General features: G+C 68.4%; 43 protein-coding genes and 3 pseudogenes (1 of these 46 running past the window's edge). 24 read left to right on the forward strand and 22 right to left on the reverse strand.

Annotation, left to right across the window (positions count from 1 at the left end; all coding sequences use genetic code 11):
* Positions 1–124 precede the first annotated feature (124 nt).
* The 3 genes and pseudogenes from ACIQVL_RS33375 to ACIQVL_RS33385 all read left to right on the forward strand — a co-directional run.
* A pseudogene (locus ACIQVL_RS33375) lies at positions 125–346 on the forward strand (hypothetical protein); the annotation flags it as partial.
* A gap of 58 nt (positions 347–404) precedes the next feature.
* The gene (locus ACIQVL_RS33380; protein WP_403427156.1) at positions 405–923 is read left to right on the forward strand and encodes a Pycsar system effector family protein; all 519 of its coding nucleotides are present in this window, start codon (positions 405–407) and stop codon (positions 921–923) included.
* Positions 924–950: 27 nt separating this feature from the next.
* Positions 951–1676 (forward strand): Crp/Fnr family transcriptional regulator, encoded by a 726-nt coding sequence (locus tag ACIQVL_RS33385; RefSeq protein WP_403427158.1) that lies wholly within the window; start codon positions 951–953, stop codon positions 1674–1676.
* Positions 1677–1858: 182 nt separating this feature from the next.
* Here the strand turns inward: ACIQVL_RS33385 and ACIQVL_RS33390 are convergent, their stop codons facing one another.
* The 8 genes and pseudogenes from ACIQVL_RS33390 to ACIQVL_RS33425 all read right to left on the reverse strand — a co-directional run bounded on the left by ACIQVL_RS33390 (position 1859) and on the right by ACIQVL_RS33425 (position 12085).
* Positions 1859–3589, reverse strand: a complete 1731-nt coding sequence (locus ACIQVL_RS33390; protein WP_403427160.1) for a hypothetical protein — start codon at positions 3587–3589, stop codon at positions 1859–1861.
* Positions 3586–4986, reverse strand: coding sequence for a protein phosphatase 2C domain-containing protein (locus tag ACIQVL_RS33395; protein WP_403427162.1), 1401 nt, complete (start codon positions 4984–4986; stop codon positions 3586–3588). Before ACIQVL_RS33395 ends, ACIQVL_RS33390 begins: the two co-directional genes overlap by 4 nt.
* Before the next feature lie 2 nt (positions 4987–4988).
* Positions 4989–5669, reverse strand: a complete 681-nt coding sequence (locus tag ACIQVL_RS33400) for a hypothetical protein (RefSeq protein WP_403427163.1) — start codon at positions 5667–5669, stop codon at positions 4989–4991.
* Between the two features lie 31 nt (positions 5670–5700).
* Entirely contained in the window at positions 5701–7419 is a 1719-nt protein-coding gene (locus ACIQVL_RS33405) for a hypothetical protein (protein ID WP_403427165.1), read from the reverse strand.
* Between the two features lie 2 nt (positions 7420–7421).
* Complete coding sequence (locus ACIQVL_RS33410; protein ID WP_403477215.1) at positions 7422–9683, reverse strand: hypothetical protein; 2262 nt, start codon at positions 9681–9683, stop codon at positions 7422–7424.
* On the reverse strand, positions 9680–10480 hold the full coding sequence (locus ACIQVL_RS33415; RefSeq protein ID WP_403477216.1) for a hypothetical protein: 801 nt from the start codon (positions 10478–10480) through the stop codon (positions 9680–9682). The genes ACIQVL_RS33410 and ACIQVL_RS33415 overlap by 4 nt, the downstream gene beginning before the upstream one ends.
* 448 nt (positions 10481–10928) lie before the next feature.
* A pseudogene (locus tag ACIQVL_RS33420) lies at positions 10929–11546 on the reverse strand (UDP-N-acetylglucosamine 1-carboxyvinyltransferase); the annotation flags it as partial.
* Entirely contained in the window at positions 11546–12085 is a 540-nt protein-coding gene (locus tag ACIQVL_RS33425; protein WP_403427170.1) for an ATP-binding protein, read from the reverse strand. The gene ACIQVL_RS33425 and the pseudogene ACIQVL_RS33420, both read right to left, overlap by 1 nt.
* 85 nt (positions 12086–12170) lie before the next feature.
* On the opposite strand from ACIQVL_RS33425, the gene ACIQVL_RS33430 reads away from it, so the two are divergent.
* The 6 genes and pseudogenes from ACIQVL_RS33430 to ACIQVL_RS33455 all read left to right on the forward strand — a co-directional run bounded on the left by ACIQVL_RS33430 (position 12171) and on the right by ACIQVL_RS33455 (position 16844).
* The gene (locus ACIQVL_RS33430; protein WP_403477217.1) at positions 12171–13451 is read left to right on the forward strand and encodes a helix-turn-helix domain-containing protein; all 1281 of its coding nucleotides are present in this window, start codon (positions 12171–12173) and stop codon (positions 13449–13451) included.
* Positions 13448–13525: pseudogene (locus ACIQVL_RS33435) on the forward strand (flavoprotein); the annotation flags it as partial. The gene ACIQVL_RS33430 and the pseudogene ACIQVL_RS33435, both read left to right, overlap by 4 nt.
* Positions 13526–13653: 128 nt before the next feature.
* Positions 13654–14322, forward strand: coding sequence for a hypothetical protein (locus ACIQVL_RS33440; RefSeq protein WP_403427173.1), 669 nt, complete (start codon positions 13654–13656; stop codon positions 14320–14322).
* Between the two features lie 31 nt (positions 14323–14353).
* The gene (locus ACIQVL_RS33445) at positions 14354–14827 is read left to right on the forward strand and encodes a hypothetical protein (protein ID WP_403427175.1); all 474 of its coding nucleotides are present in this window, start codon (positions 14354–14356) and stop codon (positions 14825–14827) included.
* 134 nt (positions 14828–14961) lie between these two features.
* A complete protein-coding gene (locus ACIQVL_RS33450; RefSeq protein WP_403427176.1) occupies positions 14962–15513 on the forward strand; it encodes an SMI1/KNR4 family protein in 552 nt (183 codons plus the stop codon).
* A gap of 62 nt (positions 15514–15575) precedes the next feature.
* Positions 15576–16844 (forward strand): HNH endonuclease family protein, encoded by a 1269-nt coding sequence (locus ACIQVL_RS33455; RefSeq protein ID WP_403427177.1) that lies wholly within the window; start codon positions 15576–15578, stop codon positions 16842–16844.
* A 157-nt stretch (positions 16845–17001) separates the two neighbouring features.
* Here the strand turns inward: ACIQVL_RS33455 and ACIQVL_RS33460 are convergent, their stop codons facing one another.
* The 4 genes from ACIQVL_RS33460 to ACIQVL_RS33475 form a co-directional block, all read right to left on the reverse strand.
* Entirely contained in the window at positions 17002–18588 is a 1587-nt protein-coding gene (locus ACIQVL_RS33460; protein ID WP_403427258.1) for a serine/threonine-protein kinase, read from the reverse strand.
* A 67-nt stretch (positions 18589–18655) separates the two neighbouring features.
* Positions 18656–19192 (reverse strand): ATP-binding protein, encoded by a 537-nt coding sequence (locus ACIQVL_RS33465; RefSeq protein WP_403477218.1) that lies wholly within the window; start codon positions 19190–19192, stop codon positions 18656–18658.
* Positions 19193–19655: 463 nt separating this feature from the next.
* Positions 19656–19907: a hypothetical protein gene (locus ACIQVL_RS33470; RefSeq protein WP_393663033.1), complete on the reverse strand. Its 252-nt coding sequence runs from the start codon at positions 19905–19907 to the stop codon at positions 19656–19658.
* Positions 19904–20260, reverse strand: coding sequence for a hypothetical protein (locus tag ACIQVL_RS33475; protein WP_403477219.1), 357 nt, complete (start codon positions 20258–20260; stop codon positions 19904–19906). The genes ACIQVL_RS33470 and ACIQVL_RS33475 overlap by 4 nt, the downstream gene beginning before the upstream one ends.
* A 345-nt stretch (positions 20261–20605) precedes the next feature.
* Here ACIQVL_RS33475 and ACIQVL_RS33480 point away from each other — a divergent pair, with 345 nt between their 5' ends.
* Positions 20606–21475, forward strand: a complete 870-nt coding sequence (locus ACIQVL_RS33480) for a helix-turn-helix domain-containing protein (protein WP_403477220.1) — start codon at positions 20606–20608, stop codon at positions 21473–21475.
* Entirely contained in the window at positions 21472–21684 is a 213-nt protein-coding gene (locus tag ACIQVL_RS33485) for a DUF397 domain-containing protein (RefSeq protein WP_393663028.1), read from the forward strand. The genes ACIQVL_RS33480 and ACIQVL_RS33485 overlap by 4 nt, the downstream gene beginning before the upstream one ends.
* A gap of 175 nt (positions 21685–21859) precedes the next feature.
* On the opposite strand, the gene ACIQVL_RS33490 is transcribed toward ACIQVL_RS33485, so the two are convergent.
* From ACIQVL_RS33490 to ACIQVL_RS33510, 5 genes are all read right to left on the reverse strand, one after another.
* Positions 21860–23176, reverse strand: coding sequence for a hypothetical protein (locus ACIQVL_RS33490; protein ID WP_393663027.1), 1317 nt, complete (start codon positions 23174–23176; stop codon positions 21860–21862).
* A gap of 201 nt (positions 23177–23377) precedes the next feature.
* Positions 23378–26575, reverse strand: a complete 3198-nt coding sequence (locus tag ACIQVL_RS33495) for a type I restriction endonuclease subunit R (protein ID WP_403477221.1) — start codon at positions 26573–26575, stop codon at positions 23378–23380.
* Between the two features lie 2 nt (positions 26576–26577).
* The gene (locus ACIQVL_RS33500) at positions 26578–27762 is read right to left on the reverse strand and encodes a restriction endonuclease subunit S (RefSeq protein WP_403477222.1); all 1185 of its coding nucleotides are present in this window, start codon (positions 27760–27762) and stop codon (positions 26578–26580) included.
* The gene (locus ACIQVL_RS33505; protein ID WP_403477223.1) at positions 27759–29768 is read right to left on the reverse strand and encodes an N-6 DNA methylase; all 2010 of its coding nucleotides are present in this window, start codon (positions 29766–29768) and stop codon (positions 27759–27761) included. Before ACIQVL_RS33505 ends, ACIQVL_RS33500 begins: the two co-directional genes overlap by 4 nt.
* Before the next feature lie 90 nt (positions 29769–29858).
* Entirely contained in the window at positions 29859–32012 is a 2154-nt protein-coding gene (locus ACIQVL_RS33510; RefSeq protein ID WP_403477224.1) for an N-6 DNA methylase, read from the reverse strand.
* 203 nt (positions 32013–32215) lie between these two features.
* Between ACIQVL_RS33510 and ACIQVL_RS33515 the strand changes: the two genes are divergently transcribed.
* From ACIQVL_RS33515 to ACIQVL_RS33535, 5 genes are all read left to right on the forward strand, one after another.
* The gene (locus ACIQVL_RS33515) at positions 32216–32542 is read left to right on the forward strand and encodes a hypothetical protein (protein ID WP_403427192.1); all 327 of its coding nucleotides are present in this window, start codon (positions 32216–32218) and stop codon (positions 32540–32542) included.
* Between the two features lie 150 nt (positions 32543–32692).
* A complete protein-coding gene (locus ACIQVL_RS33520; RefSeq protein ID WP_403427193.1) occupies positions 32693–33265 on the forward strand; it encodes a ribonuclease HI in 573 nt (190 codons plus the stop codon).
* A 63-nt stretch (positions 33266–33328) separates the two neighbouring features.
* Positions 33329–33910 carry a hypothetical protein gene (locus tag ACIQVL_RS33525; RefSeq protein ID WP_403427195.1) on the forward strand — a complete coding sequence of 194 codons (582 nt, stop codon included), beginning with the start codon at positions 33329–33331 and terminating at the stop codon, positions 33908–33910.
* Between the two features lie 216 nt (positions 33911–34126).
* Positions 34127–34561, forward strand: a complete 435-nt coding sequence (locus tag ACIQVL_RS33530) for a hypothetical protein (protein ID WP_403427197.1) — start codon at positions 34127–34129, stop codon at positions 34559–34561.
* A gap of 295 nt (positions 34562–34856) precedes the next feature.
* The gene (locus ACIQVL_RS33535; RefSeq protein WP_403477225.1) at positions 34857–37730 is read left to right on the forward strand and encodes an AAA family ATPase; all 2874 of its coding nucleotides are present in this window, start codon (positions 34857–34859) and stop codon (positions 37728–37730) included.
* Positions 37731–39514: 1784 nt separating this feature from the next.
* On the opposite strand, the gene ACIQVL_RS33540 is transcribed toward ACIQVL_RS33535, so the two are convergent.
* The 3 genes from ACIQVL_RS33540 to ACIQVL_RS33550 all read right to left on the reverse strand — a co-directional run bounded on the left by ACIQVL_RS33540 (position 39515) and on the right by ACIQVL_RS33550 (position 46423).
* Positions 39515–40060: a hypothetical protein gene (locus ACIQVL_RS33540; RefSeq protein WP_403427200.1), complete on the reverse strand. Its 546-nt coding sequence runs from the start codon at positions 40058–40060 to the stop codon at positions 39515–39517.
* Positions 40060–44688: an RICIN domain-containing protein gene (locus ACIQVL_RS33545; protein ID WP_403427202.1), complete on the reverse strand. Its 4629-nt coding sequence runs from the start codon at positions 44686–44688 to the stop codon at positions 40060–40062. The genes ACIQVL_RS33540 and ACIQVL_RS33545 overlap by 1 nt, the downstream gene beginning before the upstream one ends.
* A gap of 1360 nt (positions 44689–46048) precedes the next feature.
* Positions 46049–46423, reverse strand: coding sequence for a hypothetical protein (locus tag ACIQVL_RS33550; protein ID WP_403477226.1), 375 nt, complete (start codon positions 46421–46423; stop codon positions 46049–46051).
* Between the two features lie 1118 nt (positions 46424–47541).
* Between ACIQVL_RS33550 and ACIQVL_RS33555 the strand changes: the two genes are divergently transcribed.
* Positions 47542–48402 (forward strand): 3-hydroxyacyl-CoA dehydrogenase family protein, encoded by an 861-nt coding sequence (locus tag ACIQVL_RS33555; protein ID WP_403477227.1) that lies wholly within the window; start codon positions 47542–47544, stop codon positions 48400–48402.
* A gap of 16 nt (positions 48403–48418) precedes the next feature.
* Positions 48419–49360 (forward strand): D-2-hydroxyacid dehydrogenase family protein, encoded by a 942-nt coding sequence (locus ACIQVL_RS33560; protein ID WP_403477228.1) that lies wholly within the window; start codon positions 48419–48421, stop codon positions 49358–49360.
* Between the two features lie 112 nt (positions 49361–49472).
* Here the strand turns inward: ACIQVL_RS33560 and ACIQVL_RS33565 are convergent, their stop codons facing one another.
* Positions 49473–50249 carry an IclR family transcriptional regulator gene (locus ACIQVL_RS33565; protein ID WP_403477229.1) on the reverse strand — a complete coding sequence of 259 codons (777 nt, stop codon included), beginning with the start codon at positions 50247–50249 and terminating at the stop codon, positions 49473–49475.
* A 246-nt stretch (positions 50250–50495) separates the two neighbouring features.
* Here ACIQVL_RS33565 and ACIQVL_RS33570 point away from each other — a divergent pair, with 246 nt between their 5' ends.
* Positions 50496–51374, forward strand: a complete 879-nt coding sequence (locus ACIQVL_RS33570; protein WP_403477230.1) for an alpha/beta fold hydrolase — start codon at positions 50496–50498, stop codon at positions 51372–51374.
* Between the two features lie 28 nt (positions 51375–51402).
* A complete protein-coding gene (locus ACIQVL_RS33575; protein WP_403477231.1) occupies positions 51403–52917 on the forward strand; it encodes a flavin-containing monooxygenase in 1515 nt (504 codons plus the stop codon).
* A gap of 298 nt (positions 52918–53215) precedes the next feature.
* On the opposite strand, the gene ACIQVL_RS33580 is transcribed toward ACIQVL_RS33575, so the two are convergent.
* A complete protein-coding gene (locus ACIQVL_RS33580; protein ID WP_403427215.1) occupies positions 53216–53794 on the reverse strand; it encodes a TetR family transcriptional regulator in 579 nt (192 codons plus the stop codon).
* A gap of 118 nt (positions 53795–53912) precedes the next feature.
* On the opposite strand from ACIQVL_RS33580, the gene ACIQVL_RS33585 reads away from it, so the two are divergent.
* From ACIQVL_RS33585 to ACIQVL_RS33600, 4 genes are all read left to right on the forward strand, one after another.
* Complete coding sequence (locus ACIQVL_RS33585) at positions 53913–54896, forward strand: aldo/keto reductase (protein WP_403477232.1); 984 nt, start codon at positions 53913–53915, stop codon at positions 54894–54896.
* A gap of 127 nt (positions 54897–55023) precedes the next feature.
* Complete coding sequence (locus ACIQVL_RS33590) at positions 55024–55416, forward strand: VOC family protein (RefSeq protein ID WP_403427218.1); 393 nt, start codon at positions 55024–55026, stop codon at positions 55414–55416.
* Between the two features lie 746 nt (positions 55417–56162).
* Positions 56163–56792 (forward strand): hypothetical protein, encoded by a 630-nt coding sequence (locus ACIQVL_RS33595; RefSeq protein WP_403427219.1) that lies wholly within the window; start codon positions 56163–56165, stop codon positions 56790–56792.
* A 97-nt stretch (positions 56793–56889) separates the two neighbouring features.
* Positions 56890–57671, forward strand: the 5' portion of a protein-coding gene (locus ACIQVL_RS33600) for a catalase family protein (RefSeq protein WP_403477233.1). 346 nt of this gene lie beyond the right edge of the window; the window shows 782 of its 1128 coding nt (coding positions 1–782); it begins with the start codon at positions 56890–56892; its stop codon lies off the right edge, out of view.

The raw sequence follows: 57671 nt of genomic DNA on the forward strand, positions 1-57671 counted from the left end.
ACCACGAACGCCTCGTCGCCGGATCCGCCATCAACACCCCGAGCACGGAGCAGGCATCAGCCCGCCCTCCAGCCCTTTGATTTTCCGGCCAGAGGTCCCGGCCCCGAGGATATCCCCCTAGACGCCCCTAGCCGAGGTCCTGGAGGTGGGGGCCCGCGTCCGTGAACACGCCGACGCGCTGGCCGACATGTTCACGGAACTGATCCTGCGTCACGGCTCCGAGGAGAACTTTCACCGCCTACGTTCGTAGGCCCGTAGGCCCGTAGGCCCGTAGGCCCGCAGCGTGGTCCAGGCGGAGCTTTCACCGGCGTTGGACCGGAGGTTGCGGAAGCAGGCAGATGGGTAACGTCCTCCTGCGCCGGCCCGGCGCGCAAGTCCGCCAACCTCGAGGAGGGGCGCGTCCCGTGTCCGAGGGTGAGCCGGTGACCCGCGAGGAAGCGACCAAGACTGCCTGGCAAGTGCACTCCGTACTCGCCGAGTGGACCCGCACCGTGGACGCCAAGGCCTCCTTCGCCCTGGCAATGGAGTCCGCGGCCCTCGCGGGTGTGGTCGCGCTGTCCGGCTCCGGGCACCGGCTCGGTAGCGTCTCGGGCGTCCTGCCGAAGACGGCCCTGTGGACGGGACTGACACTGCTCGCCCTCTCTGCCGTGCTCGCGGTCCTCGCCGTTTTGCCCCGCCACAACCGTGCGGGCCGCGTACGCTCGGACCACGTCGGCGACTTTATCTTCTACGGCCACCTACGGCACTGGAGCCCGGAGGAGCTCGCCGACCGTCTCGGCCAGTACACCCCGCTGCCCGCGCTGACCCGCCAGTTGATCGACATGAGCCGCATCGTGTGGATCAAACAGCGGCTCGTACGGCAGTCACTGCTTACCGCGGTGGGCGGCTGCGTTCTGATAGCGGTCGCGGGCCTCACTGGCTGACGGCGCGGTGAGACGGAAAGGGCAGGGATGACCGCGGATTTTCGAGAGAGCGGCCCGCTCGGACAGGGGCCCAGCCGGACTCCGTTCTGGAACCTGCTGGACGCCGCGGCCCAGCGGACACTGCGCGAGGCGGGCAAGGTGACCGAATTCACCCCCCGGGAACACCTGCTGCAGCAGGACGAGTTCAGCGACCATCTTTTCGTCCTTGGTCGTGGCTGCATCAAGGTCACCACGGTTGCCGCCGCCGGTTACCAGGCGGTGCTGGCCCTGCGCGGCCCCGGCGACCTGCTCGGCGAACAGGCCGGTCTGGACGGCGGGCCCAGATCGGCGACGCTCACCGCCCTCATTCCGGTCCAGGCCCTGGTGATACCCGCCGAGGCGTTCCGGGCGGCTGCCCAAGACCATCCCGTCATCACCGGCGCCGTCCGTCAAGTGCTCTCCGCGCGCCTGCGGGCCGCAGACCGGCAGCGCACCCTGGTCGGCGCTGATCCGCTCGCCGCGCGCCTGGCCGGCCTGCTACTCGACCTCGCCGCCAGCCACGGCCGGCGCAACGCCTCCGGGGTCGTGGACATCGGTCTGCCGCTCTCCCAGGACGACTTCGCCGGCCTGGTACTCGGCTCCCGCAGAACCGTCAGCCGGGTCCTGGAGCAATGGCGGGCCGAGGGCTGGGTGACTACCGGGCGCACCCAGGTGACCGTCCACGACGCAGACGCGTTGAAGCGGGTACGGGAGGGCGGCCCGGCCGGGAGGTGACGGCGCAGGCCCGGGTCAACGGGTGGCGCGAGCGGCCGGAGTTCGCGGCACGGCGGCACGGCACCGCCCCGACCGCCTCGATGCAGGCGGTCGGCACGGTCCGGCACGGGGTGCGCGAGGGAAAGGGCCGGCCGGGATCCGCGGATCGGTTCGGGGGCTCGCGAGTAGGGCCGGACAGTGGTTCACAGATCGGACCAGGCGAACGTCTCCAGGCCGAACTCCCGAGCGACGGGGTTCCATACGGCGACGAAGTCCTTCTTCGCCGCCGTGGCGTCGGCGCTCGCCGAAACCGCGTCCTGCCAGGCGCTCGATCCGGTCACGGCGGAGGTCGAGCAGTTGCCCGACACGTCGTCGACCACCCGCACGTAAGCCCGGTCGGCCTCCTCCGAGCTTTGCCAAGCGCTGTTCAGGTCCGACGCCAGGCCGTCGGCCAGCTGGTCGAGGGAGAGCGTGTCCAGTTTCCCGACCAGGCTGGCCCGTGCATCGGCCGCGTCCTCGAAGACCTGCCGGTTTTCCTGGAGGTCGCTGCAGTTCATCATCGACTGCACGGCGTCGGAGACCCCGTGGCGCCGGTCGGTGTTCTGCGCCAGGAGCGTGTGCAGCGCCGTCGCCTGTGCCTCGCGCGTGTCCGTGGATCCGGTCCCGGACTGGCTCGTGCTGCCACTGCCGCTGCTGTCGGAGCCACTGTGCGTCGCGACCTGCCAGACGATCAGCGCGATGATCGCCAGCACGATCCAGAACACGACGGTACCCGTCCGTCCCGAAGAGGGCGTGCGCTGGGTTGCGTTGCGGGGAGGGTTGAAGGGGCCGGAGGGGAACGGGCCGGAGGTCTGCGAGGGCACCTGGCCGCCGACCGTGGTCCCTCGCGGGCCGGCGGGAGAGCGATGCGGGCCGGCGGGACGCGAACCCCCGGGACGCGTGTTGCCGGTAGCCGCACCGAACAGGCCCGGACCGGCCGTCGGCATACCCGCTGTCGGCCTGGTCGCGTTCTGTGGTTTGGTCGCTGTCGTCCCGGTCGCCGTCTGAGGGCCGGCCTGCGCGGCGGCCGGCCAGGTCAGGGGGGCGCTGTCGAAGGCGCGGCGCAGGGGATCGAGCCAGTCGCTGAGGGCGGGCCGGTCGGCGGCCGTCCGGCTCAGGCCGCGCTTGGCCAGGTCGGCCACGGCACCGTCCATCCGCCGCAGCGCGGCGACGTCCCGGCCGTGCTGCTCGTGCAGGAAGAGCCGCACCGCGAGCAGCGCGAACTTGTAGCGGTCGCCCTCCGGTGTCTCCGGTGCCTCGCCGTCGGGCAGCTGCCAGCCGGGCGTCTGCACGGGCTTGAGCACCCAGTCGCCGCGCAGTCCCATGGCGTCGCAGTCGATGAGGAAACAGCTGGGCCGTGCCCCGGACAGCGAGAACAGCAGGTTCTTCGGGGAGAGGTCGCCGGCCACCACACCGAGGCCGTGCAGCCGTTCCAGGGTGTCGGCCAGGGCGAGCAGCAGACCGAAGACCTGGCGGGGTGTCACGGTCCCCACCATCTTGTTCACGTAGGGCAGCGGGTTGAGCAGGAACTCGAAGCCCCGCGCCTTCCTCTCGCCCGACTGCACGGTGAGGAAGAACTCGTCCGGGATCTGCCGCATCAGAAAGCCGCGGACCTGCGACCCCTCGGTCACCAGCGCCGCGGGCCAGGCGGCCTGCTCGGCCAGCCACTGCCCGACCGAGTGCGGCTGCCCGGGCAGGAAGGCGACCATCCGTTCCAGCGCGTCGATCCGCAACTGCCCCTGGGAGTCCGGCTTGTACTCTTTGTAGGCGACTGGCCATTTCCTATTGATCAGTCGCTTCTCGACCGCCCAGACTTTGCCCTGCCCACCGCCCCCCAACGCCGTGCCCAGCACCAGATTCGAACGGGCGATCCGCTCCGCCCCGGACCCGGTCACGGGGCCCCGCCGGAGAGCCGGTGCCGGGGCCAGACGGCGAGCAGCGTGCGGTCGTCGTCGAAGGTCTCCCGGGAGAAGTCCAGCAGATGGGCCAGACCCCGCGCCTCGGGCGGGCGCACCGCCAGCTCCGCGAACAGCTCACCCACCATGCCGGAGCCGTCGCCGAGCGGATCACCGAAACCGTCGGTGCCGACCAGCAGGACGCCGTCGGCGGGCAGGGTGTACGTCAGCGGGCGGGACTGGGTCGACAGGCGCGGCAGCGCGATCACCGCGTTGCTGGTGATCTCGCCGGGAGCGCTGTTCTTGTCGCTCAGCAGCGGGTTGAACCGGCCGTGGTGCAGGCACCATGCCGAGGAGTCCCCGGCACGCGCCAGCGTGACCTGCATCCCACCGCCCTCGGCCGGTGCGACCGTGCCCGCCACCAGGGTCGTCGCCAGGGTCCGGTTCGCCTCCGCCAGGTCCTCCTCGTCCGGTTCCCGGCCGCGGGCCACCCGCATGAGCAGCTGATACCGGGCCGCCTGCAGCACCCGGGTCCAGTCGGGGCCCGGCCTGTCCTGATCCAGCTGCACCAGCAGGTCGTTGACCGCCGTACGACAGACCAGGGCGGCGCCCACGTGCGACTGCGCGGCCGACGAGACACCGTCGGCGACGGCGAAGACGACCGTGGCCGACGGTTCGTGCCAGGCGACGACCACGTCGTCCTGCCGCGGCCGCCCGTCGAAACGGTGCTGGTCCCCTCGTACGGAGGCCAGCCGCACGGTCAGCTCCGGGGTCGACCACCCGTCGAAGAGGGTGTCCGGCCGGTAGGGATCGCCGGGCGGCGGCTTGGGCTCCACATGGGCGGCGGGTTTCCCCAGCACGACCCGCCCGTACGGGTTCGAGCCGTGCCGGGAGTCCGGTGCGGACCGGTCGGCCTCGGGCTCTGGCGTCCCCGGTGCCGCGTGCCGTGGTGCCGAGCCGTGCTGCGGCGGAGCTACGGCCTGCCCGTCGGGAGGCGCGTGCCGCGGTGCCGGGGCGTATTGCGGTGGTGCCGGGGTGCGCTGCGGCGGGGCGACGCGCGGATCCCGAGTGCTCTGCGGTTCCCTGCCGTGGAACTGGTCGGCGCCCTGCTGCCGGGGCGTGGCCGGTCGCTGTCCGGGGCCGGAGGGAGGCGGGGACTCCAGGGCCGGGCCGTTGTACTCGGGTACGACGTAGTGCTCGACCTGGTAATCGGGCACCACGTACTCGGAGATGTGCCTGGAGGGCGGTGCCGTACCACCTCCACGCGGCGCGGGCAGGTGCCAGGCCTCGGCCTGGCGCGGGTCGGCGGCCTCGGTCGGGTCTGCGTCCGGCGACTCGGGCATGTCCTGCTGCTTGTCTTCCCGGCCCTTGTTCCGCCGGATGCGTGACCAGTCCACCGTCAGACCTCGTCGATCGCGAGGCGGAAGCCCTCCGGCTTCTCCACCGCCAGCTCGGCCTGCTGGCCGGCGGCCAGGGCGTTGGCCGATTCGACCACGCTTTTGGTGAGTGCGGTGAAGAACTTGGCGATCGCGTCGCCGAGCTGGGCACCGGGGATCGATATGAACGCGAACTTCTGCTCGGTCGCCACGGCCAGGATCGTCTCGGCCCGCGCCCCGCCGATCCCGAAGGCGATGACGTTGGGCGCAGCGCCGGTCACCTTGCGGTCCGTGAGCCGGCTGTGCGTCTGGCGCCACTCCTCGCCGCAGGTCGGCTGGCCGTCGCTGAGGAAGAAGACCGCGGGGCGCAGCACCTTGTACCCCTGTGACTTGAGGGTTTGCACGTCCTGCGGGATGCGCTCCAGCAGTGCGGCGAACGCCGCGTCGTAGTTCGTGCCGCCGCCGGCCGACAGCCGTGGCAGTTCGTTCTCGCTTCTCAGATCGGCCAGCACCAGGTGCTGCACGACGCTGTTGGAGAAGCCCAACACGGAGAAACGCACCTTGGCGGCGGCCATCGGCTCCCCCAGGAGCGCGACGTGCAGCGACTTCATTCCTTCGTTGAGGTCGCCGACGTAGCTCGACATGGAGCCCGATTCGTCGGCGAGGACGTACACCGGCAGCAACTGCCCAAGCGTCTCGGCCATCCCAGTTCTCCCCCTTTGTTGTTCAACCGCTCTATTGCTCCTGTGTGACAGGCCGAAGGCCCTGCGGGCAGTCGAGTCTCAACTCCATGCCGCCCGCGATCGCGCTCCGGCCCAGATGCAGCAGCGTCTGCTGCAACAGGACGGAGAACTGCACCGCCGACTGCGCGGGATCCGCGCCCTCGACGGCGACGACGCCCAGTTCGGGCCGGGAGGCGAGGCGCTGCACGACCCGGACCCGGTCCGCTCCGATGCCGCACGCCACCACGTGCGGATAGAACTTGTGCGCCATCAGATCGGCGTGTGCCGCCGGCCATTCGGCGTCGTCCTCGGCCTGCCCGACGGCCAGGAAGAACACGACGGGCCGCAGTACCCGGGGCACCTGCTGCTTCAGCCGTTCCGTCTCCAGCGGCACCAGGTCCAGCAGCCGCCGCAGCACCGGCCGGTAACGGCAGCCCGGTGATGTGTTCAGCCCCGGGACGCCGGTGCGCCAGGAGACCTCGGTGAGCGGCAGCACCACGTCGGCGCCGTCGGCGTAGGTGATCACCGAGAGCCGGATGGCGGCGGCCACGTCGGGGCTGTTGGCCAGCAGTGTCTGCACCGAGCGCAGCGCGTTGCCCAGGTCGGTGACGCAGCCGGCCGCGGCCTGCGAGGTGTCCAGGACGACGTACACCGGTATCAGTCCGCTCGGCGGCGCGACGGCGGGCGCCGGCGTGCTGCCGCCCCACTGCACGGGTCCGCCCTGCGCCGCCGCGGGCGCCGAGTAGCCGGCGCCGCCGGGTGTCGCGCCGGAGGCGAAGGAGGCCGGCTGTCCGGCGTCGGGCCGTTCCAGCACACCCGCGACTCCGGTGCCGGGCGCGCTCGGGCCGAGCACACCCTGGCGCAAGCCGGGCAGGTCGACCTCGCGTACGACGCCCCGCTCGATGAGGTACTTGACCATCTCGGCGTGCCGCTGGTCGCGGATCTCGTGCTGGGTGGCCTCGGTCTCACGGACCCGCGCCAGCAGTTCGAGGGCGTGCGTTGTCTCCTCGGGGTGGCGGACCAGGTGCTCGCGGATCAGGTTGTCGAAGTCGAGCCGGGTGTTCCCCAGCGCGGCCCGCTCCTCGGCCTGCCGGCGCCTGCGGCCGGCCGCCCTGATGTCCTCGATGTCCTCGTCGGAGTAGGTCTCCGAGCGTCTGGCGTCGTGAGCGTGCGCACCGAGCTTGGCCCGGCGCCGCGCTTCCTCCAGTTCCTGGATGTACCGTGCCGCGGCCTGGTCGGGCTCCATCTGGACCTTGCAGTGGTAGATGGTGATGCCCTCGGGGAGCGGGATCTCCCGGTCCAGTTCCTGGTTGACGGCCAGCTGCGCCGTCATGGCCTCGGTGATCGCGAACCGCGCGGCCTGCAGCCGGATGCGGTCGGTGAGGTATCCGTAGACGACCGTCAACGCGTCCCGTACGTTCCTGGACACCACCCTCGCCGGGTCATGCACCCGGAAGCCGATGTCGATCGTGGCCTGGAACCGGTGTCCGCCGTCCTTGCAGGTCAGCGGGGTCTTGCTGACGGACGCCTGGCGTCTGTGGTCGCTGAGGTCGACGACGTAGCAGGCCCGGTTCCCCCCGAACCAGCGCTGTCCGCGGGTGCGGACGGTCTCGACCTCGAAGGGGCCGCCCTCTACCGGGTAGACGATCGCCACCGAGGGCGGCAGGTTGGGCAGCTCGCCCACCCGACTGCGGGAGATCACCCGCTCGTTGAGAATCAGGGAGACGCTCATCCTCACACCCTCTCCATGTCGAGCTGCGCGTGCACCATGGCTGCCGTGAGGGGCAGCCCGACGATCCGGTCCGGGTGTACCCAGTCGTCGGCGCAGGAGCGCAGGATCCGGCCCGAACGCTGATCGCCGTGGGCGATGGCGCCGACCAGCAGCCTTAACATCTCGCGGAGTTCGGAGTCCCGTTCGGCCAGCTTCGCCCAGTCGCCGACGACCTGTTCCGCCTCGTCGTGGAAGAAAGACTCGTTCAGCGCCACACGCCACAACCACACGAAGGAGTCCCGCAGTTCGGGCCGCCGGTGTGCCAGGTACAGCAGCGTCGGCCACTCGGGCACCGTGGCTCCCGGGTCGACGTCCTTCGTCTCCACGACCACCTGTGCCGCGACGATCAGGAAGGCGAGCACCGCCGCCCGGCCGGAGCGGTGGTCGCCGGTCCTGTCCCGCAGCATGGGCAGCACCGAGCCGGCCGCGTCGGGATCGTCGGCGACCAGGTCGGCCAGCGCGCAGCCGACGGCCACCGCCACCGTCACGCTGTCCACCGCGAACAGTCGGGCGAGTTCCTCCACAGGGCGTCCCGACACCGCGCCCAGCCCGTGCACCCGGGCCGCGGCCGCCCGCACCTGGGGTCGCTCGTCGGCGTACCAGCCGCCCACCAGCGCGGTCGCCTGCTCCCGCACCCAGGGGTTCTGGCAGGCCACGGAGAGCGCGTAGGCGACGGCGGTGCGGCGCAGCGCGCTGTCGCTGCGGGCCCAGGGCCCCAGGACTCGGCGTTCGATGTGCCGGTAGGCCTCGGCGGCCAGCACGCCGAGCCCGGAGGCCGCCGCGTAGACGCGCACCTGCTCCGCCGGGTGCACCACCAACTCGTCGAGCCAGTCGAGGAGTTCGCTCTGGATCTCGTACTGGGTCCAGGCGTGCAGGATCACCCGGCGCGCGTACCCGGGGTCCTTGTACTCGATGATCGTCCCGGGCTCGCCGCCCGGCTTGTCCCGCTCCTGGGCGCGCAGGTGCTGCAGCTGCCGTCGCCGGGGCGTCTCGAACATGTCCTTGGACCGGACCGGGCGTCCGTCGGGCCCGGGCGCCCGGAGGTAGGGGCCGTCGTCCTCCAGCCGCTCGCGCAGCGAACGGGCGGCCTGGGCGACGTCCTCCTGCGGCAGCCCGTTGAGCACCGCCAGGGCGAGCGCGAAGCTGCGCGTGCCGGCGTCAGGCAGGCTCTCGGCCCAGATCTCGAAGTCCTCCGCCTCCAGCCGGGCGCGGTGTTCGCGCAGCCGGTCCAGGTCGACGACGCCGTGCAGGTCGTACTGCTCGATCATCGCGGCGGCAAGGTCCCCGGCCTGCCGGCAGGCCGGGAGGCCGCCCACCAGCTCGGCGATCACGTCGCGTACGTCCTCGCGCGCGAGCAGCCGGTCGGCGTCGCGTTCCCCCAGCCGCCAGCGCAGATGCGCGCGTACGACCTCCAGGGGCTGCGGAGCGTCCGCCAGATCCCGTACGCCGACGAGCAGTTCGCCGTCGGCGAGCTCGCCCTCCGTCACCGTGACGACCATCCACGCGTCCGCCTGGGACAGCGCGCCCTGTACCTTCTCGTACGTCTCCCGGCCGAGGTTTCCAATGTCCTCGGGCCGCTCCAGCAGGAAGCCGGCACCGCGCTCGATGACCCCGCTGTCGTTCTCCAACTGCTCGGCCAGGGACGCGAAGTCGACCCCGCTGTCCAGGTGGTAGACCGCGCCCCGGCATGCGCCGAGCAGCAGCCGTACGGCCATCGCGGACTTGCCGTACCCGGCCGCCGAGCGCAGGATCAGCAGCCGCTGTCTGGTGAGCGCCTCGCGGGCGTCGGGCATGTCGGCGGACGGGCTGTACGCGAACCGGACCCGTTCCGCGATGAGCGGGGACAGCGCCCGCAGCCTGCGTTTGTGCCCGCCGAGCACCACGACGTACTTGTCGCCGCCGACCATGTCGCCCTCGACGTTGGCGACGGCGTTCTGCAGCAGCCCGCGGCGTTGCGAACCCTGCCCCAGCTGACCGGTCGCCTCGTACGACTCCGCGCCCGGTCCGGACTGCGGAGGCGGCGGAGTCTCCGCCCCGCCCTCGCCTCCCGTGGCCGGCTGGGCCTGGGACGGGCCGTCCTGTCTGTCCTTCGGCGACTCCTGGCCGGCACCCGGGGCGGACGGTTTGGGCGCACCGCCCCCCGCGAGTCCCCCCGGCCCGGCCGCCGGCTGGCTCCCCCCTGGATCACCGGCGGCCGGGGGTCCTCCCGCAGCGGCCGTGGTCACAGCCGCACATTCCCCGTGTTGTGGACGGTCACGTGCTTGGGCCCGGCGACCTGGTCGCCCTGCACGGTTCCCGCGTGCTGCACGACGGAGGGCTGGCCAGCGGCGGGCGGCACGACGGAGGCCTGGTCGGTGGCGGTGCTCTGCTGCCCGTCCGTGTGGGGCGGCGACTCCTGGTCACCGGGCGGCGCGGTGGCCGGGGCGGGCATTCCCGGAGGGGCCGGGTAGCCAGGGACCGTGATCCAGGTACTGATCGTCTCACCGTGCTTGGTGGTGAGGTTGAACGGCAGATAGGCCGCGGGGTCGATCCCCCGGTGGCCGTGCCGGATCACCGCGCGATGGACCTCGTCCGACACGGCGAACGCCATCCGGGCCGACGGGGCGGAGGCGAGGACGTTGCGCAGCGGCTGGGCGTCGACGATCCGGCAGGTGGTGTTGACCGCGTCGCCTGACCAGCCGTGCTCGTCGTCCGTCGCCAGGCCCTGGTGCAGTGCCATCCGCAGCCGGACCGCGTGATCATCGTTGACCTCCTGGGCGTATTCGCCGAGTCCCTCGTCGAGTTCGCGCACGAACGACCCGGCGATCACCACGGGTGACACCGATGATCGGATGAGCATGAGCACGCCGTCGCCGCGGTCCTCGGACACGGTGTCCTTCGCGGCGAGCCCGGCACGCTCCATCGCGCCACCGAGAGCGCGGTACATCGCGGCCCGAACTCGTCGCTGCACAGGGTCTCGACGCGGGCTGAAATTCTCGATGTCCAGCGCGATGATCCAGTGCTGTGTGGCTTCCCCTGACATGTGCGGACCTCCCCCGTACTCCCCGCAAAGGTGCTGCCGAACGATCGGCTCCACCAGTAGACGGCATCCGGAGATAGCCAGTCCACGCCATTTGGCGTACTCGCGAGATTGACCGGAAATACTCTGCGGCAAGAGTTCGAGTGAGCTCTGCGCTGTTTCGCTCCAACCCACGAAGTGCCAGCTCGACCCTCGGCTCATCTGACTCAGGCCGCGTGAACAAACTGATCGGCGAGAACGGTCGGGAATCGGCGAAGTGACGTGCACGGCCGGGACCTTTCGGTAGCAACTGCCGTGTCGAAGCCCAGTCGCGCCAATGCGTCCCGTCATGCCCGTTGTACTCCGAACGGGCAAACTGGCTGCCCGTGCCTGGCCTGCCGGTTCGGCCATGGCCGCCTCTATCCGGCCTGGTCCCGCCGCTACATCTCGGACGTCACCGACACGGAGTGGCCAGTTCCGGCGAGAGGTTGGTTTCGCCCAGCCTGAGCGGACGTCCGGTCGTGACCGCCCGGAACAGGGCAGCCACCGTCGCACCGCGTGAGCGGAACGGTAGAACCAGGGACACCGTGCCGGTGCGGGGCACGGCGGCCTCGACGCGGTAACCGGCGTCGTCAACGACGCTGCGGTCGCCGAACGCCTCGTACACCTTGAAGTGCAGTTTCATTCCGCATGCGCCGATCCTGCAGCCGCCCGGCCACGGCAGCCGTGCTTCGCCATGCCGTGCGAGCAGGGAGGACATCAGGTAGTACGAGGCCCGGATACGGGCGGCCTGAGCCAGGTCAGGATGCGAGTGCACGACTTCGGCAGGCAGGATCACCACAGAGGCCGGGTCCTCGACGGGCTGCGCGATGTGCCAGCCCGACTGCTGCAGGAGCGTGAGCATGATGCGGACGTCCGTGTTGGCCGGGACGTTGCTCAGCCTCACCGGGCGGTTGAGGGCCGCCACTGCGGCCAGCATGGGGAGAGCCGCGTTCTTGGAGCTGTCGATGGTCACCGTTCCGGCGAGCGGCGGGCCGGGGCGTACGGCGATCACTTCAGCGGCCGTTCCTGGGGCGCGGGTCGTCGTCATCAGCAACTCCTCTGCAAAGGGAAAGGAAAGGCGATCTCCGGATCCAGACCGGTGGTCACGCCGATGCCGGTGGTCACGTCGATCTCGGCCCAGCAGCGCTTGTCGATCTCCGTCGGCTCGGCGCCGTACCGGTTCGTGAGAGCGGCGACGAGGAACAGTCCCCTGCCGCTTTCGCGGTACGGATCCGGCAGACCGGGCCGGGGCAGCACCGGGCAGACGTCGCAGACCTCGATCCGCAACGCGGCCTCGTCGAGGCGGCCGGTCAGCGAGACCTGATCAACGCCGGCGTGTCGGACCGCGTGGGTGACCAACTCGCTGATCACGAGCTTGGCGGTCTGCACCACTCCGGTGGTGAGTCCCGCGTCCCAGCCCTCCATCGCGTCGGCGGCCTGGTGCCGGGCGCGGCGACCGCGGTCGGTACGGCGGGTACGGAGAGAGCGAACTGGTGCGCCGTCACGAGCTGCCTCCTGGTTCGGTGCGGCTGCTTCACGCAACCGCACCGGAGGCAGGCGCGGCCACGGCGTGTGCTGGTGCTGCATGACATATGCAGGAGCTGCATCGCGGCCGATCACCGCTCGGCTACGTTCGGTTGAGCAGGCAGGATCGGCGGCGGCAGGAGGGGCCGTGGCACAGAAGGCTGACGCACAGAGTGAAGCGAGACGGATCGGCGAAGTGATCTGTCAGACAAGCGTGTTACAGCGACGCTCACAGAAGAACGTTGCTGCCGCGCTGGGTTATCACCAGTCGCAAGTGAGCCGCCTGGAGAGCGGCAGAGGCACGGAGGACGTGCGCGTGCTGCGCGAGATCGCCGCCGCGCTGGACATTTCACCGCACCGTCTCGGCCTCGCCGCCACCCCCGACGCGAGCTCCGCCGAACCCGGAACCGAGGACATGCACCGCCGTACCTTCCTTGCCGCGAGCGTCGCCGCGCTCGCGACTCCGCCGTCGCCGACCGCAGCCCATCTCGACCTGATCCAGGCCCTGCTGCCGGGCACGCTTCCCCCCGCCACCGGTCAGGACCTCGGTATCGACGGACTACGGGACCGGGTCCGGGCCGTTCGCCAGCTGCTCGGCATGTGTGACTACACGGAGCTGGAGCAGACCCTGCCGGGTCTGATCGCCGACCTGCGCCAGGCCGCCGCCGGCTCGTCCGGCTCGGCGGAGGCGTCCGGACTCCTGGCAATCGTCTATCAGACGTCGGTGAGCCTGCTGTTGAAGCGAGCGGACCAGGGCAACGCCTGGCTCGCGGCCGGCCGCGCCATGGCCGAGGCGGAACGCTCCGCGGACCCCGTCGTGCTCGCCGCCAGTGTCCGCGTCCACGCACACGTTCTCCTGCGGGAGAAGCACGCGGCCCAGGCCGTGAACCTGATGCGCCACACTGCCGATCAGCTCGGCGGCTCCTACGACCAGCGGTCGCCCCGGTATATGGCGGCGGTCGGCCTGCTGCTGCTCCGGGGAGCCACCGCCGCCAGCAGAAACGGTGACCGCGACAGTACCCGCGAGTTCCTCCACGAAGCCAAGGAGGTGGCGCGCCACGTCGCCTTCGACCAACCGGACGCCTGGGCCAACTTCAGCCCCACCAACGTCGCCCTGCACGAGGTCAGCGGGGCCGTCTCCTTCGGCGACGCAGGCATCGCCCTGCACACCGCCCGCCCCCTCATGCGACGGCACATCCCCGTACCCGAGCGCCGGGCCGCACTCTGGGTGGACGCCGCCCGCGCCTACAGCCAGCAGGGCAGACTCGCCGATGGCTACCAGGCCCTGCGCATCGCCGAGAGCTGCGCGGCACAGGACGTCCGCCGCCCGGCCGTACGCGAACTCGTCGCGGACATGGCAGCCCGCGATCGCCGCCGGACACTGCCCGAACTACACCACTTCAGCCGCCAACTGGGAGTACCCGCGTGAGCGATCAGCCCGACACGCCGTTCCTCCAGATCGTGGTCTGCGCGGCCGGAGTCGCCGCCGACGTCGGTCGGCTGCACCCGTCGAGCAATGTCCTGAACGACGGAGAACGGGAGGGCAGAGGATGCGACCGTAGCGGTGGGTGGTGCTCGTCGGGTGGTTCCGGTCTCCGGGCGGTGTCGGTGGCATCGGGTTGGATACGTACGTGACTGTCTATGACGTGGCCCGCCACCTTCCCTCCATCGCCGACCTGCGGGACCTGAGCCGTTCGCTGGCGATGCTCGATGCGATCTTGAGTCCGGATTGGGAAGGCCGGTACTACTCCTTCAACGCTGATTGGGCCGACGGCGAGGAGATGGCCTCGATGCGCAACGGGTCGGGGGACGAGTACTCCATCGTGTTCTCGACGGCCGGGGTCTATGTGCGCGGCTTCTGCCATGAGTCTCCGATGAGCCCGTACAGCAATGATGGCGAGCCGTGGTCGGGAGTGATCGACGAGGTCCCCGAGCTCTTCAAGCCCTTCGTCGAGGAGCCGGCCTTCACCGATGAGGACGGCGTGCCGGTCGTGACAGCCTGCTTGTGGCGGGGCGCGACGGATGATCGGTGGCGTCACGGCGTGATCGAGTTCCCCGAGAGTGCTGTCGATCCCGATGGGGCGACGGGCCTGTTCGAGCTCTTGGTCGACCGCACGCCGGAAGCGTTCCAGCGCTTCGCCGAGGACTATTACGAGGTCTCCGTGGACCCGGTGGTGGTGAGCCACGTGCTTGCCCTGCGGCCGCTGAGTCAGACGCTTGTGTCGCTGCTGAACCCTGAGGTCAGTCTGACAGACCTGGCTCAGGACATTGCCGAGATCGGCTATCCGCAGCCGAAGTAGGAGCCAGGGCCTGTTCAGGACGGAGGCGAAGATGGACGGCTCGCAGACCGTCTTCTGCTTGCAACGGGGCTCAACGGGGTTCCGTAGCCTCAGCGACCCACCCGTACCGGAGACCGATCCCGGGGCGTGCCGTGCCGCCTGGTACGCCGCAGCCCAGGCCGCTCGTGGGCAGATTGGGGACTTTACGGAGAAGCAGTACCTGCAGAATTTTCATACCGGCACGATCAACGATCGAGTCGGCGCACATTTCGGACTGTTCCACGCCCAGTACCCGCTGATCGCCTTCGTGGGGGACCGGCGCCAGTGGTACACCGCGGAGTTCCAGGAGCCTCCGGCCTGGGCGGTCGCCCTCGGCGAATTCGGCTTCACAGTCTTGGGTGCGTCGCTCCTTCTGTCACCGCTGACGGGGGCGGACAGTACCGCCCTGTCTGCAGCCGAGCGGAAGCAGATCAGGTACTGGCAGCCGGAGACCCTTGGCGCGACACTCTTCAACTCCTGGGACTGATGGTTGGCCCGTCCACGACTCCGCAGGAAGCACGCCCGAGTGCCCTGGCTGGCGGTCAAGCTGCCCGCCACCGACAGTCGCGAGCGCGAAGGCGCGGCGGACCAGGGAACGGATGCCGTTGCTACGGTCGCTGGATGACCAGCTGGGACGAGGGTGACGTACGCGCACGGATACAGGAGAAGGCAGCACGGGATCCCGGGCGGGAGCGTTTCGGGGCGGACACGCACCAGTACGAACTGACACCGCGACTCCCGGAGGCAGAGATCCGAGCGTTCGAGGAATCCCACGCTATCCATCTGCCGATGGAGTACCGGTCCTTCGTCGCGGAGGTGGGCAACGGCCCCGCCGGTCCCAGCTACGGATTGTTGCCGTTGCCCATCCCCCGACCGGAGGCCAGCGGGGAATGGGCCGTGGACGACGAGTGGCAGGAAGACCGACTTGCGGGCCGACTCGCTGAGCCGTTCCCTCTCACCGTTCCCCGCTCCGGTCGGATCGGCGCACCGGTTGATGCACTGACCCAGGGCACGATCACGCTGGCCGAACAGGGCTGCGGCATCTTCACCCGTCTGATCCTGAACGGACCACGAACTGGCGAGATCTGGCAGATCGATCCTGATTGGGGCGGTTTCGTGCCGTTGAGCGCCAGCTTCCACGCCTGGTACACCGATTGGCTGGAGAGCCCGTAAGCGCACTTCTGAGGTTCCCCCGTCATGCGGGAGGTGCTGACCAGCTGATCAGCACCTCCCGCATGACGGGGGAACCTCAGGGCGCCACCGAGGCACTGCGGATCCTGAAGGAGGAGACGCTGCCGACGGACGCGCAGAAGGCCGTGCTGTGCAACGCGGGGGCGCTGCACGCGATACTCGCCGACTGGTCGGAGGAGCAACGACTTGACCTCGTGCAGATGCTTGGTGAGCGCACCTTCCTGGTCGTTGTCAGCACCCCCGATCTGGACGGCGCGCACCGCATCTTCAGCGTCATGAACTCCCGGGGCATGGACCTCTCACCCACGGACATCTTCAAGTCGCACATCATCGGTGCCTTGGACGAGAAGACCTCGGAGGAGTGCGCCCGCAAGTGGGAAGACGCTGAGGAGGCCCTGGGGCGAGACGACTTCGCCGATCTCTTCCTTCACCTGCGCATGGTGTTCGCCATGAAGCGGGCAGAGAGGGAACTGCTCAAAGAGTTTCCCGAGCAGGTGCTCAGCCACTACCTGCCGGGCAAGGCCGAGTTGTTCGTCAATGACGTCGTCGTGTCGTACGCGGACGCCTACGTGCAGATCCGCGACGCCGGCTACGTGGCGGCCTCTGGAGCGGAGCAGGTCAACGCCTGGTTCAAACGCCTCCAGCAGATCGACAACAACGACTGGCGACCCGCGGCCCTGTGGGCGCTGCGTAACCACGGTGACGACCCGGCCTGGCTCGACAGATTCTTCGGCGCACTGGAGCGGCTGGCAGCCAGCATGTTCATCCGCCGCGTCTACACCACCCCCCGCGTCACGCGTTACGCGGACCTCCTGCGCGAACTCAACGCCGGCAAGGGCATGGACGCGACGTCCTTCGCCCTGACGGACACGGAGAAGGCCGATACTCTCGTGCGCCTGGACGGTGACATGTACCTCGTCACCAAGACCCGTAAGTATGTCCTGCTGCGCCTGGACGAGATGCTGGCCGGAAAGCCCGGAGTCTCGTACGACCACACCCTGATCACCGTCGAGCACGTGCTGCCGCAGAACCCGAAGCAGCAGTCGCAGTGGCTGCGGCACTTCACCGACCAGCAGCGCGGGGAGTGGACGCACCGACTGGGCAACCTCGTCCTGCTCAACCGGACGAAGAACGCCTATGCCCAGAACTACGACTTCACAGAGAAGAAGGCCAAGTACTTCACCGGCAGGCACGGCGTCTCCACGTTCGCCTTGACCAGCCAGGTGTTGCAGCACCAGGATTGGTCGCCTGCACTGCTGCAGAAGCGGCAGCGGCGGCTCGTGGGGCTCCTGGCCGACGAGTGGGATCTGTAAGGAGTCTGGGACGGCAGCCTGCAGGGCTCATGCGCCTGCGGACCGTCGCTCACCCGGGAAGCCCGGTTCAAGGGTTTTGGGCACCGATGGGGTGCAGCTCCGAACGCATCCGCGAGCAGCATGGCTTTCGGCCGATGCTGCTCCTGGAGGAAGCGGGTCAGGAAGCCGATCCGTCGAGGCCGAGGCGGATCACGGCGAGGGCCTCGGCGATCTCGACGGTCATCTCGTCGTCGGGGCCGAACACCATGCACATGTCCTGGTGGAGCGGTTCGAGGACCTGCCGGGCTTCGACGGCCCGGCCCTGGGCGAGCAGCAGCATCCCGATGTTGTGTCGCAGCTCCACGGCTTCTTCGCTCACGTCGCTGTCGACGGTCCGTACGACGTTCAGCACGCCCTGGAGCGCGGCGAGCGCGTCGGTGACCTGGCCGAGTTCGGCGCGGCACCGGGCCGCCTGGGCGCGGCAGGCGCGGGCCTGCTCGCCGGTGGGTCCGGCGATGCGGGCGTACGCGTCGGCGAGGGCGTCGAACTCGGGCAGGGCGGCCCGGTAGTCGCCGCCGAGGAGGCGGATCGCCGCTCGCTGGCGGCGCAGCGCCAGGACCTGCTTGCTCTCGGAGCCGAGAGCAAGGGCCGCGGGTTCGATGACCTCGCCGAGTACCTCGGCGGCCTGCGCGAACCGCTCCTCCTCCAGCAGGGCGTCGGAGTGGGCGTAGGCCGCCTTGATGTCTTCGCGCAGCTGGCCGGGGACGGGTACCGGCTGTGCCCCCGGGAGGACCGCTGTCGGTGCCGAATCGCCGGGTGCGGGGGCCTGGGCTCGGGCGCGGGGCGCGAAGGGGTGGCGGAAGACGCCCGTCGGGTCGGGGGCACCGGCGGGCCCGACATCGGCCGTGCCAGGGTCCTGGCCTGGCGGCGGGAGGAACGGCAGCAGCCGCGCGTACACCTCCTGTGTGTCGGCGGGCCGCGCCTCGGGCGCCTTGCGCAGCAGGTGCAGGACCAGCTCCTCCAGCGCCTCGGGGACGTCGGGCCGCAGCTGTCTCAGCGGGGTGGGGGCGGCGTTGACGTGCTGGTACATCAGCAGGTACTCGTTCTCCGCCTGGAATGCGAGGCGCCCGCAGAGGAGTTCGTGCAGCACACAGCCCAGCGCGTAGAGGTCGGTCTGCGGGGTGATGCGTCCGCCGCGGATCTGCTCGGGCGACATGTACTGGTGGGTGCCGATGGGGCTGCCGGTGGCGGTCAGTTTGGTGACGTCGGTGCGCAGGATCGCCGCGATGCCGAAGTCAAGGACCTTCACGGTGCCGTCGCGTGCGACGAGGATGTTGCCCGGCTTGAGGTCCCGGTGGACGACCGGCACGTCGTGTGCGTACGACAGTACGGTCGCGACCTGCGCGGCGACGGCGGCCGCCCAGCTGACCGGCAGCGGCCGGCCGGGGTCGAGGTAGGCGGACAGCGGTACGCCGTCGACGAGCTCCATCACCAGGAACAGCCGCTCGTACGAGGCGTCGAGTACCGCGTCGTACACCTGCGGTACGCCGGGGTGCTGGATGCGCGCGGTGATGCGGGCCTCGCGGCGGAAACGCTTGGCGAACTCCTCGGCCAGCTGCGGTGAAGTGACCGACGCCTGCCGGATGAGCTTCACGGCGACGGGCCGGTCGAGCACGGCGTCGTAGCCGCGCCACACGTCTCCCATGCCGCCGTGGCTGAGCTCCTCCAGGAGTTCGTAACGGTCGGAGATCGCCTCCTGCGGCACCTTGCCCCCGGTGTGGTGAAGAACGGCCAAGCCACGGTCAGGGGTCCAGTTTGACCGCCGCGTCGATCTACCGTCCAGGGCTCTCACGATGCGACAGGGGCACGGTCGAAACGGTGGACGACGGGCAGGAGGGTGCGGCGGCCGGTCGGCCTGGCTCCGGCAGGACGTACTCCGCCCAGACGGTCTTGCCGGGGCCGCCCCGGCGCGGGTGCCAGTCCCAGCGGTGGGCGAGGTGCTCCACCAGGAGCAGGCCGCGGCCGGTGTCGCGGAGGTCCGTGAGCGCCGCTACGACGGGTACGCCTTCGGTGCGGGTGTCGGTGACCTCGATCCGTACGGTCGTGGCGTCGCAGGCCACCGCGAGGTGGAAGTCGCGGCCGGAGACCCGGCCGTGCCGGACGGCGTTGGCGGCGAGCTCCGCGACGATCAGCGTCAGCGTGTGGTGCGTGTCGCAGTCGTAGGGGATGCCCCACGCGTCGAGCCGCTGCCCGGCAAGCCGCCGGGCGAGCCGCACGCCGCGCGGGGTCGAACTGAACCGCATGGCGAAGTGTTGTGCGGGGGCGGCGGGTTCGCCGGCGCGGAAGAGGGGAGCGATCTCACTGTTCATACCCTCAACGCTCCCGGCGGTTGCGTAACGTGACCAGTGGTGACGCCCCGCCGCGTTCCGGTTGTACGTGAGGGAGTGAGGTCCGTACGAGGCGGGCCGCGCTGGATCGCTCGGACCGGAGCGTGGGCGAGCGGGAAGACGCCGGGCCCAGAGTGGAGGACGACCCCGGATTGGGCCCGGTCACGGTGCTCGGGCGGCTGTTGAATCCTCCGCGGACCAGAGCGGGCTTTGCGCGGGCCGAGTCCGGCGCCGGGCCTCGAAAGGTGGCGTGATTTCGGCTGTGGCGAGGGTGGTTGCACCCCTACTGTCCGCGCCCGCATCGAGTCTCTGTCGGCCGGATTCGGCGACTGACTCGGAGCGCTCGCCCACGGCCACGAACCGGCGGCTGGGCACCCAGGCCTTGCACGGTCGGCCGAGCCAGAAGAACGCACCCGCTCCTCAGAGCCGGGGGTCGGCCGCCGGATCAGATCCAGGTCACTTGGCGAACGTACACGCATTCATGCCGGGGAACGATGAGGTAGACGAAGAACCCGCTGTCGACATGCGCGGTATCTCCCTTCGGGCCCAGCCCTTCGTACTGTGTTCCGTCGAGGTAGAAGGCCGCAGCCGCCCGCACCAGCTCGTCAGCCTTTTTCTCGACCTCGGCGACGAACGCCGGCGGCGCTCCGCCGATGACGTACTCCTCGCTGGGGTCGTACTCCCACCTCCACGTCACTCGGACACCGCCTGCGTCGCCGCATCCTCGACGGCACGCAGCTCGTCCATGGCGGATCGGAACGCGGGGTCGTCCTTGTTGGTCGTGCCGTGGATCGCGGCGAGAGCACGGCTACGGCGCGCGGAAAGATCGGGCCGACGCTCGATCTCCACCTGAGCGGCCCAGTGGGTCAGCCAGTGCTGAAGGTGCCCGATCTTGCTGGTCCGAATGGCGGCGGCGAGCGCTTCCTCCTTGTGCTTCTCCATCTCGTCCAGGCGGTGAGGGGCGATCCGGGCGAGCGCCACGCGGACGGCGTCGGGGGTACGTTCCGGGCGCGGTACCAGCTCCGTGCCGTGGTCCGGCTGTGTGCTCACGATGTCCTCCCAAGGGTGCCCCGGCCAGCATAGCCAGCCGGGGCGTACGCATCAGACGTCGTCGTCCGCGCCCTCCCTGCGGCGGAACATCCGCCGCAGGGGGTGGAGCTGAACGGCATCGCGAAGTGGCCTGTGGGGCTGATGGGCCGGGGGACGCGGTCGGGGCGTGCGGTCTCGCCGTTCATGCCCCGACGCTCCCGACGGTGGCGTAGCGTGACCAGTGGTGACGCGCCGTCGCGTGCCGGTTGTACGCGACGGCGCCGGAGGTGTACGAGGGGCGCCGCGTGACCGGGTCGGGGCGGGCGCGTTGGGTCGAGGAACCGGGCCGGGGAGGCGGTGGGGCCGATGGAGTCGGTGGATTCGGTGGAGCGAGGCGAGGGCGAGCGGGAGGACGCCGGGCCGAGGCCGGAGGACGAGCCGGGGTCGGGCGTGGTGACCGCGTTCGGGCGGCAGTTGAAGCTGCTGCGGGTACGGGCGGGCCTGGAACGGCCGGAATTCGGGAAGCTGGTGGGATACGCGGGCCAGTCGATCGCGTCCTTCGAGCAGGGGCGGCGGATTCCCCCGCCGAAATTCATCGACCGCGCGGACGAGGTGCTGGACGCCGGGGGCGTCCTCAAGGCGCTGAAGGAGGAGGTGGGGCGGGCGCAGTATCCGGCGTTCTTCCGGGACGCGGCGCGTTTGGAGGCGCGGGCGACGGCGCTGAATGTGTATGCCGTGTACGCCGTGCCTGGTCTCTTGCAGACGGAGGACTACGCTCGGGCTGTCTTCCAGATGCAGCGCCCGCTGCTGGAGGACGAGGTAATCGAGCAGCGCCTGGAGGCTCGGATGGTGCGGCAGAGCATCTTCACCCGTCGCCCGGCCCCTCTGATGAGTTTCGTCATCGAGGAAGCGGTGCTACGCAGGCAGCTGGGCGGCCCGAAAACTATGCGCGGGACCCTGGAACAGATCTTGCTCACTGGGCAATCGAGGAATGTAGAAGTACAGGTCATGCCGATCGGACGCGAGGACCACGCGGCGCTCGGCGGTCCCTTCACATTGATCGACACCGACAAGGGGCACCGCATCGCGTATGCGGAGATCCAAGACGACAGCCGTCTCTATACCGATATCTCGTACGTGCGTACGCTCGAAGCCCGCTATGGCATCCTCCGATCACAGGCGCTGACCCCGAGTGAGTCGTCGGCGCTCATCGAGCAACTGATGGGAGGGGCATGAACGTGCAGCGCAGCAAGGCGGCTGTGCCGGAAGCCGCTTGGTTCAAGAGCAGTTACAGCACGGGCAACGGTGGCGAGTGCGTCGAGGTCGCCGAGGCCTCCGGGGCCGTACACATCCGGGACTCGAAGGTCCGGTCCGGACCGGTGATGACGGTCGCCCCCCAGGCGTGGACCGGGTTCGTCGGGCTGGCGGTCGACCAGACCGTCTGAGCCGTACATGCGCAACCCCTGTGGGGCCAGCCGCGCAGTCGGCTGACCCCACATCTGGGTTGGTATCCCACCCACACATCACCGGGACTCCGCCTACGTCGCCGTCTCCTCGACGGTACGCCGCCCGTCCACGGCGGATCCGAACTCGGGGCCGTCCTTGCCGAGGCGGGCTCGCCTACGCCGACATGGGCAGCGCGGGGAACACGACCACCGAGCCGTCCTTGTTGCGGGCGATCTCGATCGCCACGTCTGTCGTGCGGCTGTTGACCACGGCGCCGTCGCCCAGCTGGTGAATCCGGTGTGCCGCGCGCATCAGGCGATCGACTTCACCGGTCGTGAAGACGGGCATCAAACCGTTCGGGCTAGCCAGTTCCAGCGTCGACAGGCGTATCAGGACACCGGCGATGCTCGACTCCAGTTCGTCGAGGCGCTGCTGGTCGGCCTTGAGCATGCGGGTGAAGTTCTCGAACAAGTTGCCGGGGTTGGCCTGGGCATGCTCGACGGCCTGCAGGACGACGACCCGGCGCTTCAGCGCAATGGCCAAGGCGGCGAGTTCGAGGTGGGCGCGGAACGTGCCACCGTGCTCGTCGACGCCGGGGAACGACTTGGTCAGCGTGCCGATCTCGACGGGCTTGCCGTCGGGCAGTTTGTCGAGTGCGCTTTGCCACCGGGCGAGGCGGCGGTCGGCGCGGCCCAGGGCCGTGTTGATGGCGTGCACTGCCGAGTCCAGTCCCAGCGAGATACCGAGTTTGCCCTGGTCGAGCAGAATGGCGGTGGCTTTGTCGATGGCATCGCGGCAGCCGTCGAGTTCGCTGTGCTCCTCTTCGAGTTTCTGTTCGTGCAGTTGCTCCAGCAGTTCTGTGATGTGTTCGATGGCCTGCTGGCGCTTGTTGTCGGCATGCGCGCTCACCCCCACCGCTACGGCCATGAGCACGAGCGGCGCGGCCACGGTGAGCGCCGCGCTGCCGGCGGCCGCGACGCCGACTGTCGCACCGGCTCCACCGGCTGCGCCTGCTGCTGCCGCCTTTCCGACTGGCACGTACGTCGCATGGCTGACGATGCGGCCCATTGAGTTCACGATTGGGCTGTGGACGCCACCGGCCACCGCCTTCGCCGGCATCTGACGAAGGATGCCCTGACCGAGCTGGGCGGCAACCTTCGCAGGAACCACCAATTGATACAAGTTTTCGCCGGTGGCGGTCGCCCTGGCCGCCGTAAGGGAACTTCGCGTCGATTGCGTGATGAACTGTGACAGGTGCTGCGCCAGGGGACTCGCGGCATCTAGCGGGATACCTCGGCTGCGGTCGAGCTTGTCGGGCAGCGGATGTGCCTCCAGCGTGGCAATCGGCGCGTCGGCCATGACGGCCAGCACACCGCGCAGTTCAGCGAGGCGTTCGGCCGTCATTGCCTCGCCTCCGGTCAATGCGGGTGCCTGGACGCCACCGGTCGCCAGCGTCCACACCGGAACGATTGCCTTGCGGTCTTCAGTCATCGTCTCCCCCTTTTTCCACAACTACCTATGGCGTACATCAGACAAGAACGCTATGCGCCTCGCGCATCCGGCTACGGGCGCTGCCTGCCGGTGAACCGACGATCATCAGGGCAACCCACCAGATCATCCACGGCCGTCAGGCCGCAGACGAAACGAGGCCGAAGGGCGCCCCGGCCGGTACGTCCGGCCGGGGCGTACGCATCAGATGTCGTCGTCCAGGCCCTCCTCGCGGCGGATCATCCGCCACGCGGCTTTGCGGGCGCTGCGGTCCAGGCTGGACTTGAAGCCCTTGTCGGGGCCGAAGTACTGGCGGCCCATGCCGGCGATGGTGTCGATGTGGTCGGCCATCTTGTCCGCGAAGACGTTGTCGAAGACGAGGCCGAAGTTGTCCTCGTCGTTGACGACGGCCGCCGCCCGCACCTTCGGGTCGGCCTTGGCCTCCTCGAACGGGCGGATGACGTCCTGCTCGGTGAACTCGGTGCCGAAGCGTTCGTTGAACTTCTCGATCAGCTGCGAGAGCAGCGATTTCTCCGCTTCCTTGGCACCGCCGGAGCCGTCGCCGAAGCCCTGCATCGTCGTCGGTCCCTCGGCGGTGAGGGAGACGTCGTACTCGCCGGTCTTCTCCACCCGCATGTGGCTGAGGTCGATCTCGCCTATGTCCACGCCGCCGTCGGCGCGGCGCGGCAGCCGGTTGAGGAGGTAGCGGCCGTAGAGGTGCAGCCGTTCCAGCTCGGCGTCCTGGTAGGGGACGATCTGCGCGAGGAAGCCGTACTTCCTGACGTAGTCGTTGAGGTCGGCGCGGAAGCTCTCCGCCGCCTCCTGGTCGTCCTCGTCCTCGCTTTCCAGCAGGGGCGTGAAGCGGGCGACGGCGGGGGAGAGCAGCCGGTACAGCTCGGCGTGCAGCTTCTCCCACTTGGATTGTGAGCCTGCCGCCTTCTCCTTCGCGGCGAAGTACGCGGCGGCGAACTCGTCCATCTCCTGCCCGGACAGGATCGCCGCCTGCATGACCCGGCTCTGCGCGGTGTAGAGCAGGTTGGGGTCGGAGGGGAGGGTGTTCGCCTCCTCGAAGTACGGGCGGAAGGAGTCCTGTATGTCCTCGGCCTCGTTGACGAAGTCCAGCACCGCGAGGTCCGCCTGGGTCTTGCGTTCGGCGGTCCGGTTCAGCCGGGACAGGGTCTGGACGGCGGAGATGCCGGTCAGTGTCTTGTTGACGTACATCGTCGTCAGCAGCGGCTGGTCGAACCCGGTCTGGTACTTCTCCGCCACGACCAGGATCCGGTATTCGCGCTGGCCCGCCCCGCCGGCTCCGGCGGCCTTGTCGTCGGCACGTGTGTACGCGAACGCCTTCGGCAGCGCGCTCTCGGACAGCCCGCCGTTCTCCTTCGGCTCGGTGGTCTCTTCGCCGTCGAGGGTGAGTGAGCCGGAGAACGCGACGAGGACACCCAGGTCGGGGTACTTGGTGTCGTAGTCCCGGTCCTTGATGTAGCTCTTGATGGCGCGCGCCATCTGCACGGCGTTCTGCCGCGAGGCGGTCACCACCATGGACTTGGCCCGCCCACCGAGGCGGCCCCGGCTGTGCGTCACGAAGTGTTCCACGATCACTTGGGCGTGCTGGGCGACCGTCGAGTCATGGGTGAGCGCGTACCGGGCGAGCAGGGAGTTCGCCTTCGACGGGTCGACCTCCCGCTCGTCGGGGTTCTGGTTCACCAGCTTCCAGTACGTGTTGTACGTGACGTAGTTGCGCAGGGGGTCGAGGATGAAGCCCTCCTCGATCGCCTGCCGCATGGAGTACGTGTGGAAGGGCCGATAGGCGGCCTTGCCGTCGATGTCCTGGAGCGTTCCGAAGAGTTCGAGGGTCTTGGCCTTCGGCGTGGCGGTGAACGCGAAGTAGGAGAGGTTCGCGGCACGGGAACGCTGCTCGGCCCGCTTCTTGAGGTGCTCGTCGAGGCTGGCGGCCTCGGCCTTCACCGTGGTCGCGCCCGCGTCGTCCGAGTCGGAGTCCAGGCCGAGGTCGCGCAGGGCGGACCGTACGGCGGTGGCGGCGTCGCCGGACTGCGAGGAGTGCGCCTCGTCCACGACGATCGCGAAGCGGCTGCCCTGGATCTCGGTGGGGTTGCGCTGGAGGTAGTCCAGCAGCGCCGGGAAGGAGTGCAGGGTGACGGTGACGATCTTCCCGGTGTCACGGGAGAGGGCCATGGCGAGCTGCTCGCCCTTCGCTCCGTGCTTCTCGTCGATCTTCACGACGAGGCCCGCGGTCTGCTCGAAACTGCCGACTGTTTCGCGGAGTTGGGCGTCCAGGTTGCGGCGGTCGGTGATGACGATGACCTTGTCGAAGACCGGCACGCCCGGCTTGAGGCCCTTGGCTGCGGCGTCGGCGTCGAGCTCCGACGGGTCGGTGGGGGTGTGCAGGTCGCTGAGGCGGTGCGCGAGCCAGCCGATGGTGTTCGACTTGCCCGAACCGGCGGAGGCCATTACCAGGTAATCGTGACCGGCGCCGTGGGTGGCGGCGTGCGCGGTGAGCTTCTTGACCACGTCCCACTGGTGGAACCTGGGGAAGATCAGCGTCTTCGTCGTGCCGCCGCCGGGCGTCTTGCTCTTGTGCAGGTGCACGAACCGCTGGAGCAGGTCCAGCCAGTTGTCCGGCTGCCAGACCTGCTCCCAGAGGTAGGAGGTCGCGTAGGTGCCGTAGGCGGTCGGGGCCGGGTTGCCAGCGCCGCCCGGCTGACCGGGGCCGTTGGAGCCGGTGTTGAACGGGAGGAAGCGGGTGTTCTTGCCCTTGAGCTGGGTGGCGACGAAGACCAGGTCCGGATCGACGGCGAAGTTCGCGACGACCCGACGCGTGAAGATCAGCTCGGTGGGGTCCCGGTCGGTGCGGAACTGCTCCTTGGCCTGCTCCACACCTTGCTTGGTCAGCGGGTTCTTCAACTCGGCCGTGGCGACGGGAATTCCGTTGAGGAGCAGAGTGAGATCGAGCCGATTGCCCCAGTCGGCCTGCTTCGTCGCGTACTCGAGTTCGCGGACGACGGTGAGGCGGTTGGCGCGGTATCCGTCCAGCACGGAGTCGTGGGCGACGAGGTTGGGCTTGAAGTAGGCGACACGGAGGAGGACGCCTCGGTCCTTGACGCCGTTGCGGAGGACATCAAGGAGCCCGTCGGTGGCGATGGCCTGGTCGAGGCGGCCGGCGAACCCGCGCTGCGCCTCGTTGGGGTCGCCGCCGTAGACGGTGAGCAGTTCGTTCCACTCGTTGGGCTGGGTCGCCCCGATGAAGGTGAACAACTCGTTGGTGTCCAGGCCGAGATCGGCCCGGTAGTCCTGGGGGCGCGCCTCGCGCCAGCCGTGCTCGACCATGGCGGCGACGATGGCGTCACCGAAGGCGGACTCCGTGTGGATGGGGCTCATGACTACGCGGTCACTCCGTCCGTTACGTTGAGCCCGCTGGCGGTGGTTACGTCGAACTGGCCGGTTACGGCGGCGGTGATGAGGGCCTGGCGGCGTTCGGTGAGCAGGTCGAGTTGGCGTTGACGAAGGATGCGCTGCATGTCGATTGCGTCGATCTGCCGCTTGATCGAGCAAGCTGTCCGCACTTGCTGCTCAACGGGCAGTACCGGCATGCGAATATCGCGAATATCTGGCAACGACAACTGTGTCTTCGTCCCGCCATACTGATTTCCCATCAGCTTGCCTTGCGTCGCAGGTGAAGCGATGAGAAGGGAAAGCCATTCTCCGTTAATTCGAAGCTTATCTGGCCTGATTAGGCAGACGTGCTGACTCACGTGCCCGCCAGCCACCTCATCATTAGCCATGCAGACCCATCCGGCGTTGGCTCCGGTGATTCCAACGAGGACGTCACCGGATTCAATCCGAGACCGTTGAGCCTCGGAGGAGACATCTGCGGGAATCTGCACATATGCGAGGTGGGTCAGCTTCGGCTGGACACGATCAGGATACAAGTTGGCGCTGCGGAAGAACAGGGAGCCAGTGTCGGACACGAAGTCTCCCCACCCCCGAGAACCGCTCGTTACAAGGCTGCTCAGATACCCGAGTCGAGCAAGGGGCGTCCCTGGAGCGTGCTCCCAAGCGAAGTCGAGAACACGAAGACGACGTTGTTTGAGGGCAACGTCCTGGCTATTCATGCCGGCGGCGAGTGTGTCGATGCGGGCGGTCTCGGCGTCAAGGTAGTCGGCGATGCGGCGCTGCTCCTCCAACGCAGGGATAGGGAAACGGAGCCCCGCAACCGCAGAAGCAGTTAGTAGCGGTTGAGCCGTCTTTGAAGCCAGTTCAGGTAGACACGCACTCATCAGCAGGTAGTACGTGTACCTACTCTCGAGGGTCGCGCCAGGGGAAGCGACAATGACATTATCGGAAGCCCAGCAATCTTCGCGCGCAAGGTTGATTGCGCCGACAGTGCCGACTCGACCAATGAGAGTTGACCCTGACCGTGTGTTTGCCCTGGAGGTGCGCCCAATGGGACCAGCTGCCCCCATTACAGGAAAGGCGCCATCCTCAGTTCGCTCCGAGCACGAAGTCCCGCTGCGCAGGGTCAAGGCCCATTTCAAAGCGACATCAGTTGTAGTAGGCGTCGTCACTTCGTCACCTCACCCAACAGCGCCTGAATCTCCGCCTCCAGCGACTTCAGCTCCGCGTCGATCTCAGCCAGCGGCCTCGGCGGCTTGTACACGTAGAAGTGCCGCGTGAACGGGATCTCGTAGCCGATCTTGGTCTTCGTGTGGTCGATCCACGCGTCCGGGACGTGTGGCAGCACCTCGCGCTTGAGGTAGTCCTCGACGTCCTCGCCCAGCGGGACGTTCTCGTAGTCCCGCAGGTCCGAGTCCGTCTCCGGCGCGCCCTTGACCTTCTGGACCTCGCCTTCGGGGTCCCGGACGCCGATCGTCTCCCGTACCGCCTTCGCGAACGGTGCTCCCGACGGCCACGTCAGGCCGGCCGCGACCACTGCGTCCTTGAGCGCGATGAACGCCTCGGACTTCGTCGTCCAGGACGAGCCGAGCAGCGTACGCACCGCCGCGACGAACTCCTCGCTCCGCTCCAGCCTCGCCACCGGCTTGGCCTCCGCCAGCGCGGCCAGCGTCTCCTCCGTGACCTCGAAGCGCAGCTTCAACGGCCGTTCCACGGTGATGCGCTGGTAGCCGAAGTCCTCGTTGGCGAAGACCTTGACCTTGCCGTGCAGCGGGTGCTCGGGGTCCTTCGCGACCTGCACGGCCTCCGCGTACAGCCGGGTGATGTCGCCGATGTGGTCGGGGCGGCCGTTCGTTCCGTCGCCCAGCTCCTTGCGTTTGTCGCCGAGCGACTTGCGCATCTTCTGCCACTGGTCGCGCGCGTCCAGCAGGACGACCTTGCCCTTGTGGTCGGCGTTCTTGCGGTTGGTGAGGATCCAGAAGTACGTGGAGATGCCGGTGTTGTAGAAGAGCTGGTCCGGGAGGGCGACGATGGCCTCCAGCCAGTCGTTCTCCAGGATCCAGCGGCGGATGTTGGACTCGCCGGACTCGGCTGCGCCCGTGAACAGCGGGGAGCCGTTGAAGACGATGGCGATGCGGGAGCCGCCCCCGCCGTTGACGTCCACCGGCTTCATCTTCGAGATCATGTGCTGGAGGAAGAGCAGCGAGCCGTCGTTGATGCGCGGCAGGCCCGCGCCGAAGCGGCCGGCGTCTCCGAGCGACCTGTGCTCGTACTCGACCTCCTCCTTGACCTTCTTCCACTCCACGCCGAACGGCGGGTTGGCGAGGATGTAGTCGAACCTGCGGCGGGCGTGGCCGTCGTCGGAGAAGGAGTTGCCGAACGCGATGTGGTCCGGGTCCTGGCCCTTGATCATGAGGTCGGAGCGGCAGATCGCCCAGGACTCGGGGTTGATCTCCTGCCCGTACACCTCGACTGTCGCGTCCGGGTTGAGGGCCTTGATGCGGTCGTCGGCGGCGCTGAGCATGCCGCCAGTGCCGCAGGCCGGGTCCATGACCGTACGGACGACCCCCGGCAAGCTGAGGGCGTCCGCGTCCGGTGCAACCAGCAGGTTGACCATCAGCTTGATGACCTCGCGCGGGGTGAAGTGCTCACCCGCGGTCTCGTTCGACTGCTCGGCGAAGCGGCGGATCAGCTCCTCGAAGATGTAGCCCATGTTGTGGTTGGGCACGGCGTCGGGGTGCAGGTCCAGGTCGGTGAACTTGCCGATGACCTGGTAGAGCAGATTCGCGCCGTCGAGCTTCCTGACCTGCTGGTTGAACTCGTACTTGTCAAGGACCTCGCGGGCGTTGTCGGAGAAGGCGCCGACGTAGATCTGCAGGTTCTTCGCCGCGTTCTGCGGGTCGGCCGCGATCTTCCGCAGCGTGAGCTCGCTCTTGTTGTAGAAGGAGTTACCCGAGGCCTTCCGCAGGAAGCGGTCGGTGTCGATGTCCTGGCCGGCGAAGCGGGCCACCGTCTCGATGACCTTGTCCCGGGTGGGCTCCAGGACGCACTCCAGGCGGCGCAGCACGGTGAACGGCAGGATCACCTTGCCGTAGTCGGACTGCTTATAGTCGCCGCGCAGGAGGTCGGCGACGGACCAGGCGTGGTTCGCCAGTTCCGTGTGCTTGCTGCTGTTCAAGGTTCCCCGAGTTCCTTCCGGGCCGTTCCGCCGGGCGACGGGGCGGGTGCGGCCAAGTGTGGTGGATGTGTGAAGAGTCGTGCCAGTGCGTCAGGGCGACGCGGTCTCGGGTGGGAGCAGTGCGCCCGCCGTCAGGCCGGTGGTCAGGAGGTCCGCGTACTCGTGGGCGAGTTCGGTGGCCCGGCGGGCGGCGGTGTGCAGTTCGTGGACGCGGTGGAAGGCCTCGCCGTAGCGGCGCTGCTCCTGAAGGGGCAGCAACGGTACGCGGAGTCGACCGGGCTGGAGGTGGATCGTGGTGCTGCCGGTGGATGCCCCGGTTACGTTGTCGTGTGCACCGACGAAGCCCGCGAGGAACCAGGGGTCCAGGCGTGCCGGGTCGGGGCGCAGGAGGTAGAGGTCGTGGCCGAGCAGTACGCCGATGTCCTGTTCGTCGGCCACCCGGGCCATGCTTCCGCTGTCCCCCGTGAACATGCGTACCAGGATGTCGCCTTCGGCGATGACGGGTGACGACTTCAGCGGCATGCTGTCGAGGAACGTGCCGGAGGCGGGAGCGCCGTCCGCGATGTCGGTTCCGTGGAGGACCCGCCGTCCGGTGTTCTCGGCCCTCCACCGCGCGCCCTCGGTCTTCTCCCGGGTGTCGGCCGCCGCCCGCAGGATCTCCAGGGCGCCGCCGCGGGTGAGGTCGGAGAGGGTGGCCGTGCGCCACTGCCGTGGGGAGTCGCCGGTGGGCTGCCATGTGCCCTGGGCCGCCTCGGCGAGGAGGCCGGCGTGCTCGGTCAGCTGCTTGCGGTGGTCGTCGGCCTGCCGTGCCACCTGAGCCGGGTCGACGTCGGTGGGCAGGGCGCGGACCTGGCGGGCCGGGGTGAGGTCGACGACCTCGTCGAGCAGGTCCCGTACGGGGACGGCCCGGGCGATGCCGGGCTCGTCGGAGAAGGACTCCGGGCTGGTGCGGAAGGCCGTCCAGTGGTCCAGCACGGTGTCGGTCAGCTCGTCCCAGTCGAGGGCGTCGCGGCGGCGGCGCGTTCCCGTTGAGCCGGGTGTGCTGTCGGACCGGTTGCGTGGCCTGTCCTGCTGTCGCTCGGCGCCGGCGTCCACGAACAGCACGGAGGCGTGGTCCGGGCGGTCCGGCTGCGGGGTCTGGAGGATCCAGAGCTGGAGGCCGATGTGCAGGGGGGCGGCCGCGCCGGGCGGCAGGGCCGCGACGGCGCGCAGGGCGCCGCCACGTACCAGTTCGGCGCGCACGCGGCGGCCCGAGGCGCGGGCGGCGGTGGCGGGGGGCAGCAGCAGGACCGCGTAGCCGCCGGGGTGCAGGTGGGCCAGGGCGTGCTGGATCCAGGCGAGTTCGGGCTCGGAGCGCGGTGGGACGCCGTAGGCCCAGCGGGGATCGTAGGCCAGCTCGTCGTGGCCCCAGTCGCGGTCGCCGTAGGGCGGGTTGCACAAGACCGCGTCGACCGGGGGCTGTGGGAAGGCGTCGTGGCGCAGGCTGTCGCCGGCCTGTACGACCACCGTCGCGTCGGGCGTGGCCAGCAGCAGGCGTACCGCGCTGCGTTGGGCCTGCACGGGCAGGGCGTCCTGGCCGTAGAGCTCGCGGGCGCCGTGGCGTGCGGCGGCCGCGAGCAGGGTGCCGCTGCCGCACGCGGGGTCCAGGACGCGGGCCGTGTCCGCGGGCAGCAGGCGTGCCATGAGGTCGGCCAGGCGGTCGGGGGTCTGGTAGGTGCCGGTGGAGGCGCTGTCCTCCAGTTCCCGCTCGGCGAGCACGTCGAGGGCGGCCTGGGCGCCCTCCTCCCCAACGCAGTGGATCAGCGCCCGCACGACGGCCGCGTCGGCTGCCTTGAAGGGGGCGGCCTCGGTCTGCGGAAGTGTGCCGGTGAGGTCGGCGACTGCGGCGTCCGCGCGTGCGGCCAGGTCGACGTCCGGCAGGTCGGCCAGCTCGGTCAGCTCGTGCGGGGAGCGGCGGGAGGTGGCGAGGACCAGGGGGAACAGCGGTGCGGCCGGGCCCGCGCCCGCGGGGTGCAGCCGCAGCAGGGTGCGCAGCTCCTCGGCCGGGGCGGCGGCTGAGGTCTGGCCGCGTGAGCGCAGCCAGGCTCGCACGGTTTCCAGGTCGTAGAGCGGGCTGCTCTCGTTGCCGCCGGCCGGTGCCGGGAAGTCGTCGTGCCGACGGCGCCAGTTGCTGACGGTGGCGCGCGTGACTCCCGCGATACGGGAGATCTCCGCGGCTGTCACCTGGGCTGACGGCTGGGTCATGACGGGTTCTCGCCTCTCGTCGGGTACAGCGAACACGCTACACCATCAACTAAGCGCGTGAACGCGTTTGACAGTGCTTTCAGTGGCATGCTTATCTGTGGATGCTTCCGGATGGCAGTCGTCGGCGGAAGCATCCCCCGGGGACCGGCCGATGCGGCACGCCCCGGGAGGACAGACGAAGCCTCATGAGAGGGGAGACCTGCTTGACCGAGACGGGCGCGCCCGAACTGACCGTGTACCACCGCCACCTGGCGCAGTTGCTGAAGCGCGACGCCGGGGAGAACTTCCGGGCCCTGCTGGTCCAGGCCCGCCACATCACTGGCACGTCCTACGAGACCAACCTCTACGACCACCAGCAGGCGTTCCGCCTCCTCTGGCGCCACCTGGAGCGCAGCGGCCACCTGCGCAGCGCTCACCGTGAGGTCCGCGCCCGCCTCGCCTCCGGTCATGCCGCACCCGACGAGCGCGCCGACCTGGAGCTGTTCCTCACCGTCTACGGCCAGGTCCACCCGTCGACCGCCGGCGCCTGACCTGCATGCCCCACCCGGCGGGCGTCACGCGCCGCCCGCTCGCTCCCGCTGTCCCGTCATGAAGACAAGGAGGCAACAACTGCCATGGGTCGTCGTTCTCCCCTCGCCCACGCACCCCGCCCCACCATGTCCACTTGCCGTCAGGTGAGAGTGAACGACAAGGTCAAGGCCGTCGCCGGGCCGATCGTGCTCGCCACGGACGCCTCCGTCGGCGGCCCGGACCGGGTGGCCTCCGGCTACCTCGCCACCACCGGCCACGCCGGTCTGCGTGCCCACCTCTACCCGAAGTACCTCGCGCGCCCCCACTCCCGCGTGGTCGTCACCGAACTGCGCGCCGTGTACTGGGGCCTCAAAGCGGTCCTCCACGAGCACCCCGGCCGGCCGATCGAGGTCCGCGTGGACAACCTGCAGGCGCTGAGACACCTGCACAGCTGGCAGCAGGGCGGCACGGACATGCCCGAGGGCTACGACACCCGCCTGCGTTCCCAGGGCCGCCGGCCCAGTCTGGTCAAGCTGCAGTTGCTCGCCGAATACACCCCGCACCTGACCTTCGCCCACGAGAAGGCCCACGCCGGCCACCCTCTCAACGAGGCCGCCGACTCCCTCGCCAAGCTCGGCCTGCGCTGCGTGCGCGGCGCCGTCCCGCGCACCGAACTCCCGCGGCTGGTCCCGCTGTGGGCCACCGGCGCCCTCGCCGACTACCGGCGCTCCCGTGTCGCCTGACGCACATTCCAGTTCACACGTCACACGCACCCGCAAGGTGCATCCACATCCCTGGGGGGAACCATGAGCCAGCAGCAGTACCCGCAGCAGCCCCAGCCCGGTTGGGGCGGCCCGCAGCAGCAGGGTTACGGCACTCCGCCGTTCCAGCCGCAGCCGCCTAAGAAGCCGAAGGCGGGGAAGATCGTCGGCTTCGGCTGCCTCGGCGTCGTCGCCTTCTTCGTTCTGGTCGGCGTCGTCGCCGCGGCCGGCGGCGGAAACGGCGACTCCACCGACACCGGCGCCAAGGACAAGGCCGTCACCGCCGGCCGCACGCCGGAGTCCGGCAGGCCCGAGGCGACGACCGCGCAGAAGACGCAGAAGCCGAAGACGCAGGCGGAGCAGTTCAAGGCCTGCGTCGCCAAGTCCGGCACGGCCACGGAGAAGAAGGCCGTCCGGCACGTGACGAAGGTGACCGGCGCGGACAAGCGGAACGACATCCTGGACTCGGCCGAGGTCTACACCGACTTCACCGGCGGGCTGATGAGCGACAACCAGGGCGACGCGAAGCTCATCGCCTCCGCGTTCACGTCCTGCTACGAGTCCAAGAACGGGCTCGTCAGCGTCTATGGCGAGGACGGCGACCTCATCGCAAACGCCAACTACTGATCTCTTCGGCCAGGGCCGTGATGGTGGTGCGGCGGCAGCTCGTTCTTCAGCGGCAAGTGGACTGAACGAGAGTCGGCTGACTGGCTGCCCAAGCGGGTCAGCACACCTTCGAGCGCGGGGGCGGGGCGATGCTCCGCCACCTCCGCGCCGCCCCCGGTCACGTCCTACCGCGTGGTTCTCACCCTCCGATTCCTTTTCATCATCTGAAGGACAACCGTGAACCGAGCCAACGTCATCGCCATTGCTGCCTGCGGGTTGGCAGCCCTTTCCGTCACCGCGGCCACGGTGGACCACGTCAGTACCCACTTCGCGCTCGCCGCCGCCCGCCGTCAGACGGCTGCTGCCGACCACCGTGCCCATCAGGCCGAGTCCCGCCCGCCCAAGGTCGTCACCCATACGGTCACCAAGACTGTGGACAAGCCCGTCTTCGGCCGCTCGACGCTCCTCGGCGCCTACGCGTCCGGCGTGATATCGGGCGGCGTGTACGCCGACGACGGCAGCATGACCTACACCGCGAGCGACAGCACCTGCTCGCAGGAGTACGCCCAGATCTCCCAGGAGCCCACCGGAGGCACGGTCCACCGCGACGACTTCATGAAGGCGTGCCTGACCAACGTCAACGACACCGCCAAGACCGACTCAGCGCCCTGACCGGCGGCGCTTGGCGCTGACCGGCAGGTCACGCGGGGGCGTCGAGCGCGGCACCCCTCGACGAGACCGCCGCCGCCCTCGCCGAGTTCAGCCTGCACTTCGTGCGTGACAGCGTCCCGCGCGGCTAACTCCCGCGCCTGGTCACGCTGTAGGTCACCGTCGCCACCCTCACCGACTGCCGACGCTCCCAGGCCGCTTTTCCCCGCTGCTGACCGGGGATCCGGTGAACCTGCCTCGCCTTCGGCCCAGCCCTCTGGCTCTTCCATGCTTTCCCGCGCCCATACCGGAGCACCTCATGACCGAGACGGAACAGCCCCAGCACACCGCGCACCATTCCACCCAGCCGACCCAGACCGCCCCGTCCATGCCCGTAGCCGAACTGGTGCAGGCCCGCCTCACGGAAGCGAGCCTCAGCGCGCCGGTGAAGGCGCTCCTCAAGGACGCTCTGGGCGAGGGGGAGGCCGAAGGACCGTCCTCCGTCGGCCGGATCTACCTGGCCTCGGTCGCCGTCACCGGATTCCGCGGCATCGGTCCCCGCACCTGGCTGAACCTCAGCCCCCGGCCGGGCGTGAACCTCGTGGTGGGCCGCAACGGGTCCGGCAAGTCCAGCATCGCCGAGGGCATCGAGACCGCGTTCACCGGCACGAACATGCGCTGGCACGGGCTGCACGCGTCGCGCAGCGGCAACTGGCACAACCTCCACCTTGAGAACGGTGCCAAGCCGGAGATCGAGGTCAAGCTCGCCATCGAGGGCGACACCGGCCGCAGCACGCTCACCCGCACGTGGGACGGCGGGGACTTCGGCGACTCCGAGGCAGAGTTCAAGCGGCCCGGACACGGACGCGTCCCTCTCGACCAGGTGGCCTGGAAGCAGGCCATGGAGGACTACCGGCCCTTTCTGTCGTACGTCGATCTCGACCGGATGATCAGCGGCAAGCCCTCCGAGATGTACGACGCCATCGCCACGATCCTCGGCCTGCGGCATCTCAGCGCGGCGGACAGCCGGCTTCGCGCGGAGGAGAAGGTACTCGACGACGCGGCGAAGGCGGCGAAGGCCGGAGTCCCGGAACTCGTGGACGCCCTGTACGCGCTGGAGGACGACGAGCGCGCGGTGCACGCCCTCCTGGCCATCGACACCCCGGGCAGCCCGGACTTCGACACCATCGAGGCACTGGTGGCGGGACTGCCCGCCGACACCGACGAGGGTCTTCTCGCCGAACTGCGGGCCGCGGCCACCGTGCAGGGCCCCGACATGGAGCAGGTCTCCGCCGCGGTGGCCGGGCTGCGCAAGGCTCTCGCCGATGCCGAGGACGTGCGCGGTACGAGCGCCGAGGACGCTCACCAGCGTGCCGACCTCCTCGCCAGGGCTCTGGCTCACAACGACCGGCACTCCGACGAGGAGTCCTGCCCGGTCTGCGGAACGGACCGCGTCCTGGACGGGGAGTGGGCCACGCGTGCCGCCGCGCAGATCGCCGTACTGCGGCAGGAAGCCAAGGCCGCCGACGACGCACGCAGCGCCCTGCGGTCGGCGGTGCGCCTCCTGCAGGACCTCGTGCACAGGCCCCAGCGGATCCCGGCCGCGTTGGCCGACCCGTGGGACGCCTGGACCGCCTGCCGCACGGTCAGCGATCCTGGCGAGCTCGTCACACGGGCTCATGAGGCGGCCGCGACGCTCGCCGACGCTTGCGCCGCGGTCAGGGAGAACGCCGCGAGGGAGCTGGAGAAGCGGGACGAACGCTGGCGCCGGCTCGTCACCCGCCTGGCCGGCTGGGCGGAGCGGGCTCGTGCCGCGAAGGAGAGTGATCCCCGGCTGAGAGACAGTCGGCGGGCCCGTGCCTGGATCAAGGCACTGACCACCGAGCTGCGGGAGCGGCGCATGGAGGGCTTCGCCGAACAGTCGCAGCACATCTGGGAGAAGCTTCGCCAGGAGAGCAACATCGACCTCAACGGCGTGAGTCTGCGCGGCAGCGAGAAGGCCACCGTACGCAAGCTCGTCATGGATGTCTCCGTCGACGGCCAGGACGCCTCGGCGCTGGGCGTCATGAGCCAGGGCGAGCTGCACTCCCTCGCGCTGTCCCTGTTCCTGCCTCGCGCCGTCACGGCCGACAGCCCGTTCGGTTTCCATAGTCATCGACGATCCGGTGCAGTCCATGGACCCCGCCAAGGTCAACGGGCTCGCTCAGGTCCTGCACGAACTCGGCAGGCACCGGCAGGTCGTCGTGTTCACCCACGACACCCGGCTCCAGAGGGCGTTCACGAGCCAGGAGCTGCCGGTGACGGTGTTCCAGGTCGAGCGGAGCAAGGCCTCGAGGGTGAAGGTCGAGCGAGTGACCGACCCGGTCGCGCAGGCGATCGCCGACGCGATGGCCATCGTCCACACCCCGGATCTGCCGCCTGCGGCCCGGACCCATGTGCTGCCCAGCCTGTGCCGTATCGCCCTGGAGAATGCCTTCCTGGAAGCCGCGTGGATCAAGCACCATCTCTCCGGCGGACCGGAGCAGGCACTGCACGCCGCCGTCGACGACGCCGAGAAGTTCACGAAGGTCGCTGCGCTCGCCCTGTTCGGCGACGTCACACGAATCCGCGACGTCGCCGAGGAAGTGAAAAGCCGCTATGGAGCGCAGGCGGCATACCTCATCAAGCAGTGCCAGAGAGGAGCCCACGCCGTAGGAGCGCAGATCACCGACCCGCGCCGTTTCGTCCAGGACGTCGAGGCTCTGGCACAGAAGGTGCGCAAGCCGGAGGGGAACGCCCGATGAGTGCCTCTGCCGCATCCTCACCCTCCGTATCCACAGCACCCGCTTTCCCCGCATCCGTCGAAGACCTCCTTCTGACGGCCGACCAGCTTCTCGCCGGCGACCTCAGCGGTGCCACAGCCGTCGGCCGTCACCGCGGAGCCTCACTGGCCCTGAGAACTGCCCTGGAGATCTGCGTGGACCGGGTGCTCGACACAGCGGTACCGGGACTCGCCCACGCCACCATGCGAGCCAAGATGCTCTGCTTGCGCTGCTACACACCTGGGGAGACCGCCCGGCGGACCCGCACCGTCTGGTCGCACCTGTGCTTGGGGTGTCACTACCACCAGTACGAGATCGGCCCCACCTACGAGCAGGTCCGTGCCTGGCGTGCGGAGGTCGGCGAGCTCGTCCAGACACTGGACGTCCCCTGACCGTTTGGTCATCGAGGTCACCTATGAGCCTCTTCCACCGAGGCCGCCGACTCCCTCATCGAGGCTCGATCCGCGGTGCGTGAGTGGCGCCGTCTCGCGCACCGAACTCCCGCTACTGGTCCCGTTGTGGGCCGCTGGCGGCACTCGCCGACTACCGGCGCTCCCGGGCTGCTGCCTCAAGCAGAGCGAAAACAAACGCTTCCAGAGATCGCTGAATCGAGGCCTGGGCCGGCAGCTGCGGACGGCGGCGCGCGTGACGTCGGCAGGCGGTCGGAGAGTGCCGTAGAGGACGACCGCGGGGGCCTCGTAGGGCTTGAGGGCGCCGGACGGGGGCGTGCCAGCGGCGGCCGCGCGAGATGGGGACGAATCCGGGGGAGTCGCCATGATTCCCACGCAGGATGCCCTTGGGGGCGCGTTCCCATGTTCGTTCCCATGCACGGCAGAAAGGCCCCTCGGAGACGATTCCGAGGGGCCTTTCTGGCGCATCGTGCCTGTTCAGGCATGGTGCCCCCGGCAGGATTCGAACCTGCGACACCGCTTTAGGGGCGAGGTTGGGGATCACGGGCGTGACCTGGGAAGTCCTGCCTTGGGCAGCCTGGGGCGATACGCACCCTGGCGAACCTCGATTCCCCGTGAATCCCCGTCCGTTCTGGCACGGAAGTGGCACAGCAGCGACCCCCTCGAAACCGCATCGATCAAGGCTCCTGCGGCTCGCCCTGGGCAGTGTCATCCGCGAAACCTCTCCGGCCGCACCTCGCTGCTCGCATTCGGTTGATCAGGAGTCCTGCAAGTGCAGCCAGGAAGCAGATCGCTGCTGCGCCGAAGCCCACCCGAAGTAGTGGCGGTCGTCCGTTACCCAACGCGCGGGCGCCGGCCCAGACCGCTGCGGCCGTGAGCCCGAGACCCTGTACCCACCATCGCTCATCCCTGGCGCTTGTCATGTACTTCATCAATGTCATACGTGATGATCCCATTCGCGCCCACCCACCTCAGCCCCCATCCCGTCTGCCGTCGGCCCACTTCCGGCAGGAATCGGCCGGACTCAGTCCGCCTCCTGTGACAAGGGCCGTGAGCGCCGAAGACCCCCGACCGGGATGGGCCAAGGGTCTTCGAACCGGTGGGGTCAACAGGATTTGAACCTGTGGCCTCATCCTTATCAGGTCGATCGCAGAGACCCATCGACGGCGGTCAACCTGTCCTCTGCCTCATCCTCCTGGCCGCTGAGCTTTGGCGTCGACCGCCCCTGTTCGCACCTGTTGGTGTCAGATGCTGATGTCAGACCTCGACAGCCTGGAGCACGTCACGATTCTGATCGGGATCGTGACGTGTTCCTGCCCGTCGCGCTCCTCGATGCGAACTATTGGGCGCGGGGGTTGCTGAGGTCTACCGGGGACGCTGGCCGGTGGCCTGGGGCTGGTGGCGGTCGGTCGCGGGCGCGATGATTGCTGTACTTGCTACGCAAGCGCGTCATCCTCGTCGCCCGCTCCCGTCCCACCCCCGCCCCCACGATGATCTCGACGATCTGTGGACGATCAACGGCTACGAAAATCTTGTATGAGCCCGGAGCTATACCCATCGTCGCTGGGCCAGAGCCGTGGACCGCGCCAGATCCTGAGGTTGCGAGGCCCACCCATTGGATTGCGGGACAATCCTTCGTCGGCCTCGACCTGCGCGCCCCGATGATCTGGATCAAAGACCTCATCCGGACCACCGAATGATCAGGACTCGATACGCGCCCCAACCCCACCGGCGGCGTCATCCGATGGGGTTGGCTTGCTACTCGCTCATGGAAGCGACGGCAGAATTCTTTCCCACTCCTGCAAGCGGGGGTCAAGTTCTTCCCCAAAGGCCAGTCTCGCGATCGCAAGGCCCGGCGAGACCAGGTTCTTGGCCATGCGTAGAGCTCGAATATGAGAGATGTCGAGACTACGCCAATCGGCCGACATAGTGCTGGCTTCTTCGGCTGACATCGGGAGTTCCGGGAGCAGAAGTTCGATGAGCAGATCCGGGTTGAGGAGATCAACCCGGGTGTTCGGCGGATTCTTCTGGAGCAGGGTCAGTGAGAGATTCATGCGGCGAATCAAACTCTCACGGTAATCGATTGCGCCCGAGGCGACAGCGCTGTCGAGCGTATATCCAAATGCCGACGAGCACATGTCCCAGTACTCCGTCGACAGGTCGCCGAAGCCTTGCGTGAGACGCATGGTCAGCAACTCGACAACACCGAGCCACTGACCGGCCGCCAGATCAGACAGGGCGGGGGCGTGCGATGCCAGGATTTCGGCGAGCGACTGCAGGTCGAGCGCCGTCAGGTCATCGAAACGGTTCATCAGAAGTGAACTCCCGCTGCTGTGAATACTTCTTTGCCGATCTTGAGACTCTCGCTCGACGGCAGGAAGTGCCCACTGTGGTTGTTGATGTCCAACCCGAAGTAGCCATCCTTCGCTGAGCCTGCGATGTCGGCCTCACCGGCCGCGCGAACAGGAGCCCCTCCGGTCAGAACCGAATGTGAGATCTCTTTGCCCTGGACGAACTTCGGGATGATTACGAGACTCCCGTCTTCCCGGACTGCCCATTTGATCGTCCCTGAGCCGATTGCGGCGTCAAAGGCCGCAGATCCGACGGCGGCAGGTTTCACGCCCAGATTCTCCGCGAGCGCCAGTTCCTGACCGAGAGTTCCCGGCATTGTGTTGGGGAAAAGACAAACACCGCTGTTGTGCACCAACACAGCCGTGGTACCCGCCAGCACATAGTACGTGTGGAGGCTGTCGACGGTGAGGTTGTAGGCCGGGTGGAGCTGCTGGTAGCGATGGACGCGGACCACCGTGACGGTCTCGCCGTCGTTGGTGCGCAGGGCCTGGCCAGGCTCGAGGTCACCGGCGTCGATCCAGCCGTGGGCACTGGGTGACCAGAAGGGGTGGTGCTGTGTGGCGGTGATCCGTGCTTTGCCGACGTTGATTGTGATGTCGACGAAGTCGGTGTCGTTTGGTGTGTAGATGGTACGAGTGACGGTATGGCCTTCGGTGCGACCCGTTTCGGGAGCGGTGGCGAGAACCACATCACCGATCCGGACGTCGTCAATCGTCTTGGTCGTGCCGTCAGCCATCAGCACTCGCGTGGTGCCAGGGAAGCTGTTGCGCTCGCATGCCTTGGCAATAGCCTCACCGGCTTTGGCCGCGATGCCGGCGATGGCCTCGTCGGAGAGGTTGAGGGCGCGGAGGCCTTTCCAGGAGTCCTCGATTCCGATGCCGGTCCTCGCGGCTGTGTCCACTGCCTTGACCGCGTCGGCCAGCGCGGCCAAAGGCTTCTCAAGCGGGACGAACATGGCTGCGGTCCAGGCGCACGCCGTCTTCGACCCGTGGAAGCACTTGACGGCGTCGCCGAGGATCACCTCGTACAGGACGCTGCCGAGGGTGTCACCGAAGAGGTTCTGCCAGCCCAGGCGGGTGATTTGACCAGCGGTGAAGTGGTGCTCCCAGTCGACCTCCTCGGCCGTCACCGTTTTGCGGTCGAGCCACTGCCACGCTGCTTTCGGGCAGCCGGTAGCGCTGGCGACGGCGCTGTCGTCGCCGCATAGGTAGAAGTCGACGACCAGCTTGGCGTTGACCTTGTATGCGACGTCGCAGCCTTGGACGGTGAGTGTGCAGTTCTTCGTCTGCTTCCCGGAGAGGATCTCCGATTTGTCTTCATCGATGACGTAGAAGACGCCGTCGGCGCCGGTACCGGCACCCGTGGCCACCTGCTTGTTGGCCTCCTCCCGCTCAGTCCGGTCGGCCGCGTCCTGGGCTTCCTTGGCGTATTTGTCGGCGTCCTTGGCGGCCTGTTCGGCCTCAGTGGCGGCTGCGTCGGCGCGGTCGGCGGCGGAGCGGGCGTCCTTGGCGTCCTGTTCGGCCTGCGCTGCCGCGGAGCGGGCTGCTTCGGCGTCGAGTTCGGCGGCGTCGGCTGAGTCGCGGGCGTCCTTGGCGTAGCCCTCGGCGTTGCCGGCTGCCTTGTCGGCGGCTGCTGCGTCCTCGGTGGCCTGTTTGTCGTACTCGACGGTGCGGGCCAGTGAGTCGGCGGCCTTGGCTGCTGCCTTGGCCGCGTCGGCCGCGTAGCCCAGGGCCTCCTTGGAGTAGGTGCGGGCATCGGCCGCGTACTGGGCCGCGTTCGCCGCGTGCTGGTACGCCTCCTTCGCATCCCCCTTGGCCTGGTCGGCGAGGTCCTTGGCCGCCTGGGCCTCGGCTGCCGCGTTCTTGGCGTGCGCGTCGGCGACGGCCTGCTGCTGGTCGGCGATGGACTTCGACGCCTGGCCGGTCAGGACCACCAGGCCGGCCACCGAGTCGGTGTCGACATACGGCGAGCCGAGCTGGACGGCGTCATTGGCCGGGGCGGCGACCTGTTCGGCTGCCTTGCCGGCGTCCACGGCGGCCTGCGCGGTGACGTGGGCGAACCCGGCGGCCTTGGCCGCGGCGGCGAGTGCCTTGCCGGCCTCCGCGTTGGCGGTGTTGGCCTGGGTCTTCGCGTCCTTGGCGTGCTGCTCTGCCTCGTCTGCGAGTTGCACGGCGGTCTTGGCCTCGGCGGCGGCGTCCTGGGATGCCTTGATGGCGTCCGCTGCCGCGCTGGTGGCGGTCTTCACTGCCGCATCGGCCTTCAGCTTGTCGGCCTGGGCGGCATCGGCGTCGGAGCGGGCGCGTTTGGCGGCTGCTTCGGCGCGGGTGGCCGCGGCGTCGGCGTCGGCGGCCGCCTGGGTGGCGGCGTCGGCCTCGGAGCGGGCCTTCGTGGCTGCTGCTTCCGCGTCGTCCGCGTGTTTGTCCGCCTCGTTGGCGGCGGTGCGGGCGGCGTTTGCCGCGTCGCCGGAGTCGAGGGAGTCGGCGTAGGCGTCCTTGGCGTCCGCCTTGGCGCGGGCGGCGTCGGCCTTTTGTTGGGCGTCCCAGGCGTCGTCGCGCTTGTCCTTGGCGTTGTCGCGGGCCGTGACCGCATCGTCCCGCTTGTTCTCGGCGGTGTTCTCGGCGGCTTCCGCCTTGTCCTTGGCGTCCTTCGCGGCACTCGCCTGGGACTCGGCGTTCTTTTTGTGCTCGGCGGCCTCGGCCTGCTTGGCCGCGGCGGTCTCCTTCTCCGCCTTGGCCGTCTTCTCCTCGGCCTCGGCGGACAGGCGCTTGGCGTGTGCGTCGGCGGCGGCCGCCTTCGCGTCGCCCTCGGCCTTCAGGGCGTCGGTGAGCTTGGCCTCCGCGGTCTCCTTGTCCTGCTTGGCGTTGTCCCGGTGGATCTTCGCCGCGTCGGCGGCCGCCTTGGCCTGCAACTCGGCCGTCTTCGCGGCCTCCTTGCGGAACTCGGCCTGCACCTGCGCCGCCTGGGCGAGGGCGCGCTGTGTGATGGTCTGGCTGTCCCCGGCGGAGGCACGGGTGGCGGCCTCGGCCGTCTCGGCGGCTTTCTCCATCGCCTGAAGTGCGGCGACCGACCCCTTGGTCACCTGGTCCTTCTGCTGACCGACCAGCAGACCCCGGCCCCGCGGCGCGCCGTTCGAGTCGGCGATGCCGTAGGCGGTCTGGAGGGCCGTGTCCGAGGACGTGGCGGCCTGCTGCGCGGCGGCGAGCTGCGCCTTGACGACGGCGAGTTGCTTCTTCGCCTCCGACTGCGCGTTCGTAATGTTCGCCTTGGCCTTGTCCACGTCGGCCTTCGCCGGAGCGGTGCCGGTGTGGCCCTTCGGGGAGACCTTGAACTTCTGTGCGTCCGTGCCGTTACAGGTCTTGAGGAACGCGTCCTGGCTGTCGGTGAACGTCTTCAGATCCAGGCATGTGCCTGTTGCCGCGTTCTTCAGACCGGTGGTGGCGCGGACGCCGGCTTCCCAGGTCTGGGCCGGCGACTGGTTGCACGTCCAGATCTGGATCTTCGTCGCGTTCGAGGTGTCGCTGCCGGCGTCCAGACACTTGCCCGAATTGGTGTTCCTCAGGTGCAGGCCCTTGTCGTCCTGCTCGAGCTGCCATTCCTGGCCCGCGCTGTTGTTGCAGGTGTAGGTCTGCACGGGCGTGCCGTTGTCCTTCTTGGCCCCCGCTACGTCCAGGCACTTGCCCGAAGCAGCCACCACCTTGATCACATTGGCGGCGTCGCCGATCCAGCCGATGCCGCCCTCGGTGTAGTAGTCCAGCCAGCGGGTGGAGTAGTCAGCGATCCATGACTGGCCCAGAAGCTTGCCCAGGGCGAACGTGCCGTCCTGCAACGCCTTCGTGGCGCTGACGCTGGCCGTGAGGATCTGCTGCCGCTGCGTGGCCTGAGAAGCGATCTCCTGCTGCCACTCGGCGGACGCCTGCGCCACCTCCTTGCCGAGAACCCGGTCCGGGTCGATCGGGTCGTGCCACGCGCATGAGGCGAAGCGGGACTTCAAGTCCTCGACTGCGATGCGGAACTCCGGGCTGTCCGGAGCCGGGGCCGTACGCGGGAAACCACCCGAGGACAGAAAGATACGGGCGTCATCGACGAACACCCGGGGAACGAACAACTGATTGGGTTCGATCTTGCCGGAGTTCTTCTTCCACAGCGCCCACGCCTGCTGCTCCTCTGCAGTCCCCCCGGTGGTGTACAGCTGGTCGCCGATCGCGAGCGCGGCGGCCTTCGTGCCGTCGTCAGCGGTGGGTGACGTCTCGTAGAACGGGGAGAACAGGTCGACCGACTTGAAGTACGACTGGTACAGCCACGGAAGCAGCCCGATCTGGTCGAAGATCTTGTTCGCTTCCCGCGGTGCGCCAGGGTAGGAGTCCAGGCCGCTGACCGTGCTGGACCAGACCTGTCCCTGGTCACCGACCTTCTTCACCCACTGGTCACTGTTGGTGCCGTCCGCGTAGAACGCCTGGTGCAGAGGGGTGTTGTTGTTGGAGAGGTCCCGGTCGAGCTTCTGGTGGAGCTGATCGGGAGGCAGCCCGATGGAGTTCTGCGCAAGGGCGAACAAGTTGGGTCCGCCCTTGCGGAGGGCATCAGTGGCCACGCACTGGTCCCCGCGCAGCTGTTCAGCCGCTTTGGTGTCGTAGCCGTCGTAGGAATCGCCGACCAGGCTGACATGGTCCCGTCCCGTGAGGTCGGCGAGGCCGGGCCGGACAGTGAGGCCGGCGACGACCGCAACGGCGGTCAGCAGAAGGACGAGTCGGGCAACCAGCCCTGATGGTCCGGCGGTTGGAATGAGAGATCTTCGTGATCGGGAAGGCAACGGAGCATCACTTTCTTCTTCAGAAGGTGCATGCGCCGGATGGTCGGCCGATGCTCCGCAGAGCAGTGGATCTCAAGGACTCTCACGGGGAATCAGAAGCGCAGGTCCCTGGCTGGGCTCATGCACATGGATGGCCACTGCGACGGCATGGCGATGCAACCCCTCCCCGTGAGCGACGGCGTTCCCCCGGTCGCTGGCTGATGTGCGCGCACGGAGTGGTCAAGCCCCGTCAATGCGCAGCGACACTTTAAGCACACACAGACAGACTCGTACAGGCGTTCACTTTCGTCTCGCGAGTGATGACCTATTTTCGATCCCCGTGTCGCGATGGAGACTGCTGCATGGGGGCGAGCCCGCTCGTCGTGCAGTATGCAACGACTCTCTGAGCAGAGTCTTGTGTAATCGCGTGGCAACCCCGGGTGCTGCGGGCCTCGTAAGTTGGCGACGGCGACAATGTCCGGCCGCCAGGGCACCGGCACCCTGGACGGGGTAGCGCCAGTCGCGTGATGTTGCGCGCGCAGAAAGCCCTGTTGCCGGACCCGACGGAGAACTACCAGCAGCAGCTCGAAGCCCTCAGTCGTGAGGACCGACGCGAGCGCACCGCCGCGATCCGCAACCTTGACAAGGACTTCCCCGAAAGAGCCCGCCGACTCCGTCGGCGTGGGCCATTTCGGCTTCAGCTGTCCGCGCTGTTCCAGCCGTCACCGAGCACCCATCGCGGCGCCGGCAGCTGACACTCAATGATGTGGCCAGGCGCGGGCTGCCGTGCGTCGCCGTGAATACCGCCATGGCCTCCATCCCGTGCTTGTGGCGACGATCGTGCGCGTCCACCGTCATGCCGCCGACGCCTGGCGCGTTCTGTCCGGAGCCGCCGCGCTCAGTCGTTGGCTCGGCCCGTCACCTGCGGACGCGGTGCGCGGGACGCTCGCTTGGGATCGACCCTGCCGGGCAATCAGACTCCGTTCCCATGGCGTTCCCATTTCCTTACGGAAACAGGAACATTGAATCACCCTGCGTTAAAACAGCAGGTCAAGCGTGCCCCCGGCAGGATTCGAACCGGAGTTTTCTCTGGGCGGGGCTTTGACCTGCGAAAACGTCGACTGTGTGGTGCCTGGCCTGGGAAAACACCCCTCCGTAGTTCTCACGTGTTCACGGGGTTTCCTGGCCTCATGTGTGCTGGATCCGTTCTGGCTACGGGAGGACGGAGGAGGCCACCGACCACCAGGGCCGCTCGGGCGCCGGGCAGGGCGCTGGAGTTGGACCAGCCGCCAGCGCCCCGGTTGTCGGCGACGCACACGCCGGCGATCTCGATCGCGGTCTGCAACGAAGGGGCCGGGTGCAGCAGGTGGCGCTGCAGTGCCGCGGTGATGGTGTGCTCGCGGGTCAAGCGGCGGGCGTTGTTGACGCTCAGGGCAGTGTGGGTGACCAGTTCCAGGGTGAGGGCGAGTTCTTTCTCGTCGAAACCGTCGGATTGCTGGGTGCGGTAGAGGCTGCGCAGCCCGGGACCTTTCCGCACCGTGTCAGCGGTGCGACGGGCAGGCCATGTGCGCCGGATGCGCGGATCGCTTCGGCCCGCGCTGGTCGGCTGCCAGCCAGGGCGTGTTGGGGCGCAGGGCCATCGTGCGGGGCCTGAGGTCGGCCAGTGCCTGCGCGCAAGGGGTCGGGAACGGCAGCGCGCGGTCATCTCCCACTGGATGCGCCCTGGCCTGCTGATCAGCGCGACTGTTCCCGAAGGCGGCCCGAAGCAACGGCACATCCCGTCCCAGAGGACTCAGCGGAGGTTGCTCTCCTCGGACACAGGATCGACCACTTCCCTCACGGCGACATCGTGCGACATCGGCGAACCCTGGGACCAGCGCGTGGACCAACTCCTGGCAGGTGGCCCCCACGTCCAGGGTTTGTCCCACCCGCTCCCGGACGGCCTACGGGGCCTGGACTCCGCGGCGTGTCTTCTCCTGATCTGTCGCATCGTGCGCCACGACCACCGCCCCTGTACGTCCCGCAGGGGAAGCACCGAGACGCTGTGCATGCGCTGGGGATCGTTCTTCGGGTCCGTCCGCATGAAGCGGGTCGCCGCAGACGTACCCGTCCGCCGGGTGCCCCAACAACTCCTCGGCCTGGTGGCTCCACTGCACGACCACGCCTCCACCGTCCACGACCATCAGCGGCGTCTCACCGGCCACGGCAACCACCTCCACCCTCCCAGCTTGCCCGGCGTCTCAGGGCTCCGCCGTCCCAGTCGGGGACTGTTGGTTTGCGGGTCACTGTGAAGGAGCCGATCCTGAGAGGGAGGCATGCCATCCGAATCGTGTGGACCAAGCGCAAGGGCTGCGGAGTTCGGGGCGTGGGCTGACGCGCCGGGGAGGACCGCGAGCCTGAGCAGGGAGCGGGACCAGGGTCTCCACCCGTCCGCCCGCCATACCGACCCGCAGCACGCACCCGGGCACGGAGAGCGCCGACGACGGATGCGAGGGTTGCCGAGGTGTGGGACCAACTGCTGGTGCTGGCCGCCCCGCACCGTTCATCGCAGTGTGGTGCGCACCTCCCATCGCAGTGCACTCCACGCCGCCGCGCGACTCCCGTTGGCCCGCCTGGCGGAAGGGACCGGGCACCGTCACGAAAGCAGGCATGATCATGGCCTTCGCACTTCCCACGAACATGGAGAACCGCCCCGTCGCCGTGATCGGGGCGGGCACCCTCGGCCGCAGGATCGCGCTGATGTTCGCCGACCAAGGTGGGCTGGTCCGGATCTACGACCCGTCCGCGCAGGCGGGGGAGGCGGCGCGGAAGTACGTCGAGGAGAACGTGGCTCAGGTCGCCGCGAGGATCAAGGGCGGCAAGCCGGGCCGGGTGGTCTTCACCGACGACATGGCAGAAACCCTCACCGACGTCTGGCTCGTGGTCGAGGCCGTACCCGAGCGCCTGGAGCTGAAGAAGGACATCTTCGGGGAGCTCGACCGCGCCGCGCCGCCCGACGCGATCCTGGCCAGCAACTCCTCCTCCTACGCGTCGAGCGAGTTCATCGACCGGGTCGAGCACCCTGAGCGGGTGCTGAACATGCACTTCTACATGCCGCCCGCACAGAACGCCATCGACCTGATGTCGGACGGCCGCACCGACCCGGGCGTCCTCGAACTGCTCAAGCGGGAGCTGCCCGGGTACGGGCTGTTCCCGTTCGAGGCGCACAGGGAATCGACGGGCTTCATCTTCAACCGGATCTGGGCGGCCATCAAGCGCGAAGCCCTCGGGGAGGTGGCCGAGGGGGTGTCCACACCACGGGACATCGACGAGATGTGGAAGATCAACGTGGGCACCCCTGCCGGGCCCTTCCAGATGATGGACCAGGTCGGCCTGGACGTGGTGCTGGACATAGAGAACCACTACGCCGCAGAGAACCCGAACCTGCCCACAGGACCTCGCGAGTTGCTGAAGGAGTACGTGGACGCCGGCCACCTCGGCGTCAAGACCGGGCGGGGCTTCTACACCCACACCTGAGATCCAGGAACCGACGATGAAGATAGCGATTCTGGACGATTACCAGAGTGTCGCCCTGAGTCTGGCCGACTGGGATTCGTTGGACGCTCACACCGACGTCTTCAACACGCCGTTCGACAACGAGGAAGCGACCGTTGCCGCCCTGGCCGACTACGACGTGGTCGTGGCGATGCGTGAGCGCACGCCATTCCCCGCATCGACGCTGGGACAGCTGCCCCGGCTGAAGCTGCTCGTCACCACCGCCCCCGTCAATGCGGCGATCGACGTCGACGCTGCCCGGGAATCGGGCATCACCGTCTGCGGCACGGGTTACCTCGCCCACCCGACGGTCGAACTCACGTGGGGTCTGATCCTCTCCGCAGCACGGCTGATTCCGCAGCAGGTGGCGTCCGTGCGTGCCGGCGGCTGGCAGGTGGGGCTGGGTACGAGTCTGAACGGCGCCACCTTGGGAATCCTGGGCCTGGGGCGACTGGGTACCCGAGTGGCGGAGATCGGTGCGGCCTTCGGCATGGACGCGATCGCCTGGAGCCAGCACCTCACAGCGGAGGAGGCCCAGGCGAAAGGCGTGACCTACGTGTCACGCGACGAGTTGTTCTCCCGCTCTGACGTGCTGAGCATTCATGTCGTGCTCAGCGAGCGGACACGGGGTCTGGTCGGCGAGGGTGAACTGCGCCTGATGAAGCCCACGGCAATCCTGGTCAACACTTCCCGAGGGCCCGTAATAGACGAGACCGCCCTCTTGCGGGCTCTCAACGAGAAAACGATCGCCGGAGCAGCACTGGACGTCTTCGACCGCGAACCGTTGCCCGCCGGCCATCCTCTGCGCTCCGTGCCCAACGCCGTGGTCACCCCGCACATCGGATACGTGAGCCGGGACCTGTACGAGGTTTTCTACCGGGATGCGGTCGAAGACGTCGCGGCGTGGGCCGCGGGATCTCCACTTCGTGTGCTGACATGAAAGGCTCGCACCGTTCGAGCCTCCTTGCCCAACACTCGTGCTGCCTCTGCGGGGCGGGCGAGGGAGCCCGTGTCACGCTCCGCGGGCCATGGCTGGGAAGACCGTCGAGCACTCACTGGATGAACGCTCCGATCCGCCGGGCTGCTTCCAGCAGCGAAGGGGCCAGCTCCTCGATGCGCTCAGGGGGAAGCCGGTCGTTGATCGCCGAGATGGTGACGGCCATGTACGGGGATGCCGTCTTCGAGGGGATCGGTGCGGCTATTCCGGAGACGCCCCGCATCACTGTGTCCTGGTCGAAGTAGTAGCCATGCTCGTGCACTTGAGCGATCGCCTGACGTACGGCGGTCAGGGTGTCCTGGAGATCCGGCATCTCCGCGGCCTTCATGGTGCGTCGTAGCCGCTCGTTCGCCAGCAGCTGAGCCTCGACCGCCTCCGGTTCATGCCAGGAGAGCAGTGCGATGCCGGCAAAAGTGGTCCCCAGGGGCACTGTCTCGCCCACTCCTACGATCTCTGCCCTGATGGGGTAGGAGCCGTCGGCACGCATCAGATAGTGCACACCGTCGAGCCGGCGCATGGCGACATAGACCGTGTCTCCGGTCTGCTCGGCCAGGCGGCGGGCCACCTTCTCGATGCCGGTGAAGTCATTGATCGGTGAGGGAGCGCTCAGGCCCAGCAGGTACAGGGCGGACCCGAGGCCGTATCGCCTGGAGGCACGCTGTTCGACGAAACCGGCTTCAGTCAGTTCCTGCAGGATCCGGTGCACCGTGGGCCGTGCGATGCCCGTCTCCTGGGAGAGGTCGAGCAATCGCGCACCCGGAGCGCCGTGCCGAGCGATCGCGTTGAGGACGGCGGCCACCCGACTGACCACCTGCGTCTTTCCCGATTCCATGAAGCCCTCCGCTGCTGGCCATGCTGCTATGACGGTTCACGTGGAGCAAATTAGTCCGCACAACGGACTCTAGTAGATCATGTATGTGTGTACTTGACAACGACTTTTCCCGGGAGTGTTATGGAGGTGAGGCGCGCATAGCAGGATGGGCGATTGGATTGTCGACCGGGAAGTGCGTCTTCAGTAAAGAGGAAGAAGTCCATTCTACGGACTCTTCTGGGAGTCGCACATCAAAGAGGAGCCGTCATGAGTAAGGCCAAGCTGGCCGACGGAGTCGTCGAAGGAACCGTCACGGTCGACGGGGTCGAGGTGAAGTACTTCGACTCCGTGGCAGAGCACCCCGAGGCAGGGGAGAGCAGCCGTGATCCGATCGTGCTCGTGCACGGGACCGGCGGGAGCACCAGGGCGCACTACGGATACCTGTTTCCCCTGCTGGCCGGGCGCCGGCGCGTCATAGCCGTCGACTTCGCCCGGCCGATTCCCGCGCAGGGCACGCTGACGCCGGAGCATCTGGAGCGGCAGGTCGCCGCGGTCATCGATGCGGTACTGCCCAACCGCCGGATAACACTCGTGGGCTACTCGCTGGGTGCCGTCGTCGCGGCCGCGGTCGCCGCCCGGCACCCCGAATCGGTGCGGAACCTGGTGCTCGTGGCCGGCTGGATGAAGACCGACGCCCACCAGGAGCTCCGCAACAAGGTGTGGCATCGGCTGCGTGAGGAGCGTTCCCAGGCCCTCGGCGAGTACATGGCCTTCTGCGCCTTCTCAGGACCGTTCCTGGTGGCGGCCCAGGCTCACGAGGACCTCGCCCCCGCCCTCACGGCCTTCGCGCCGAACGGCTTCACCGACGCGCAGATGGAGCTGAACCGCACGATCGACATCTCCGACCTGGTTCCTTCCATCACGGCCACAACCCTGGTCATCGGCTGCACCCACGACCAGATGGTTCCGAAATGGCACAGCAAGGCGCTTTTCGCCTGCATCCCGGACGCCCGGTACACCGAGATCGAGTCGGGTCACGCCGTCGTCATCGAGCGCCCCGCCCAGCTCGTCCAGGTCATCGACCAGTTCGTCGACGCACCGTCGCGGCACGCCGCCGGCGACATCATCGCCACCGCCCGCCCGTAGCAGCCCCGACCACAGACGGAGAATCCACGTGAACGACAGCACCGCACCGCAGCACCCCGGCGCCACCGACTTCGAGGTCGTCATCATCGGCACCGGCTTCGCCGGCCTCGGAATGGGCGCCCAGCTCAAGCGCCACGGCCGGGAGTCCTTTGTGCTCCTGGAGCGCGCCGACGACGTCGCAGGCACCTGGCGCGACAACACCTACCCGGGAGCGGCCTGTGACGTGCCGTCCCATGTCTACTCCTTCTCGTTCCGCCCCAACCCCGAATGGTCGCGCTTCTTCTCGCCCGGCCCGGAGATCCTGCAGTACCTCCGCGACACCGCACGCGAAGAGGGGCTCATGCCGCACATCCGGTTCGGAACCGACGTCGAGGACGCCCGGTGGGACGCCGCCGCCCGACGGTGGACGGTCACCACGTCCAAGGGCGTCTACACGGGACGCTTCCTGGTGACCGCGACCGGACACCTGAGCGACGAGGCACTTCCCCAGGTCAACGGCCTGGACGGCTTCACCGGCGAGGTGTTCCACTCGGCCCGCTGGAACCACGACGTCTCCCTCCAGGGCAAGCGGGTCGGCGTCGTCGGGTCCGGGGCCACGGCGGTACAGGTGGTGCCCGAACTCGCCAGGACAGCCTCCGAGCTGGTGGTTTTCCAGCGCAGCGCCCAGTACATCGTCCCGCGCCCCGACCGCGCGTACACGGAGAGCGAGAAGCGGCTCTTCCGCCGCGATCCGGAGTCGATGGCCGATCACCGCTCGGAGATCTTCTGGTTCCTGGAGTCCAGGTACGCGGCGCGGCGTGCCGTTCCCGGTTTCCTCGACAAGGCGAGGTCAGAGGCGCTGGAGCATCTGGAGCGGCAGGTCGAGGACCCGGAGCTGCGCGCGAAGCTCACGCCCGACTACGAGCTCGGCTGCAAGCGCGTCCTGATCTCCGACACCTACTATCCGGCGCTGACCCGGGACGACGTCACGCTGGAGGCGTCGGCCCTCGACCACATCGACGGCAGCAGGGTGGTTTCCGCGGACGGCAGCACGTACGACCTCGACGTGCTGGTCTTCTGCACCGGCTTCGAGACCGCGGAGCCGCCCTACGCACGCCTCGTCCACGACAGCGACGGCCGCTCCCTGTCCGACCACTGGGCCCATGGCATGGAAGCCTTCGCTTCGACGACGGTCTCCGGATTCCCCAACCTCTTCATCATCAACGGACCCAACACCGGTCTCGGCCACAACTCGATCGTCTACATCATCGAGGCGCAGGTCGACTACATCCTGGGCGCCCTCGACTGGAGCCGGGCAGGCGGTGACCGCGACCTGGAGGTGTCCGCCGAGGCCCAGGAACGCTACGGGGACGAACTCCAGCAGCGCAGCGGCGGTACGGTCTGGCTCGGCAACGGCTGCAAGAGCTGGTACATCGATCCGCGAAGCGGCCGCCTGACCCTGATCTGGCCGGACTTCGCCCACGAATTCCGGTACCGCAACGGCACGTTCGACGCGGCCCCGTACACCGCCGCCGAAACCGCCGAGGAAACCGCCGCAGCCTGATAGCCGCCGAGCCCGGCCCCGGGCCGGCATGTCACAGCCACAGCCACAGCGACGCTTCCGACGGACGAGTTCCTCGGGCCGCGTCCGACCAGCCCCTCGCGACAACGAGCACCCCATGCGCTGCCGGAGCGCGCAGCTGCCCACCACCAGAGTCCGGACCGAGACCGTGCCGGTCTCGCACTCCGTCCGTCCGAGGGGGTCCGCCCAGTACGCATGTGATTGGCGCGACATGGCAGAGCTCTCACAGCGCCGTCGTCGACCGGTTCGGGCAGCCGGCGTGATCGATCCGCCGCTTGTTCTATCCGCGTGGTGCGGTGATCCGCCGTACGGCGTCGACGACGGCGGCGCGGTGCCGGGCCAGTCGTTGCGCCGACCATGGGTCGCTTCCGCTGGTCGGGCTCATGCCGCCTGCGAGGGTGAACCAGGCTTGGGTCAACGCCAGTACGAGAGCCACCAGGTCCTCCGGACCGAGATCCGGGTCGATCCGGCCTTGCTGCTGGGCTGTCGCCACGGCTGCGGTCTTCGTGCTGTAGGTGGCGGTCTCCAGGTCGGTGGCGCCGGGGCGCTCCAGCAGCTTCCAGAAGAGCAGCCGCATCAGGTCGGGGTGGGCGACCAGGTCGTCGAAGATCTGTCCCGCGGCTCCGGGGAGGTCCTCGGCGTCGAAGGGCACTGTTTCCGCGCCCACGGCGAGCACCCGGTCGATCACGGCGTCGAACAGTTGCTCCTTGCTGCCGAAGTAGGCGTAGATCCTTTGCTTGTTCGCGTTGGCCGCCTCGGCGATGCGGTCCACCCGGGCGCCGGCCAGGCCGTGCGCAGCGAACTCGGCGAGGGCGGCGTCCAGAAGGCGGGCCTTGGTCGCGGCGGAATCTCGGGGCATACCGTCACCCTAACAAGTAACCATCCAGTTGGTTTGACATCGGTGAGGGCGTGCTCCACGATAAAAACCATCCAGTTGGTTGCCTCTGGTGGGTGACCTCGACACAAGGAAGATCACGATGGAACTCCGTCCGCTCGGCAGCGAGGGCCTCACCGTCTCCGCCCAGGGACTCGGCCTCATGGGGATGAGCGCCTTCTACGGCTCCACCGATGAGGCCGAATCGCTGGCCACCATCGACCGCGCCCTGGAACTGGGCGTGACCCTGTTCGACACGGCCGAGATCTACGGCCCTTTCATCAACGAGCGGCTCCTCGGCAAGGCGCTCACCGGCCGCCGCGAGCAGGCGGTGATCGCCACCAAGACCGGTATCGAAATCGGCGACGACGGTGCGGTGACCGGCCTCAATGGGCGCCCCGAGTACATCCGTCGTGCGCTGGACCGCTCCCTGCGCCATCTGAACACCGACTACGTCGATCTCTACTACCTGCACCGGGTCGACCCGCAGGTGCCGATCGAGGAGACCGTCGGCGCCATGGGTGAGCTGGTGGACGCCGGCAAGGTCCGCTACATCGGCCTGTCCGAGGCCGCGCCGGGGACCATCCGCCGCGCCCACCGCATCCACCCGCTGACCGCGGTCCAGACCGAGTACTCGCTCTTCGAGCGCGGCATCGAGCAGGACGGGGTCATGGCCACCCTCAACGAGCTGGGGATCGGTCTGGTCGCCTACGCGCCCCTGGGGCGCGGTTTCCTCTCCGGCGCGATCACCGGTCCGGGCGACTTCGCCGCCGACGACTACCGCCGTACCGACCCCCGCTTCCAGGGTGAGAACTTCCAGCGCAACCTGGCCGTGGTCGACGAGATCCGCCGGATGGCCGCCGCCAAGAAGGTCACGCCGTCCCAGCTGGCCCTCGCCTGGGCCCTGCACCAGGGCGCGGTCGCCATCCCCGGCACCAAGCGCCGCCGCTACCTGGAAGAGAACAGCGCCGCAGCCGCCATCGCCATCACGGTGGATGAACTGGCCGCCATCGACGCGGTCGCCCCGCACGGGATCGTCTCCGGCGACCGCTACACCCCTGACCAGATGCAGCTTCTCAACGGCTGAGTACCGGGCACTCCGACAGGCGGCCGCAGCGGCACGTTTTCGCGGAGGTCGAGCCGCAGTAATCCAGCCAGACCGGGACTCCCGCCACGTCTGTGGCGTCTTCAGTGCTTCAGAAAAGGGACAGACAATGATCGATCATGTATTCCTGACGGTGAGCGACATGGACCGCTCGGTCGAGTTCTACAACCAGACGTTGCAGCCGCTGGGCATGCGCCACGTGTTCGACTTCGACGGCTCGACCGCGCCCGAGTGGGTCGGCGACCTCAAGGGGTTCGGCACCGACACGGCTTTTGTGTTCTGGCTGCGCGACGGCGCCAGTGAGGGACGCGCCGCGCACGTCGGCTTCACCGCGCCCTCGAAGGAGGCGGTCGACGCGGCGTACGCGGCGGCCATGGCGGCGGGCGCAACCGACAACGGCGCACCCGGGGAGCGCCCCTACTTCGCTCCCGGGTACTACGCCGCCAACGTCCTCGATCCCGATGGGTACAGCCTGGAGTTCACGTACCACGGGCAGGGCTGACCCGGGGTTTCCCGCAAGCGCGCGTTGACGGCGATGGTCCGGCTCGCCCCGCTTCACGGCGGCGGCACCAGCATCGGCCGGAGTAGGCAGGCGACCGGTCCGTGACGGCGTTCGGACGCTCATCGACGGCGCTCCAACGCCGTTTCAGTTCAGAATCAGGTCCTCGTCGGCCGCCGGCTCGGCGCTCGGCCCACCGTGGACGGCATCGACCCCGAACCCCTGTCCTGTCAGTACCCGGCAGCCTCCCCGGCGGGCGACGGCCGCGGTGCGTCCGTCCGCCGGCCCGGGACGGACATCGCATGGCCGGGCCCAGGTCGAGTCGGTCGCTCATGTCCAGTTCGAGCCGACCGCAGGGTCACGTGAGTCGGGCGCTGCACGTAGGCCGAGTTCACATAACTCCGGGCGCCGTTTCCAGACCGCGAGCGGCTACACCACTTCGCGGGGCACCATCATCGGGTGGCCGTGCCCGAATCTCTGCGGAACAATAGGGATAGGCGTGACGTAGGAGCCCATAAGGGCGGATGGCGGCGAAGGATCGTACGGCTCCGCCGACAGGGGAGTCGACAGGGACTCCGAGCAGATGTCACAAGATTGCGAACTGAGGCCGCCTGCCTTCCTGGTGCAGCGGAGCCGGGCTTTGAGCGTCTCGCAGGTCAGCCAGCGACCACCGCGTACCTGATGCACCTACTGCGCGGGAGCCCGGAGCAAAGGCCACGAGTCGCAGACGGCCGAAAGGAAAAGGCGCCATGGCACCGCAATCGCAGGCAGTGACCGGATCTGAACAGGACTGGACCGTCGAGCAGAAGGCCCAGCGGGTGCGGGAGTTGTTCGCCGACGCGCCGGAGCTGGGGAAGACGGCGCTGGAGAGCGTAATTCAGGAGCTGACGTCGAATGCGTCGGAGGCGCCATCGCGGATGGGAAGCGCCGGCCGTGTCGGCAGCCGTCAGGGCACGGTCTCGGAATTGACGCTAATCGCTCCGTTCGCGCCTGGCGGGGCTGAACGGCTGCGCGCGGTGTTGAGGTTGGCGCAGGGCAACTTCTCTGCGGCGGAGAAGGTCGGAACCGTCCATGACATGCGCTTCGTCTTTCTGGAAAATGACACGAAAATGCTCTTCGCCACCGCGTACGACGGCGAATGGGATGCCTACCTCGACGACTTCGTGACAAAGGTTCCTGAGTACCTGGACATGCTCTTTACCGCTTGGGAAGGATGGCCGGGACTTCGCGACCCCTCGGCGAAGGACTGGATTGCCGAGCACCAGATCACGGCCGAGGGCTGGTACGTCGCCAATCCGAATCTGACGGTGCTGGACACGCGACGGCTAGAGCGTGTCGGCAAGGCGCTCGACGAGTTCCTGGACAAGATCAGCGACTGAGGCCGCCGCGCCGGGAGTATTTTTCGCTGCCTTCCCGGAGTGCATTGAGATGGCTCTCACACCTCGCCTGACCTGTGTTGACCTGGAGGAGAGCGCGATGGTGCCATCCGAATTCATTCGCTACACGCCTGAGGTCGAGACGGTCGGTCCGGACATCGACAATCTGCTGTCGCCGATCGTCGAATACTGGGAGAAAAAAGCCCTGGAGTCACCGAGAGTCGAGGGCGCGGGGAGGGCGGTCCGGGGCGTCCATGCGAAGTCATTCGGCCTCGTCAAGGCGGAGATTCAGATTCTGCACAATGTTCCTCCGGCGTACGCGCAGGGCATTTATGCCGAACCGGGCCGGCACGGTGCCCTGATGCGCTTCTCCAGCGCCGCCACACATATGGGAACGGACGTGCAACTCGGTCCCGGCCTGGGCTGTGCGATCAAGATTTTCGATGTGCCGGGACCCAAACTGGTCACGGACGAGCCGGACTCGACGACCTTCGATCTCGTACTCAAAAACCACACGATGTTCATCGCCAATACCGCGAGACATTACCTGTTCACTGAGGATGTGATAAACAACGCGCCTGATTACTTGGCGCGGGGTAGGGCGGGATTCAAAGAACTACTTGCGGATTTCCTCACGGGCAAGGGGAAATTGGAACAGTCCGACTGGGCCTGGGATGAGATGTTCGCGTTCGTTCGGACGCTGACGCAGACTCCTGTGCGAAACCCCCTGCTTACTACATTCTCGACCTTGGGCGCCGTACTCCATGGTGACTACATCGCCAAGGTGCGAATCGCACCGGCCCGGCACAATGCCTCGCATGTGATCCACCACGAACTCGACCTCGAAAGCCGGCCGGACGTCTTCCGTCCGACGCTGGTGGA

This window comes from Streptomyces sp. NPDC090499 (assembly GCF_044769305.1).
In the GTDB taxonomy this organism is placed as follows: Bacteria; Actinomycetota; Actinomycetes; order Streptomycetales; family Streptomycetaceae; genus Streptomyces.

Coding starts and splice junctions, on each gene's coding strand:
- ACIQVL_RS33400 (WP_403427163.1), bottom strand. CDS start 5,669: ATGGCCGAGACGCTTGGGCAGTTGCTGCCGGTGTACGTCCTCGCCGAC.
- ACIQVL_RS33540 (WP_403427200.1), bottom strand. CDS start 40,060: ATGAACCGTTTCGATGACCTGACGGCGCTCGACCTGCAGTCGCTCGCC.
- ACIQVL_RS33415 (WP_403477216.1), bottom strand. CDS start 10,480: ATGTCAGGGGAAGCCACACAGCACTGGATCATCGCGCTGGACATCGAG.
- ACIQVL_RS33485 (WP_393663028.1), top strand. CDS start 21,472: ATGAACGTGCAGCGCAGCAAGGCGGCTGTGCCGGAAGCCGCTTGGTTC.
- ACIQVL_RS33480 (WP_403477220.1), top strand. CDS start 20,606: ATGGAGTCGGTGGATTCGGTGGAGCGAGGCGAGGGCGAGCGGGAGGAC.
- ACIQVL_RS33590 (WP_403427218.1), top strand. CDS start 55,024: ATGATCGATCATGTATTCCTGACGGTGAGCGACATGGACCGCTCGGTC.
- ACIQVL_RS33405 (WP_403427165.1), bottom strand. CDS start 7,419: ATGAGCGTCTCCCTGATTCTCAACGAGCGGGTGATCTCCCGCAGTCGG.
- ACIQVL_RS33565 (WP_403477229.1), bottom strand. CDS start 50,249: ATGGAATCGGGAAAGACGCAGGTGGTCAGTCGGGTGGCCGCCGTCCTC.
- ACIQVL_RS33425 (WP_403427170.1), bottom strand. CDS start 12,085: ATGCAGCACCAGCACACGCCGTGGCCGCGCCTGCCTCCGGTGCGGTTG.
- ACIQVL_RS33455 (WP_403427177.1), top strand. CDS start 15,576: ATGACGGGGGAACCTCAGGGCGCCACCGAGGCACTGCGGATCCTGAAG.
- ACIQVL_RS33555 (WP_403477227.1), top strand. CDS start 47,542: ATGGCCTTCGCACTTCCCACGAACATGGAGAACCGCCCCGTCGCCGTG.
- ACIQVL_RS33450 (WP_403427176.1), top strand. CDS start 14,962: ATGACCAGCTGGGACGAGGGTGACGTACGCGCACGGATACAGGAGAAG.
- ACIQVL_RS33385 (WP_403427158.1), top strand. CDS start 951: ATGACCGCGGATTTTCGAGAGAGCGGCCCGCTCGGACAGGGGCCCAGC.
- ACIQVL_RS33570 (WP_403477230.1), top strand. CDS start 50,496: ATGAGTAAGGCCAAGCTGGCCGACGGAGTCGTCGAAGGAACCGTCACG.
- ACIQVL_RS33580 (WP_403427215.1), bottom strand. CDS start 53,794: ATGCCCCGAGATTCCGCCGCGACCAAGGCCCGCCTTCTGGACGCCGCC.
- ACIQVL_RS33510 (WP_403477224.1), bottom strand. CDS start 32,012: ATGACCCAGCCGTCAGCCCAGGTGACAGCCGCGGAGATCTCCCGTATC.
- ACIQVL_RS33495 (WP_403477221.1), bottom strand. CDS start 26,575: ATGAGCCCCATCCACACGGAGTCCGCCTTCGGTGACGCCATCGTCGCC.
- ACIQVL_RS33585 (WP_403477232.1), top strand. CDS start 53,913: ATGGAACTCCGTCCGCTCGGCAGCGAGGGCCTCACCGTCTCCGCCCAG.
- ACIQVL_RS33560 (WP_403477228.1), top strand. CDS start 48,419: ATGAAGATAGCGATTCTGGACGATTACCAGAGTGTCGCCCTGAGTCTG.
- ACIQVL_RS33445 (WP_403427175.1), top strand. CDS start 14,354: ATGGACGGCTCGCAGACCGTCTTCTGCTTGCAACGGGGCTCAACGGGG.
- ACIQVL_RS33490 (WP_393663027.1), bottom strand. CDS start 23,176: ATGACTGAAGACCGCAAGGCAATCGTTCCGGTGTGGACGCTGGCGACC.
- ACIQVL_RS33525 (WP_403427195.1), top strand. CDS start 33,329: ATGAGCCAGCAGCAGTACCCGCAGCAGCCCCAGCCCGGTTGGGGCGGC.
- ACIQVL_RS33535 (WP_403477225.1), top strand. CDS start 34,857: ATGACCGAGACGGAACAGCCCCAGCACACCGCGCACCATTCCACCCAG.
- ACIQVL_RS33595 (WP_403427219.1), top strand. CDS start 56,163: ATGGCACCGCAATCGCAGGCAGTGACCGGATCTGAACAGGACTGGACC.
- ACIQVL_RS33465 (WP_403477218.1), bottom strand. CDS start 19,192: ATGAACAGTGAGATCGCTCCCCTCTTCCGCGCCGGCGAACCCGCCGCC.